Genomic DNA, 55,798 nt, shown 5'->3' with positions numbered 1-55,798 from the left:
TGCCTCGCCGCTTGCCTTGACGATCACGGGCGCGGCCTCGCGCAGCTGCTGGGGGATGTGGTCCGGGGAGGTGAACGTGGCAGCCACGGAGTAGTCGGCATCGGGTGCCTTCAGCACCACGGCCTGGAAGGACGACGGATCATCGTTCTTCGCGAGCCGCCCCACGCTGAGCAGCTCCGAGGTCCAGATCACTGACATGACCTCGCGGTTGCTGAGCCGTCCCTCGCGGCCGGCGGTGATGGCTTCTTCCAGCGCCGCGCCGGGCGCCTCGACATCGTCATGGGCCAGCGGCATTGTCGGGATCTCGGGGGTGTTGTCCGGTTCCATGGGGGACTCTCCTTGGGAGGATTGGTGCCAAAACTCCAAGTCTGGCATATCCAGCGGCTACCGTGGTGGGCATGAGTCCGAACGAGAACACCCGCAGCCTCGAAGCAGGCATTGAACGGGATTTCAGCGACAAGATGAGCTACGGCTCCTACCTTGCCCTCGATGAGCTGCTGTCCGCGCAGCATCCCGTGAGCCGTCCGGAGCACCATGACGAGATGCTGTTCATCATCCAGCACCAGACCTCGGAACTGTGGCTGAAGCTCGTCCTGCACGAGCTGCTTGCCGTGCGTGCCCGGCTGGCGGCCGATGATCTGCGGTCGGCCATGAAAGGCATCGCCCGGATCAAGCACATCCAGCGCTCGCTGACCGAGCAATGGTCGGTGCTGGCCACGCTGACCCCGTCCGAATACTCCGAGTTCCGTGACGACCTGGGCGCCTCCAGCGGCTTCCAGTCCTACCAGTACCGTGCCGTGGAGTTCCTGCTGGGCAACAAGAACGAAGCGATGATTGCCGTCTTCGCGGCCGATCCGGAGGCCCAGGACCTGTTGTCCGGGGTGCTCTCCCAAACCAGCATCTACGACGAGTTCATCCGCTACCTGGCCCGACGCGGCTACGCAGTGGCGCCGGAACTGCTGGACCGTGACGTGACGCAGGCCCATGTGTATGACGAGTCGCTGCTGGCGGTCTACAAGTACGTCTACGAGAATCCCGCCACGAACTGGGACGTGTACGAGGCCTGTGAAGAGCTGGTGGATCTCGAGGATAACTTCCAGCTGTGGCGTTTCCGACATGTGAAGACAGTGGAACGCACCATCGGCATGAAGCGCGGAACCGGCGGATCCAGCGGAGCCAGCTTCCTGCGCCGCGCCCTGGAACTGACGTTTTTCCCTGAGCTCTATGCGGTGCGGACGGAAATCGGCCGCTAGGTGCATGCGCTATTTTTGAAGAGTGCTGATATCTGACCGTGACATCCGAGCCGAGATTGCCGATAACCGGATTGCCCTGGACCCCTACGACCCCGCAATGGTCCAGCCTTCCAGTGTCGATGTCCGCATCGACCGCTTCTTCCGGCTATTCGACAACCACAAATACGCCCACATTGATCCCTCGCAGGACCAGCCGGAGCTGACGCGCCTGGTGGAGGTGGCTCCGGACGAGCCCTTCATCCTCCACCCCGGCGAGTTTGTCCTGGGCTCCACCTACGAACAGGTCACCCTGCCGGACGATATTGCCGCGCGCCTGGAAGGGAAGTCCTCGCTGGGACGGCTGGGGCTCCTGACGCACTCCACCGCCGGCTTTATCGACCCGGGGTTCTCCGGCCACGTCACGCTGGAGCTTTCCAACATGGCGACGCTGCCCATCAAGCTCTGGCCCGGCTCCAAGATCGGCCAGCTTTGCTTCTTCCGGCTGAGCTCCCCGGCGGAGCACGCGTACGGGTCCGGCCGCTACGGCAACCGGTACCAGGGCCAGCGGGGCCCGACGGCGTCGCGCAGCCACCTGAACTTCCACCGCACCGACGTCAGCACTGCCGCGAACGACGAGGACACGGCGGGCGTCAGCGCCTCCTAAGGGATGCCGCTGCGGCAACCGGCAACCCGTGTCACCCGGCAAAGACCTCCGGTTTGTACAACTCCCTCCGGTTTGTGCACGTCCCTCCGCTGCGCGGCGGGGGTGATTGCCACAAACGGTAGGGATTCCGACAACCCGGAGGGAGTCCGGGCGCAGGTCCGGACTTGCGGCATGCCCACCCCGCCGGAGCTCCTGCCAGAGGCAGCGCGCCCACTCGGCCGGAGCCCCTGCCAGAGGCGGCCTGACCGGGCGGCCGGAGGGTGTCGCGGCGGAGGTGCCGTGCCCGCCCGGCCGTAGGGTCTGGCGGAGGCGTGAGGTGCCGTGCCCGCCCGGCCGTAGGGTCTGGCGGAGGCGTGAGGTGCCGTGCCCGCCCGGCCGTAGGGTCTGGCGTAGGCGGCTTTAATATTCCAAGCGAGCTCTGCGAGCGAGGAATTTCGTTGCCGCCGGAGTCAGGCCTGGAGGCCGGAGCTAGTCCCGCAGACCGGGCCGGCACACCAGTCCGGCGGACCGGACCAGCAGCGCCGAACCTACGCCTTTTCGACGGGCTGAGCGGTCCGTGCAGCGGGGGAGCGGACGGGGAGCAGGACGAGCAGACCCAGAAGCAGCACGGCCACGATGCCGATGATGCCGTAGCGCTGGGCTCCGAAGATGACGATGCAGGCCGAGAACAGTGTGGGGGCCAGGAAGCTGACCGCCCGCCCGGTGGTGGCGTACAGGCCGAACAGCTCGCCTTCCTTGCCCTCCGGTGCGAGCCGGGCCAGGAACGCCCGCGACGCCGACTGGGCCGGGCCCACGAACAGGCACAGCATCAGGCCGAAGATCCAGAACGTGGTGTCCCCGGTCCACTGCAGCCCCAGCAGGTCCTGGTCGCCGGGACCCAGCACGACGACGGCGGTGCCTGCGATGATGAGCCCAATCAGCGAACCGACGATTACCGCCTTGGGGCCGAAGCGGTCGTCGAGGAACCCGCCGATGACTGATCCCACGGCGGCCACCACGTTGCCGAAGATGGCAAACATGATTACCTGGGACAGTTCCCACCCGAAGGTGCCTGCCGCGATGACGCCGCCGAAGGTGAAGACGGCCGCGAGCCCGTCGCGGAAGACGGCACTGGCCAGCAGGAAGTAAATGGTGTGCGGGTCGGTCCGGAAGAGGACCTTGATGCGGTGGAACAGCAGCTTGTAGGACGCAAGGATGCCCAGGCGCGCCACCGCCTCCTGCCGCTGGACTTCGGGAACGGCGAACATCAGCGGCAGGGCAAAGAGCAGGAACCAGACGGCGGAAAACAGTGCCACGGCCCGGAGGTTCAAGCCGTCTTCGGTAGTGACGCCGAACCAGCCGACGTCGGGCTGGACGAACCCCACGAGCACCAGCGCCAGGGCCGCGATGCCGCCCACATATCCCATGGCCCAGCCCAGGCCGCTGATCCTGCCGACGGTGGCGGGCGTGGAGACCTGGCCGAGCATGGCGTTGTAGTTCACACCGGCAAACTCGAAGAACAGGTTTGCCGCGGCGATCAGCGCCACACCCAGGATGAGGTAATCCGGGGAGGGCAGGACGAACCAGCACGCGGCGACCAGGGCGCAGGTCAGCAGGGTGTTGATGGTCAGCCATTTGCGGCGGCGTCCACCTGCGTCCGACCGCTGCCCGGTGACCGGAGCGAGGACGGCGATGGCAACGCCGGCAATGGCCAGTGCGGCGCCGAGCACGGCGGAGTTTGTGTCAGTGTCCCCAAACGACGAGGACGTCAGGTACACGGTGAAGACAAAAGTGGTCATCACCGCGTTGAAGGCAGCCGATCCCCAGTCCCAGGAAGCCCATGCCGCCACCTGCTTCCAACGGGCAGGTGCCGGGGTGCTCCCACTGGGAGCGGCCGGAGACGTTTTTTCTGTGCTGAGACCCATGCCGCTGAGCCTAGCGGGTGCTAAGGCCGGTGCGGGTATCCGGAACCTGAAACGCCGGTGCCGGCCCCCGGGGGAACGCAGTCCGGGGACAAAGGCATGCGTATGCCATGGGTAGTATGTATATACGACCCTGAACGCCCCCTTAGGAATTACAGCGATCACTACAGCCATATAAGTGCTGCAAAATCGATAAGAGAGCCCGGGAGATCATTGTGCTGTTTGTGCTCACCGTCATGTTTGCGGTGGCACTTGTTGCGCCCTTAATGTTCCGGAAGGCCGGACGGTCGGCGTTCTACATACTTGCCGCCTTCCCCGCGGCTGCCTTTGCCTGGCTCATTGCCACTTTCCCCCAGTACACCGGGGCCGGCCAGACGCTGGCCTCCGGCGCCCCGAACGCGCCGCCGTCGGTCACCATCCCCTGGATTCCCGAGCTGCGGGTTGAGCTGGCGTTCCGGATGGACACGCTCTCGGCGCTGCTCTCCATCCTGATCCTCGGCGTCGGCGCCCTGGTCCTGTTCTACTGCGCCAGGTACTTCCGGCCGAAAGACCCCAAGATGGGCAGCTTCGGCGCCCAGCTGCTGGCCTTCGCTGCCGCGATGTTCGGCCTTGTGACGGCAGATGACCTGATCCTGCTGTTCATTTTCTGGGAACTGACCACCGTCCTGTCCTACCTGCTGATCGGATACTCGGCACACCGGCTCTCCGCACGGCGCGCGGCACTGCAGGCATTGATCGTCACGACCCTCGGCGGCCTGGCGATGCTGGTCGGGATGATCCTGCTCGGCTCCGCCGCAGGGACATACCGGATCTCCGAGATCCTGGCGCAGGCACCGGAACTGGTGGAGGCCGGGGCGCTGGTCAACGTGGCGATTGCCCTGATGCTCGTGGGGGCCGTTTCCAAGTCCGCCCTGGTGCCCTTCCACTTCTGGCTGCCCGCCGCGATGGCCGCCCCCACCCCGGTCAGTGCCTACCTGCATGCCGCCGCCATGGTGAAGGCCGGCATCTACCTCATCGCCCGGCTGGCCCCCGGTTTCTCCGAAACGCTGCTCTGGCATCCCATCGTCCTGGTCCTGGGTCTGGCGACCATGCTGCTGGGCGGCTGGCGCGCCCTACGCCAGTTCGATGTGAAGCTCATCCTGGCCTACGGCACGGTCAGCCAGCTCGGTTTCCTCACACTGGTGGTGGGGCTGGGCAGCCGGGAGGCCGCCGTCGCCGGAATGGGCCTGCTGCTGGCGCACGGCTTCTTCAAAGCCACCCTGTTCCTGGTGGTCGGAATCATCGACCACCAGGCCGGAACCCGGGACATCCGCAAACTCTCGGGTATCTTCCGCGCCGCACCGAAACTGGCCGTCGTCGCCGTTATCGGTGCAGCGTCCATGGCAGGCGTGCCGCCGCTGCTGGGCTTTGTGGCCAAGGAATCCGTCTATGAGACCTTTGTGCACTACGCCGAGCAGCAGGGCAGCTTCGCCGCCTGGATCCTGCTGGCGGGCGTCGTGACGGGATCCATCCTCACCTTCGCCTACAGTGCCCGCTTCATTTGGGGTGCTTTCGCCACTAAGGGAGGCTGCGCCCCCACCCCGTTCAAGGCCGTGTCGTGGTCCTTCCTCGCGGCTCCGGCGGTCCTGGCGGCCGCCACTGTCCTGTTCGGCCTCTGGCCGGGCCCGCTGGATGCAGCGATCGTCTCCTATGCGGACCTCTTCCCGGCGGAGGGCAAACCCACGCACCTGGCACTGTGGCACGGGCTGACTCCGGCCCTCGGCCTGACCGTGCTTACCCTCGCCGCCGGTACCACCCTCTTCCTGCTGCGGCGCCGGATGGAGTCCTTCCAGCAGGTCGTCGCCTTCCCGCTCGACGCCGAGCGGTCCTACCGCGGCATCGTCGGCGTGCTCGACGACGTCGCGGTGTGGGTGACGGGCCGGACCCAGCGCGGTTCGCTGATGTTCTACCTGTTCGTCATCCTGACCATGGCGATCCTCGCTCCGCTGACGGCAGTGATCCTGCGGTCAGCGCCCATGCCGGAGAGCTTCCGCTGGTTCGACAATCCGCTGCAGGCTGTGGCCGGCGCGGCCGTCATCCTGGGTGCGGTGGCCGCGGCCCGCGCCACCAAGCGTTTCCTCGCCGTGCTGATGGTCTCAGTCAGCGGCTACGGCATTGCCCTCATCTTCGCCCTCCAGGGCGCGCCGGACCTGGCCCTGACCCAGATGCTGGTGGAGACGATCGTGCTGGTCGCGTTCGTGCTGGCCCTGCGCTCCCTGCCCGCCCGCCTGTGGAAGCGCGAACCGAAGCGCCACCGCCTCCTGCGGGCGCTGCTGGGCATCGCCTTCGGCGCCAGCATGGTGGTGTTCGCGATGACTGCCATGGCCTCACGCGTCGCTGCCCCGGTGTCCCTCGACTTCCCAAAGCTCGCCTATGAAGGCGGCGGCGGCTCCAACATTGTCAACGTCACCCTGGTGGACATCCGGGCCTGGGACACGTTCGGTGAAATCACGGTGCTGGCCATTGCCGCCACCGGTTTGGCCTCGCTGATCTTCGTCCGCGGACGTGGCGATAAGCGCCGCCGGGCCGAAGGAGTGGCGACGGGATCGGTGGACCGGGGACGCGAGCAATTTGCTCCCACCGGCCGCCGGGAGGCAACCCTGGCGCTGGCCCGCAAATTCTCCAGCGTAGGCCGGGATGCGTGGCTCGTGGCTGGCCGGACGCTGGCGCCCGAGCGCCGCTCCATCATCTTCGAGGTGATTACCCGGCTGCTGTTCCACTCCGTCATCCTGTTCTCCGTCTACCTGCTGATCGCCGGGCACAACGCGCCGGGCGGCGGTTTCGCCGGAGGACTGATGGCAGGTCTCGCGCTGACCATCCGCTATCTGGCCGGCGGCCGCTTTGAACTTGCCGAAGCCAGCCCGGTCAGCGCAGGGACGCTGCTGGGCGGCGGGTTGGGCATGATTGCGCTGTCCGCTGCCGCGCCGCTCTTCTTCGGCGGGCAGATCCTGCAGAGCGCGATCCTCAAGTTCACCTGGCCGGTTTTCGGGGAGGTCAAATTCGTCACCTCCACGATCTTCGACATCGGTGTCTACCTCGTGGTGGTGGGGCTGGTCCTGGACGTCCTGCGCAGCCTTGGCTCCGAGATCGACGAGCGCAGCGAGGACGACGCCGACGATGAGGACGACAACGAAAGCATTGTGGAGGAACCGGAAATCCTGGATATTGCGGTACGGCCCGACGGCGGCTCCGACGCCGATGCCCGCCCCGAGGAAGAGGTGGCACGGTGACTGTGAACATCACTCTCCTGCTGGTGATGGGAGCCCTCTACGCCGCCGGTATCTACCTGCTGCTGGAACGGAGCCTGACCCGGGTGGTGCTTGGCCTGGCCATGCTCACCAACGCCACGAACATCCTGCTGCTGGCCACCGGCGGCCCGGCCGGGCTGGCACCGATCTTCAACAAGGACATTGCGGCGGATGCCTACAACGATCCGCTGCCGCAGGCGTTCATCCTGACCTCGATCGTGATTTCCTTCTCGGTCACCGCCTTTATGCTCGGCGTCATCTACCGGTCCTGGGTCCTGGGCCGGCAGGACGAGGTCCAGGACGACCTTGAGGACCGGCGCGTGGCCAGCCAGAGCAGCTTCGATGCCGAGGATGACGCTGACGTCCCGGAGGACACCACGGAATTCACTCCGCCGGAGGAAGCCGAAGAGGCTCCCGGCTCCCAGCGTGGCAACACACCAAACGACTCCGAGGTGACCCGATGAACACAGCCAGCCTTGCACCGCTGGCGGTGGTGCTTCCGGTTTTCGGTGCCGCCCTCGCCTTCATCCTGATCCGCCACCAGCGTTCCCAGCGGGCGGTCAGCATCAGCATCCTCAGCGTCACCCTGATCCTGGAAGTCATCCTGCTGGGTTCCGTCTGGGAATCCGGCGCGCAGGCAGTGGACCTGGGTGGCTGGCTTCCGCCGTTCGGCATCACCATGGTGGTGGACCAGTTCTCCGCGCTGATGCTGGTGGTCTCCTCGGCGATCAGCCTCTCCGTGCTGATCTACGCCGCCGGCCAGGGTATGACCGACGGTGACGAAGACGGGCCGATTTCGATTTTCCACCCGACCTATCTGATTCTCGTGGCGGGTGTGTCCAATGCCTTCCTCGCCGGAGACCTGTTCAACCTCTATGTGGGCTTCGAGATCCTGCTGACCGCCAGCTATGTCCTGATGACGCTGGGCGGCACCACGCCGCGTATCCGGGCCGGTGTCACCTATGTGGTGGTCAGCGTGGTGTCCTCGCTGCTGTTCCTGATTTCCATCGCCATGATCTACGCTGCCACCGGCACGGTGAACATGGCGGACCTGGCGCTGAAGCTCGGCGAACTGGATCCCGCGACCCAGCTGATGCTGCACCTGATGCTGCTGGTGGCGTTCGGGATCAAGGCCGCCATCTTCCCGCTCTCCTTCTGGCTGCCGGACTCCTATCCCACCGCTCCGGCGCCGGTCACCGCCGTGTTCGCCGGCCTGCTGACCAAGGTGGGTGTCTACGCCATGGTCCGCACCGAGACCCTGCTCTTCCCCGGGGACCGGATCAACACGCTGCTGATGGTGGTGGCCGGGCTGACCATGCTGGTGGGCATCCTGGGTGCCCTGGCCCAGACCGACATCAAACGTATGCTTTCCTTCACCCTGGTCAGCCACATCGGCTACATGGTGTTCGGGCTGGCGATTGCCTCCGTGGTGGGCATCGGTTCCACCGTGTTCTACGTGGTGCACCACATTACGGTGCAGACCTCGCTGTTCATGGTGACGGGCCTGATCGAACGCCGCGGTGGAACCGCCAACATGGACCGGCTCGGCGGGCTGGCCCGGCTGTCGCCGCTGCTGGCGGTGCTGTACTTCATTCCGGCCATCAACCTGGCCGGCATTCCGCCGTTCTCCGGCTTCCTCGGCAAGCTCGGCCTGATGCAGGCCGGCGTCGAGCTGGGCACGCCGCTGGCCTATGTCCTGGTGGGTGCGGGTGCCGCCACCAGCCTGTTGACCCTGCTGGTGATGGCCCGGGTCTGGAACCGTGCGTTCTGGCGGACCCCCGAGGACGCCGTGCACCCGGACCCCATCCTGCTGGCCACGAGCGCCGACGGGTCCAGCCTGCGCAGCTCGGAGAATGTCAGCGAGCACCCCACCGGACGGTTCTCCGGCCGGGATTCAGTGGACCTGCTGCCCCGGACCATGGTCTACCCGACGGCGGGGCTGGTGGCACTCGGCGTTGCCCTGACCGTGGCGGCGGGACCGCTGTTCTCGCTCAGCGACGGCGCGGCCCGGGACCTGCTGGACCGGACCCCCTACATCGAAGCGGTACTTGGCGAAGGGGCGGCCCAATGACCAAGGAAGCACGCATGCGCAACCGGCCACGTGTCCCGCTGCTGCAGGAACTGCCGCTGCTGATCTGGCTGGTCTTCCTCTGGGGTGCCCTGTGGCAGGATTTCAGCGCCGGGAACCTGATCTTCGGGGCAGCGATCGCCTTGATCGTGGCGAACATCTTCTACCTCCCGCCCGTGGAACTCAGCGGCAGGTTCAACCCGCTCTACGCGGCGGTCTTTGCCGGACGCTTTATCTGGAAGCTGGTGCAGGCCAGCTTCCACGTCTTCTGGCTCGCCGTCGTCCGCGGCCCGCGGATCCGCAACGGCGTGATCGGCGTGAAACTGCGCAGCCGCTCGGACTTGCTGACCACGGCCACCGGGCATGCGCTGTCCCTGATTCCCGGATCGCTGATTGTGGAAGTGGACCGCTCCACTTCCACGCTCTACCTGCACGCACTGAATGTCTCGACGCCCGAGCAGGCGGAAAAGGTGCGGGAAGACGTGCTGAATGCCGAAGCATGGCTGATCCGCACGATGGGAACCAAAGAGGAGCTGGCCGCACTGCGGGCTGAAACCGCTGAAACGCGGAAACAGAAGATAGGAGGGTGGGCATGATGAGTGCAGCCGTCATGGTGGTGTCCAGCATGCTGGCCGTGGCGGGCGCCGGTGCCATTTACCGGATTGCCCGCGGCCCCTCGATCCTGGACCGGGTGCTGGCCACGGATGTGCTGCTGGCCATTGTGGGGGCGGCGCTGGCCGTTGACATGATTGTCTACCGCAACCTCGACTACCTCGCCCTGCTGGTGGCCATCTCCCTGATCGGGTTCATCGGCTCCGTGACGGTGGCCCGTTTCGTGACGGACAGGCGGTAGGACATGGATGAGACCGTAATCGACGTGATCGTCGCCGTGCTGATGTTTGGCGGTGCGCTGATGTCCCTGGCCGCTGCCATCGGCCTGATCCGCTTTCCGGATCTGCTCAGCCGCATGCACGCGGCGTCCAAACCCCAGGTGCTGGGACTGCTGCTGTTCCTGCTGGCCATGGCGGTGGAGTTCCGCAGCTGGAAACTGCTGCCCATCCTGGCCGTGGCCTGGATCTTTATGCTCCTGACCGCGCCGGTGTCCGCCCACATGGTGGGGCGCGCCGGGTACCGGACCAAGCACCTGCGGCCCGAGCTGCTGGTCATCGACGAACTCGACGACGTCGTTGAACGGGCCCAGCGGCTGCTCCGGGAAGCCGAAGAGGAAGCCCTCGAAAATGAGGAAGACGATCCACGCGTGGACGATGATCCGGGGCACGAGCATGCTGTAGAGCTCGACGACGACGAGCTGCTGGCCGGCCGGGGCACGGCGGAGGAACGCAGGTTAAACAGCAACGCCCAGCACCCGGGAAGCAGTCCCGAGGGCTGAGCGTGATGTTCCGCCCGGGGGCGGAGCAGAAGCGGCGGGTCAGACCATTTCCGGGGTCTTCTGGTAGCGCTGGATGGCGCGCTGCGTGCCGCGGTTGGTCAGCACACGGATGACCTGGCTGACAGCACCGGAGACCAAGGCGAAGGCCACGGCGGAGCGGAGGCTGTTTTCCAGGCTGCCCTCGGCATCTTTGGGCGGCTCGTTGCCGGTGGCCTTTGTCCAGGCGAAATCCAGCACCTTGGTGGCGACGAGTCCGGCGAGGATGCTGCCTCCGGTTCCGAGCAGTTTGAGGATCAGGTTCATGAGGACTCCTAGCTTCGGGCGTTTTTCCTAACCCTACGGTACCCGTTTACCCGTCGCCGGATCGGGGGTGGCTGTGTAGAGTGGAAGCGCAAACATACGACAGGGGAGCGCCGTCCCGCATCAGGTCCTTCGGACCCGCGGAGATAAGGCGCTGAGAGTGCGGGTAGCCGCAGACCCTCGAACCTGATCCGGTTAGTACCGGCGAAGGGAGTCGAGAGCTCAGGGAAATTCCCCGTTGGCCGGCAGCGGCCTGCGGGGGAAGTGCGCCGGTTCGCCGGTGCCGCAGCACCCTCCCCTCCTGAAAACAGGAGGATATTCATGAAAGACCTTTCCGCAGCACCCCGCTCCGCCAGATCCGCAGCCTCCGGGCGCAGCTGGCGTGTGGTGGACATTGTTGTCGCGTCCGTTCTTGCCGTGGCCGTCGGCGTCGTGTTCTGGGCCTGGTCCCTGGGCTATGCCGGGATCAGCGCACTCACCGCGGCCTTTCCGCCGCTTGCCGGTCTCTATACCGGCGGCTGGCTGATCGCCGGGGTGCTGGGCGGGCTCATCATCCGCAAACCGGGTGCCGCCATCTACTGCGAAATGCTGGCCGCGGCGGTGTCCGGTGTGCTGGGCACTCAGTTCGGCCTGTCCGTGCTGCTTTCCGGCTTCCTGCAGGGCCTGGGTGCCGAGCTGGTGTTCCTGCTGTTCCTGTACCGCCGCTTCACCCTTCCCGTGGCCCTGCTCGCGGGGCTGGGGTCGGGCCTGTTCCTGGGCTTGAGCGAAAACGTCCTCTACAACGTGGAGTGGGCCGCGCAGTGGCAGCTGCTGTATGTCCTGCTCACTGCCGTCTCGGGCGCGGTGCTTGCCGGCGGCCTGTCGTGGCTGGCCGTCCGTGCCCTGGCCCGGACGGGCGCGCTCGCTCCGTTTGCGTCCGGACGGACGGGGCAGGCGTAGCGGTGCGGTTCGGCTTCACAGGCGGCCGCGGCCGGCCCGCCGGGCTGTCCGCGCTGGCTGGCACATCGGCTGGCACATCCCCGGCATCCCGCACCCGGTCCCGCCCGGCGGCCTTGACGGCCCGCGGCTGGGGCTGGCGGCACGGCGGACGGACGGGCCCGGCGGTCTCCGGGCTGGACCTGACGGTTTCCCCCGGTGAACGGGTGCTGCTGCTCGGTGCCTCCGGTGCCGGTAAATCAACGTTCCTGCACGCTCTCGCGGGGGTCCTGGGCCCCGATACCGGCGGCGAGGAGCACGGCACCCTGCTGCTCGACGGCGCCCATCCCGCCTCCCTCCGCGGCCGGGCCGGGCTGGTCCTGCAGGACCCGGATTCCCAGACCGTCCTGTCCCGGGTCGGGGACGAAGTAGCGTTCGGCGCGGAGAACCTGGCGGTTCCGGCCGCCGAAATCTGGCCGCGGGTGCGGGCAGCACTGGCCGACGTCGGACTCGACGTTCCGCTGGACCGTTCCACGTCCGCGCTCTCCGGCGGGCAGAAGCAGCGCCTGGCCCTCGCGTCCGTCATGGCCATGGAACCCGGACTGCTGCTCCTGGACGAACCCACGGCCAACCTGGACCCCGACGGGGTAGTGGAAATCCGCGACGCCGTCACCCGGGTGCTGGACCGTACCGGCGCCACGCTCATCGTGGTGGAGCACCGGGTGGAGGTCTGGGCCGGCGTCGTGGACCGCGTGGTGGTCCTTGCCGCCGGCGGCGGGGTGCTGGCGGACGGCTCCCCTGAGGACGTGCTCGGCAATCCCGCACACCGGCGCACCTTGGCGGAGTCCGGTGTCTGGCTTCCCGGCAGCGGTCCGGAAATCCCGGGCGGACCCTGGACCGCTGCCGCCCCCGGCCCCCGGCTGCTGGAGGCGCGAGGATTGGCCGTGGCCCGCACGGGCCGGGGCCCTGCGGTGCTGACGGGAGTGGACGTGAGCCTGAACGCCGGAACCGCCGTCGGCATCACCGGTCCCAACGGCGCCGGGAAGTCCACCCTCGCCCTGACCCTGGGCGGGTTGCTCCGGCCCAGGGACGGTACCCTGGCCGCTGCTCCGGTGCTGGCCGGAATCGCCCGGCCGGAACCCGGCCGCTGGACCTCCGCGCAGCTGGTGGACCGGATCGGCACCGTCTTCCAGGAGCCGGAACACCAGTTCCTGGCCACCACCGTGCTGGACGAACTCGCCTTCGGGCCCAGGCGGCTCGGCCGGGACACGGATGCACAGGTGCTGGCCACGGTGCAGCTCCTCGCTGAACGGCTGCGGCTGGACGGATTGCTGGACGCCAGCCCGTTCACGCTGTCCGGCGGGGAAAAACGCCGGCTCTCCGTAGCAACCATGCTGGCGACGGAGCCGTCCATCCTGCTGCTGGACGAACCAACCTTCGGACAGGACGCACGGACCTGGGCAGAACTTGTGGCCCTGCTGCGCGGGCAGTTGGCGGAGGGACGCTGTGTGGTGTCCGTGACGCACGACGCCGAGTTCATCTCTGCGCTCGCCTCCCGCGAGCTGCGGGTGGCGGACGGAGTGCTGACAGCAGTGGGTAGTGCCCCCGCGCCCGCACCCGCACCCGCGCCCGCCGGCGTGGCCGGTCCGGTGCCGGATGCCGGGGTGAGTCCGTGAGCGCCGCAGGTGCCGGGGCACCGGCGCCGTCCGCCCGGACGTTCCTTGCCCGGGCCAATCCGCTGTCGAAGCTCGCGGCGGCAGTGTTCCTGACCCTGGCCGTATTGATCACGGTGGACTGGGTGAGCGCCGCCGTCGTCCTCACCGCCGAGCTGGCCCTGCTGCCGCTGCTGCATATCCGGCCGGGGACGCTGGTACGGCGGATCTGGCCGCTGCTTGTTGCGGCCCTGATCGGTGCGTGGGGGACGGCGCTGCTGGCGGAGAAGACCGGAACGGTGCTGATCGACGCCGGTCCGATGGTGTTCACCTCCGGTTCCTTAGCCGCGGGTATCGCCATCGGCCTGCGCGGCCTGGCGATTGCGCTGCCGGGAATCTATCTGCTGGCCACCACGGATCCCACGGACCTGGCCGATGCCCTGGCCCAGAAGCTCCGGCTGCCGCACCGCTTTGTGCTGGGCGCCTTGGCGGCCATGCGGCTGGTGGGCCTGCTTGTGGAGGAATGGCGCACCCTCGGCCTGGCCCGGCACGCCCGCGGGGCCGGTCCCGACGCCGGGGGAGCCGCGCGGCTCCGCGGCTTCGCGGGGCAGTCCCTGGCCTTGCTGGTGCAGGCCATCCGCCGTGCCACGCGCCTCGCCACGGCCATGGAAGCGCGTGGCTTCGGGGCTGCGGAACGTTCCTGGGCCAGGACGTCCACCTACAGCCGGATCGACGCCGTCATTTTCGGGGCAGGGCTGGCCGTGTCCGCGGCAGCCGTGGCCGCGGCGGTGACCGCCGGCACCTTCAACTTCATCCTGACCTGAGGCCGCTCCCTAGTCAGAGCGCTTCGTCCGCCAGCCGGGTGAGCTCGCTGTTCAAAGCAGCGGAAAACGGCAGCTCCCGCCCGTCAATGGACCGGACCGGCACCAGCAGGCGGATGCTGGAGGCCAGCCAGACGCCGTCGGCCGCGAACAGATCCTCCGGCACCAGCGGTCCGTAACCCAGTTCCCAGCCGGCTGCCTCGGCTGCCTTGAAAAGGGCGTCCTGCGTGGTTCCGGCCAGGATGCCGCTCTTCCGCTCCGGGGTGAGGAGGGTGCGCACACCGTTGCGTTCGCGGGCGAGCACCACGGTGGAGGTGGGCCCTTCGAGGACCTTGCCGTCGGAGGAGGTGAAAATCGCGTCGTCGGCGCCGTTCTGCCTCGCGTAACGCAGGGCGGCCATGTTCACGGCATAGGAGAGCGTCTTGGCGCCAAGCAGCAGCCACGGCGCGCGGGCGGCCGCCAGGCTGTCGTAACCGCGGTCCAGGAGCAGGACCTTGATGCCCTCAGCACGCTGCCGGGAGGCATCGGCGGCCGCCGTCACCTGCACCCACGCGGTGGGCGTATCCGCACCCTCGACGCCTCGGGTCACCACGAGCTTCACGGCTGCCCGGCCGGTGTCACCGGTGCCCTCCGCCTCAGCATGCAGCTGAAGGGCCGTGGCGATGGCCCGTTCCCACGCCTTCCGGGAAGGAATCTCCAGCTCCAGCAACTGCGCGGAGGAGGCCATCCGGTCCAAGTGGGCATCAGGCTTGCGGGGAACCCCATCCACGGCCAGCAGGGATTCAAAGATCCCGTCTCCGCGCGTCACGCCCAGGTCATTAATCATCAGCTGCGGCTCACCGGCGTCGGCCGGCCGCCCGTCGGGGAAGGCGGAATCCAGGAAAACCAGAACAGTCATGGCACCAGCGTAATCCCGGAGGCCCGGGAGCAGCCTCCGGGCGGATAAGCTGTCTCCAAGGCGGCTTTGGGGAGGAGCAAGAGTGTGTGGTGGTCTCTGACCGGTGTTGAGCTGTCCGGATGGACGGCCGTCGTTCTGACGGCGGTGGATTACGCGATCCGGATTATTGCCCTGGGTGTTGTTCCCGGCAACCGCCGCCCCACCACCGCGATGGCCTGGCTGCTGTGCATCTTCTTCCTCCCGATTCCCGGCATCATCCTCTTTTCCCTCTTTGGCAACCACCGCCTCTCCGAGCAGCGCGTGAAGCGGCAGGCGGAAATCAACCGGCTGGTCCGGGAGAACACCAAGGAACTGGAAACCGAGGGCACCAACTACAGTGGCCCCGAGTGGGTGCTGAATGCGGCCGAACTGAACCGCCGGCTGGGGTCCTTCCCCACCCTGGACGGCAACAAGGTGGAGCTGCAGCGCGACTACCACGAGTCCATCACGGAAATGACCCGCGAAGTGGAAAAGGCCACGCGGTACGTCCACGTGGAGTTCTACATCATGGGGTACGACGACGTCACCCGCGGGTTCTTCCGTGCGCTGAAGGACGCTGCCGGCCGGGGCGTCACCGTCCGCCTCCTGTTCGACCACATCGGCACCCTGCGCATTCCCGGCTACCGGAAGCTGCTGCGTGAACTGCGCAGCAGTGATATCCAGTGGCGGCGGATGCTCCCGGTCGAGCCGTTCCAAGGGCGCTGGCGCCGGCCGGACCTGCGCAACCACCGCAAAATCCTCGTGGTGGACGGTGCGGTGGCCTTCACCGGTTCGCAGAACCTGGTGGAACCGGCCTACAACAAGCGCCGCAACCGCCGGTCCGGGCGCAATTGGGTCGAGCTGATGGCCCGCGTGGAAGGTGCCGTGGTGGATGAGCTCAACGTCGTTTTCGCCACCGACTGGAACGCGGAAACGGACGAGAACCTGGAGCAGCAACTGGACCTGTACGACTGGTCCTTCGATCCGGGGGACGTCACCTGCCAGGTGGTTCCCAGCGGTCCCGGCTTCAGCACGGAAAACAACCTGCGCCTCTTCGCGTCCCTGATCTATTCGGCCAGCGACCGCATCTCCATCACCAGCCCGTACTTCGTCCCGGATGACACCTTGCTGTACGCGGTGACCACGGCAGCCCAGCGCGGTGTGGCCGTGGAGCTGTTTGTGTCAGAGAAGGGCGACCAGTTCCTGGTGGACCACGCGCAGCGTTCCTATTATGAGGCGCTGTTGCGGGCGGGCGTCCGGATTTACCAGTACCCCAAGCCGTTGGTGCTGCATGCGAAGCACTTCACCATCGACAACGAGGTGGCCGTGCTGGGGTCCAGCAACATGGACATGCGGTCCTTCTCGCTGAACCTCGAAGTGTCGGTGATGATGTTTGACGGCACCATTGTGGAACAGATGCGCCGCATCGAGGACACCTACCGGGCGCTGTCCAAGGAACTGATCCTGGAGAACTGGGTGGGCCGGCCGGTGTGGCAGCGGTACATCGACAACGTCGCCAGGTTGACGGCCACCCTGCAGTAGGTTTTTGACTCCGCGCGTCCCCACCAGCCCAGCCAGCCCAGCCAGTCCAGCCGTTCCAGCGGACCGCCAGACCCGGTTCCCTGCGGCCGCCGGCCGGATTTCCGGGCAGGGTCTAGCGAGGGAGGCAGGCGAGGACCGCGGCCAGTGCGGTTGCGGTGTTTCCCTGCGGCCCCACGAGGGACACGGTGAGGTCCGCGGCGGAGGCGGCGTCGTCGTCGGCCGCCCAGCGGCGTTCCTGTGCCGCCCAGCGTTCCCAGTGCGGCGCGTAGGTTCCGCCGTCACGCGCCAGCGCGCAGCGGCGCCGGACCGTTTCCTCCCCCTCCACCCAGACCGCGGTGTCCAGCAGGGCGCGCGCCTCTCGGTGCGCCGCGCCCACCCCTTCGAAGACCACGACGTCGGCCGGCTCGGTGGTGCGCCAGTGCCCGTAGCGTCCGGCCTCCCAGTCCCAGGCCTGCCAGCGTGCCGCCCGGTTCCCGGCGAGCGGGCGCAGGATCTGCTCGCGGTAATACGTCATTCCCGATTCGAGGCCGTCCCAGCCGGGATAAATGTCCTCCAGATGGAACAGCTGCACGGAGCCGCGGCGCGTCATGGCGGCGGCGATTTCCGTGGCCAGGGTGGTTTTGCCGGCACCGGAGAAGCCATCCACGGCAATGAGCAGGGGAGCGCCGGGTCTAGCGGGCATCGCGGGTGCCGCCGGGGCACGCGGTCAGGAATCGGAACATTCCCTAAGCCTAGCCAGAAAGGTCAGGCCCTCAGGAGCAGCTCCCCGCAGGGGATCAGGAACCAGCCCTCCGGGGCGGCGGCCCACTCCTGCCAGCCGGCCGCGAGCCGCTGCAGCCCCTGCGCGTCCGCCAGTCCACGGTCCTGTGCCTGCTCTCCGAAGGCCGAATGCAGCACGCGTTGGGACCAGGAGTCCGCATGCCAGCTCCGCTCCGCCGGTGTGGCGTAGAGCCAGTTGGACGATGAGGGCGTGATTTCAGTGAAACCCGCCTCCAGCGCCCAGGCGAGCAGGTGCCTGCCGGCGTCGGGCTCGGCGGAGTTGCCGCGGGCAATCAGCTGGTAGATCCGCATCCATTCCGCCAGTTCCGGCGTGGGCGGATGCCAGACCATGCCGGAGAAGTCGGCGTCGCGCACCGCCACCAGTCCGCCCGGCTTGGCGACCCGGCGCATTTCCCGCAGCGCGGCTACCGGATCCATCAGATGCTGGAGCACCTGGTGCGCATGGACAACGTCGAAGGTTTCGTCCGGAAAATCCAGGTCGTAGACATTCCCCGCAACGAAGGAGGCATTGGCCAGCCCCCGTCCCGCGGCCAGCTCCCGGGCCTGGACCAGCACGTCCTCGGAGGAGTCCAGTCCCACCACCGGGCCGGGAGCCGTGAGTGCCGCAAGGTCCGAGGTGATGCTCCCCGGCCCGCACCCGACGTCGAGCAGGCTCATCCCGGGAGCCAACTCCGGCAGCAGGTACCCGGCACAGTCCTGCGCCGTGCGGACGGCATGGACGTCCACCACGCTGTGGTGGTGGCCGTGGGAATAGGTTTCGGAAGCCATGGCAGGACCCTACCGCCCGCCGGGCCGTTTGCGCGGAAGGAACGGCGGACCGGCCCGCGCAGTTCCCACCGCCGCAAAGTTGAGCCGGGAACGCTCAAGTTTGTTGACAAAGAAGTACCGCTGAGTAAAGTTGAGTGCAGAACGCTCAATTGCTCTACGTGGCTGACGGTGCGGCTTCCTTCAGGGAAGCCCAGGCCGGAAAGCCACGAGATGCGGGTTTCTCCAAAGAAAGAGGAAGCAAATATGTCACGTGCAGTAGGTATTGACCTCGGTACCACCAACTCAGTTGTCTCGGTCCTCGAAGGCGGCGAGCCCACGGTTATCGCCAACGCCGAAGGCGGCCGCACCACTCCGTCCGTCGTGGCCTTCGCCAAGTCCGGCGAGGTGCTGGTTGGCGAGATCGCCAAGCGCCAGGCCGTCAACAACATTGACCGGACCATCGCTTCCGTCAAGCGCCACATGGGCACCGACTGGAACGTCGACGTGGACGGCAAGAAGTACACTGCCCAGGAGATTTCCGCCCGCATCCTGATGAAGCTGAAGAACGACGCCGAGGCCTACCTCGGTGAGAAGGTCACGGACGCCGTGGTCACCGTTCCCGCCTACTTCAACGACGCAGAGCGCCAGGCCACGAAGGAAGCCGGCGAAATTGCCGGCCTGAACGTGCTGCGCATTGTCAACGAGCCCACCGCGGCTGCCCTGGCCTACGGCCTGGACAAGGGCAAGGAAGATGAACTCATCCTCGTCTTCGACCTCGGCGGCGGCACCTTCGACGTTTCCCTGCTGGAAGTCGGCAAGGACGAAGACGAATTCTCCACCATCCAGGTCCGCGCCACGGCCGGTGACAACCGCCTCGGCGGCGACGATTGGGACCAGCGGATTGTTGATTACCTGCTGAGCCAGGCAAAGGCCAAGGGTGCGGATCTGTCCAAGGACAAGATCGCCCTGCAGCGCCTGAAGGAAGCAGCGGAGCAGGCCAAGAAGGAACTCTCCTCGGCCACCTCCACCAACATCTCCCTGCAGTACCTCTCGGTCACCCCCGAAGGCCCGGTCCACTTGGATGAGCACCTGTCCCGTGCCAAGTTCCAGGACCTGACCAAGGACCTGCTGGACCGCACCAAGAAGCCGTTCCAGGACGTCATCAGCGAAGCCGGCATCAAGGTTTCCGACATCGACCACATCATCCTCGTGGGCGGTTCCACCCGTATGCCTGCCGTCTCCGAACTGGTGAAGGAACTGGCCGGCGGCCAGGAGCCGAACAAGGGCGTCAACCCGGATGAGGTTGTCGCCGTGGGCGCAGCCCTGCAGGCCGGTGTACTGAAGGGTGAGCGCAAGGACGTGCTGCTCATCGACGTCACCCCGCTGTCCCTGGGCATCGAAACCAAGGGTGGTGTGATGACCAAGCTGATCGAGCGCAACACGGCCATCCCCACCAAGCGCAGCGAGACCTTCACCACCGCGGATGACAACCAGCCGTCCGTGGCCATCCAGGTCTTCCAGGGCGAACGCGAGTTCACCCGCGACAACAAGCCGCTGGGCACGTTCGAGCTGACCGGCATTGCGCCGGCTCCGCGCGGCGTCCCGCAGATCGAGGTCACCTTCGACATCGACGCCAACGGCATTGTGCACGTGTCCGCCAAGGACAAGGGCACCGGCGCCGAGCAGTCCATGACGATCACCGGCGGGTCCTCCCTCAACAAGGAAGACATCGACCGGATGGTGCGCGAAGCCGAAGAGCACGCAGCCGAAGACAAGCTGCGCCGCGAGGCCGCAGACGTCCGCAACTCGGCCGAGCAGCTCGCCTACTCGGTGGACAAGCTCCTCACCGACAATGACGACAAGCTGCCCGAAGACGTCAAGACCGAGGTCAAGGGCGACGTCGACGCGCTGAAGAAGGCGCTCGAGGGCACCGACAACGACGACGAGGTCAAGACCGCGTTTGAGAAGCTGCAGGCTTCCCAGACCAAGCTGGGCGAAGCTATCTATGCCCAGGCCTCCGCCGCCGGTGCCGAAGGCGCCCCCGGCGCTGCTGACGGTGCTCCGGCCGGTGACGGCGCAGGCAGCGCCGCCGGTGACGAAGACATCGTTGACGCCGAAGTTGTCGACGACGAAGAAAAGAAGTAATCATGCCGGCGGAAAACGAGCACGGTAACCCTCCCGAAGGTGAAGAGCCGGTAAACGGCACACCCGACCCGGGCGAGGCAGCGGATTCCGCCAACGGCGCCGCGGCGGGGGAGGAAGCTTCGGCTTCCACCCCGGCCGCGGGAGCCGACGGAGATGCACTCTCCCAGGCGGAGCAGATCCTGAACAATGCCGACGTGCCGGCGCAGCCGGCCGCCACCGGTTCGCCCGAGGCAGCTGAACTGCGTAACGACCTGCTGCGCCTGCAGGCCGAGTACGTGAACTACCGCAAGCGGGTGGAGCGTGACCGCGACGTCGCCAGGGACATGGCCGTTATTGGTGTACTGAACTCCCTGATGCCTGTCCTGGACGACATCGACGCCGCGCGCCAGCACGGTGACCTGGCCGAGGGACCCTTCGCGGCGATCGCTGCCAAGCTGGAGAACTCGCTGAAGACTTACGGACTCAGCCGCATCGATGAAACCGGAGTGGAGTTCGATCCGAACATCCACGAGGCGCTCATCCAGCAGCAGAGTGCGGATGTCACGTTCGATACCGTCACGCAGATCCTGAGGGCCGGCTACAAGTCCGGTGCCCGGGTCCTGCGTGCCGCACAGGTGATTGTTTCGGTTCCGGAACAGTAGTAGTACCGTGTCCGGGGCCGCAGTACAGCGGCCCCGGACACTTTTTCCATCGGCAGGTCCCGCAGCAGGGGCAGCAGGCCCGGCGGCCGGGTTTTTCGGCCAAGCAGCGGGATCCGCACATGAGGAAGGGACACCAATTGGCTAGTCAGGATTGGGTCGATAAGGACTTTTACAAGATTCTGGGTGTTCCCAAGGATGCGTCCGACGCCGACATCAAGAAGGCGTACCGGAAACTGGCGCGGAAATACCATCCCGACCAGAACCAGGGCGATGCCGACTCGGAACGGATGTTCAAGGACCTCTCCGAGGCGTATTCGGTGCTCTCCGACGCCGAGGAACGCCAGCAGTACGACGCCATCCGCGCCATGGGAGGCGGCGCCCGGTTCACTGCCGGCGGTGCTCCCGGTGGTGGCGGCGGAGCCGGCGGGGCGGGCTTCGAGGATATCTTCGGTGACCTGTTCGGCCAGACCGCACGCGGCGGCAGCCGGCGGACCACCTTCAACGCCGGCGGCAGCAACATCCCACCCGAATTCGCCGATCTCTTCGGCGGCGGCAGCGGATTCGGAGGCGGCGGCTTCGGCGCACCGCCGCCCACCAAGGGCGCGGACCGTACCGCCAGCACCACCATTTCCTTTGCCGGTTCCATCAACGGAACCGTGATTGGGCTGCGCGAACCCAACGGCGACGTCGTCGAGGTCCGCGTTCCCGCCGGGGTCAAGGACGGCCAGAAGATACGGGTCCGCGGCAAGGGCCAGCCCGGCCCCGCCGGCGCCGGAGACCTGATGGTCACCGTCCACGTCACCCCGCACGACTTCTTCGTCCGTGAGGGTAACAACATCCGGATCCACGTGCCGGTCTCGTTCCCCGAGGCCGCACTGGGGGCCACGATCGAGGTTCCCACGCTGACGTCGGACACCGTCCGGCTCAAGGTACCCGCCGGAACGCCGTCGGGACGCACCCTGCGGGTCAAGGGACGCGGCGTCCACACGTCCAAGGGCAACGGCGATCTGCTGGTGACCATCGACGTCGCCGTACCGACACACCTGAACAAGGATGCCCGGGCGGCCGTGGAGGCTTTTGCCGACGCCACCAAGGGTGAGGACCCCCGGGTCGGATTGGCAGCAAAAGCACGGCTCTAGTGGGCGGGTCCGCCCGCCGGAGGATGAACGTCCCGCGCTACCATTTCAACAGCAGTGAAGGAGGAACAATGGGCATAGACGTCAATGCGCCTATCTTCGTGATCTCCGTTGCCGCTGAACTCGCGGAGATGCATCCCCAGACCCTCCGGCAATACGACCGGCTCGGGATTGTCCGGCCCAGCCGGGCCCCGGGCCGTGCACGCCGCTACTCCCAGCGCGACATTGAACTGCTGCGCGAGGTCCAGAAACTCTCCCAGGAGGGCGTTTCCCTTGAGGGAATCAAACGGATCATGGAGCTGCAGAACCAGGTCACGGGCCTGCGGCAGCGGATCGTGGAACTCTCCACCGAACTGGATGAGGCCCAGCGCCGGTCCCCGGACCGCAGCCGCGTCTTCGCGGCCGGGCTTGCCGGCGACGTCGTGACCCTCAGCCGGGGGCAGCGGCCGCCCGCATCCGCCGCAGCGGCGGTGCAGCAGCTCGGCCTGGTCTCGCTGATGGAGCGCCGGAGCCGGCTGCGGGCACTGCCCGCCGGAAAGTCGGCGGAGCACAACTACGCCGACGACGGGTACATCCAGTCCCTCTAGGCGCAGGCCCGCCGGGGAACGCGGTTCAGCAGGAAACCGTGGCCGTGTGGCAGAATGCCGGGATGCCATATGAGGAAACGCCGGTAGGCACGGTCCGGGCGCTGTACCGGTACCCCGTCAAGTCAACAGCGGGACAGGCACTGCGCACCGCGACCGTGACCGACAGGGGGCTGCTGCACGACCGCCGGTGGGCTGTCTATACCGGCGACGGCGGCATTGCCAGCGGCAAGCGGACCCAGCGCTTCCGCCCCGTCCCCGGCCTGATGCAGTGGTCCTCCAGTATTGCGGACGCTTCCGGTGTTCCCCTGCTCGTCAGCCCCGGGGGCCTCCGCTACCGGGCGGATGATCCCGCTGCCTCCCGGGCCCTGAGTGCAGCCTTCGGACAGGACCTGATGGTGCGGCCCGAAACCACCATTCCGCACCACGATGAAACGCCCCTGCACCTGGTGTCGACCTCCTCGCTTGCCGCTCTCTCCGCATTAACCGGTGGGGCGGTGGATGAACGCCGTTTCCGCCCCAACATCGTCCTGGACACCGGGATGCTGCCTGCCTTCTGCGAGGACGACTGGATCGGTGCCGAACTGGCCCTCGGAGACGGAGTGGTCCTGCGTCTGGGAGAGGGGATGCCGCGCTGCGTCATGATCGACCAGGGGCAGGCGGGTGTCCCGGCAGGGACCAAAGCGTTGAAGCTTCTCGGTGGGCACCACTCCACGGAATTCGGCCTGCAGGCCTATATCGTGCGGACCGGAACGCTGGCTGTGGGTAACGTTGCCGCCCTCCGCCGTACACCGGGATAGCAGCGGGAGGGCTCAGGCGCCCATGAGCCCGGTTCCGGGGGTCGGTCCTGCCCAGCCGTAGCGCAGGAGGACGGCGCCTTTTTCCGAACCGGCTGAAGCTCCGAGCAGTTTCAGTTCCGCGGGCGGTCCGTCCGGAGGAAACAGGCGTTTGCCGGAGCCCAGTATGACTGGATACACCCACAGGTTAAGGGAGTCGAACATGCCGCCCGCAACCAGGGTGCGGGCGAAATCGATGCTCCCTATGACGTGGATTTCCCGGTGCCGCGCCCGTAGGCCTGCCACCGCCTCCGCCAGGTCTCCACCAAGGAGGTGCGAGTCCCGCCATCGGCCAAGATCCGGAGTTCCCCGGGACGCCACGTATTTCGGGATGGCATCGAATTTCCGGGCAATCGACGAATCCGTCCCCTCCAGCTGACCCGGCCAGTACGCCGCAAAAATGTCATAGGTTTTCCTCCCCAGCAGCAGCGCGTCCATGGCGTGGATGCCCTCGTCCACCTGCGCCCCAACTGCTTCGTCGAACAGGGGAGCCTGCCACCCGCCGTAGGCGAAGCCGTCCTCCGGGTCTTCTTCCGGACCGCCCGGAGACTGGGCAACACCGTCCAGGGTCATGAATATGTCGATGGATACACGGCCTGACATGCTGCCCTCCCGTTGCTTGCGGCACTGGGCCCCGGTGCCCGGCAACATGCTGCGGTGCTGCGCAGCACCTGTCAATGGGTGGGAGACGGAGAGGCGGTTCCCTCGGAAGGAAAAGCAGCCAGACGACTAGTGCAGGCGCCGAGCCCGCAGCACCACGTCCTCCTTGTGGTGCGTCCCGGCCCCGGCGGAAACGTGCCGCGGGCGGATTTCGTCCACCTCCACCTGCCAGCCGTCATCGAGGAGGGCTGCCACGTCTCCGGGGAGTACATACTCGCTGAGGTCCACGCCGTGGTCCTGGGCCCCGTGCGCCGCAGGCAGCGCATGGTGCACCAGGAGGAGCACACCGCCGGGGGCGACGGCCTGAAGCAGGGCCTGTTCAGCAATGTTCTGCTCGGTGCGGGGGAGCACCGGGTACTGTGCCGAAACCAGCTCGAAGGATGCCGGGGGAAGCGCAGCCTCGACCAGGCCCGAATGCAGCCAGGTCACCTCCACCGAAATCCGTTCGGCCTGGCGGGCGGCCCGGGAGAGCGCAATCCCGGAGACGTCCAGTGCGGTGACGTCCCAGCCCTGTTGGGCCAGCCAGAGGGCGTCGGCGCCCTCACCGCAGCCGACGTCCAGCGCACGTGCGGGCGCAAGCCCGCTGGCTTCACTGACGAGGACGGGATTCGGCTGGCCGCTCCACAACCCGTCGCTGCCGGCGTAACGCTCGTCCCAGTGCGCCTCCACCGCGGCGGGATCCCGCAGTGGAGGCTGAGGGGTGCCGCTATGGTCCGCGGGATGTGCTGAGTCAGGAGAAGCTGGGTTTGGAGATTCCATATCTGCAGGATGGTGCCGTCAGGCTGTGTCCGCCAAGTTCTTTTGCCGAAGCGGCAAAAGAACCTGGCAGACAGTCACCTGTATCAGCTGCGGGCTTTGGCGTCCGGGCGGAGCCGGATAAGCCGCTGCGGGCCGTCGTCGTCCAGTTCCACCAGGTCGCCGTGCGAAGAGAGGAAATCGGTGAAGGACCGGAAGCCCAGCGGCTTCTCGTTGAAGGCCGGATCCATCCGGCGCATCTGGTTCTTGACCGTGCCCGTGTTGAGCCACTCGTCGGCGTCGCCCTTGGCATGGCCGATCTGCAGTGCCCGCACGAGCAGCTCCGTCGCGACGACACCCGGGTCGACGTCGTCGGCGGGTTCCGGCTCGTCGAATGCAGCCTGTCCGGTGTGCGAGAACATCGGAACAGTGGTGAGCCTGCGTGCAGGGGCCGGATCCGCCTGCTCCGGAGCCTGCCCCTTCTCCGCCGAAGATTCGGCCGCAGGGGGAGCAGCAGCAGCGGCTACGATGCCCGGCAGCGAATCGTAGTCCTCGAACTCGTCGCAGGCAGCGGCGAGGGAGGTGCTGGTGGATCCGGCGACGCCGATGCCGACCACAAAGCGGCCGAGGCGCTTGGACTTCTGCGCGAGGGCGATGTAATCGGAATCGCCGGCCACGATGATGATGTGCGTGAGGTCGGGCAGCCGGAAGAGGTCTTCGACCACGTCCACGGCGAGACGGATGTCCGCGCCGTTCTTGGTTCCACGGGTGGTGGTGGTGAAGAGCTGGGTGAGGTCCACCGCCCGGGACATCAGCTGGCGCTGGTAGCTCGCGTTGACCGGCACGGACCAGTCGGCATAGGCACGGTTAACCACCAGGGTGCCGAAGGACGCGGCGAAGTCGATGATGGCATTGAAGTCCACCGTCGCTGCGGTGAGCTTGGCGGCTACCTCGGGGTCGGCCTCACGGCTGGTCCGGTCAAAGTTGCGGATGCCGTCGCGCTGGAAGGCGTTGCGGCCGTGCAGCTGCTGGTAGCGCGAGATGACAATGTTGTCGAAGTCGATGTAGAGGCCGACGCGGGCGTCGTTCGGTTCAGTCATTTTTTGGTTAGATCCTCCGGTAAGCAAGGTCGAAAATCAGTCGGCCGGCCTCGTGGGCCTTGTTTTCAAAGCTGGTCAGCGTCCGGCCCTCAAAGCGGGGGGCCCAGCCGCCGAGGGTATCCACCTCGTCCTGGGGTGCCTTGTTTTCCAGGCCTTCCCGGTTCACGCGGGTCAGCGGGCTCTGGTCGCCGACATGCTCACCGGCGTGCAGGTTCTCAAACGAGGCCGAAGCGTCAAGCACTTCGCGCATCTGCACGGCGTAGTCGGACCAGTCGGTGGCCAGGCGCCAAGTGCCGCCGGGTACCAGCACCCGGGCCACGAGCTCGGCAAAGGATTCCTTCACCAGACGGCGCTTGTGGTGCCGGGTCTTGTGCCAGGGGTCCGGGAAGAACACCCACACCTCGTCCACGGAGCCGGCGGGGAGCATGGTGCTGAGCACCTCCGGCGCATTGGCCTGGACCACGCGGATATTCGTCAGGCCCTTCTGGCCGATCCGCTGCAGCGTCTGCGCCAGCCCGGGGAGATAGACCTCCACGGCCAGGAAGTCCTTGTCCGGGTTCTGCTCGGCTGCGTGTGCAACGGCTTCACCCAGCCCCGACCCGATCTCAACGACGAGGGGAGCCGTGCGCCCGAACTCGGCAGCGGCGTCGAACACGTACTCGGGGTGTACCGAGGTGTCTGCTTCATCACGCGGGACATCCACAACGAAGCGGTCCGAGAGTTCATCCCAGGCCTGCTGGCGGCGGCCCTGCAGGCGCGAGCCGCGCCGGACAAAGGACACCGGCGCGCGGAAATGCTGCTCGCCGTCGGCGGCTGCGTCCGTGGACCCGTTTTCGGCGGCGTCGGGCAGGGCTGGTTCAGTAGTCATTAACGTTAATGCTATCGGCTGGGACCGGTCCGGATTTCACTGCCGCCCCTGCCGCCGATTAGGAAAGATTGCGCATTACGGTAAACTGAAGGCAGATGTTGGTCCTGCCACTGTCAATCCCGGTTGAAACGTTGAGTCGAAACCCTGGGGGAAACGGTGTGTGTAAGCAGTCCAGCCTGCGTCGATGAACGCTTTCTTTTGTCCCGCTTCAGTGCGGTAGACACTGTCTGACTTTTCTTCGGCGAACCCCCGGCCCAAACGGCGTTGGGGGCCTCTTACCGAAAGTTGCCTGTCTTTAATGACCACTTTTGCTGCCCTTGGTGTGCCCAAGGCACTTGTTTCCTCCCTCGCCGCCGCCGGAATCGACGAGGCCTTCCCCATTCAGGTGGAAACCCTTCCGGACACACTCAAGGGCCGTGACGTCCTGGGCCGTGGCCGCACCGGCTCCGGCAAGACGCTGGCGTTCTCCCTTCCGCTGGTTGCCCGGCTGGCCGAGAATGAAGCAGCTTACCGCCGCCGCCCGAACCGCCCGCTCGGCCTGGTCCTGGCACCGACCCGCGAGCTGGCCACACAGATCAATAACGTCATTGAGCCCCTGGCCAAGGAGCTGGGCCTGAACACCACCGTGATTTACGGCGGCGTGTCCCAGCAGCGCCAGGAAAAGGCACTCAAGGCCGGCGTCGACATCGTCATCGCCTGCCCCGGCCGCCTCGAAGACCTGATGAAGCAGAAGGTCATCAGCCTCGAGTCCGTCGAAATCACCGTGCTGGACGAGGCCGACCACATGGCCGACCTCGGCTTCCTGCCGGTTGTCCAGCGCCTGCTGGACCGCACTCCGGAAAAGGGCCAGCGGATGCTGTTCTCCGCCACCCTGGACAACGGCGTGGACAAGCTGGTCCGCCGCTACCTGTCCAACCCGCTGACGCACTCCGTGGATGAGCCGCAGGCAGCGGTGTCCACCATGGAGCACCACGTGCTGCTGGTCCAGGACCAGACGGCCAAGAAGCTGCTGGTCAAGGAACTGGCCGGTGGCCAGGGCCGCCGCATCATGTTCATGCGCACCAAGCACCACGCCCGCAAGATGGCCCAGTTCCTCACGGACAACGGCATCCCCACGGTGGACCTGCACGGCAACCTGTCCCAGAATGCCCGTGACCGCAACCTGGCGGAGTTCGCTTCCGGCGACGTCCGCGTGCTGGTAGCCACCGACGTCGCCGCCCGCGGCGTCCACGTGGACGACGTCGAACTCGTTGTCCACATCGACCCGCCCACGGAACACAAGGCCTACCTGCACCGTTCAGGCCGTACGGCCCGCGCCGGATCCAGCGGAACCGTGGTGACGCTGACCCTCCCGGAGCAGAAGAGCGAGGTGTCGAAGCTGATGAAGGCTGCCGGCGTCGACGTTTCCATCGAGAAGGTCAGCCACAATTCGCCGTCCATCGCCAAGCTTGTCGGCGAACGCGCGGCCGTCGTGGAACCGCACGTCCGCGCAGCGCAGCTTGCCGCCAAGTCCCCGCAGCAGGGTGGCGGGCGCTCCACCGGAGCCAATGCCCAGCGCAAGCGTGCAGCCCGGTCCACCGGTGCTCCCCGCGCCGGTGGACGCGGCGGCACAGGCGGCCGTGGCCGCGTTTCGGCTGAACGTCCCGACCGCAGCGAACGCAATGACCGCGCAGCTGCCGGTGACGTGACGCAGCGTCCTGCCCGCTCGGGTGACGGCCGCCGCAACAGTGCTTCGGCTGCCACCGCATCCGGCCGTAACCGCCGTCCGGCCACCGGCCAGCGCGCCGAAGGTGCCGGCACCGGCCAGCGTGCGGGCGGAGCCGCCCGCGGCGCCGCTGGTGCTGCCTCCGGCCGTCCGGCACGCGCCGCCGGACCCCGCCGCGCCACCGCGCCGGCGTCGAACGAACGCCGTTCCCGCTAGGGTTTAGCTCGACCGCAAAAGAGGCACCGCATCCACATGGATGGGGTGCCTCTTTTGCGTTGGAGGCCTATGTGGCGGAGGCGCAGGGACCTACTCGGTGTAAAGCCCCATTCCGCGCAGGACATTGCGGCGTGCGGCGTTCGAGATCAGGAACCGCCGTCCGGCCGTCACCTCCGGTTCAATGCGGACGAACGCGTTCTTGGTCCCCGACTGCCAGGGGAACAACGGCAGTTCCTCGGAGTCCATAACCTCGGCGTAGTCCTCCAACAGGGTGGCGCCACCCTTGAGGACGACGCTCCAGGCGGAGGAAAGGGTGTCGTCATAACCGTCGATCTCAAAAGCGACAGGACTGCCGGAGAGCGCACCGGCCAACTTGGTTCCCGCCGCGGTGCGGAAAACCACCGTGCCGTGGTCCACGGCGAAGTTAATCGGAAAAATCTCCGGGTGCCCGTCGACAACTACGGCAAGCCGGGCGAACCGCGCCTGCCGGATATAGTTCCAGCACTGGCTGGAGGTCAGGTGGTCCGGGGTGCTTTCGTCGCTGGTCAGCATGGCGACAGTCTAGGGCAGGAGCGGCCGGGCGGGTATGCAGGCGGCAAAGCCGTGGCTTATGCGGGGCCGGTGGAGAACAATGGAGCCATGAAAGCGATCCTGAACATCATCTGGCTCCTGTTCGGCGGTATTTGGCTGGCCCTCGGGTACGCCTTGGCGGGGGTGGTGTGCTGCTTGTTGATCGTGACCATTCCGTTCGGCATTGCGTCCTTCCGGATCGCCAACTACGCCCTCTGGCCGTTCGGGCGGACGGTGGTGGAGCGGGGTGGCTTTACGGGTCCGCTCAGCCTGCTGGGCAATGTCATTTGGCTGCTGCTGGCCGGGATCTGGATTGCCATCGGACACGTCCTCACGGCCATTCCGATGTTCGTAAGCATTGTCGGGATCCCGCTGGGCATCGCCAACCTGAAGATGCTGCCGATTTCCCTGATGCCGTTGGGTAAGGTCATTGTCCCCACGGACACCTGGCAGGTGACGCCGTATGCCGGCAGCGCCTACCGTCAGCCCGGATACGTGGGCCGGATGGCGCCGCATCAGCAGTGGCCCTCCTGACCGGCTGCGGCGGCCGGTAAGGCCCGGGCTAGCCCCGTTAACCCCGTTAACCCGGGTAGGCCCGGCTAGCCCCGTTAGCCCTGGGCGCCTTCGAGGAACGCCTTCATCAGCGGACCGCCCGACGTCGAGCCCCGCTCGCCCTGCTCCACGAACACCGCAACTGCGAGGTCACCCTGGATGGCCAGCACCCAGGCGTGGGTCTCCGGCGGGTCCTGGCTGCCGAACTCAGCGGTGCCGGACTTGGCCAGCACGGGCTCTCCGGGGACGCCCAGCAGCATCTGCACCCCGCCTTCGGCCACCACGGCCCGCATCATCTCCCGCAGGGAGGCAGCCTCTTCGCCGCTGAGGTTTCCCGGGGCCGTGGATTCCGTGGCAGTGGGTGAAGCCGTGGCGGAAGGTGACCCCTCAGCCGGTGCCGGAGTGCCGGTCGACTGCCGGATCAGGGTGGGGGAGACGCGTTCACCCTTGCCAATGGAGGCACCGGCAACCGCCATGGACAGGGGAGATACCAATACCTGTCCCTGCCCGATCAACGAGGCGGCATGCTGGGTGCCTTCCGCCTCGGCGGGCACGGAGCCGAAGAACGCGTCGGTTCCGATCGAAGCTTCGACGCCGATGCCCAGATCGGCGGCGGCAGCCGAGAGGCTCTGCTGCGATACCGTGTCCCGGGCATTGAGGAACGCGGTGTTGCAGGAGTTTGCGAAGGCCGTCCGCAGCGGGACCGCGCCAGTGGCAGCGGCCGGATACCCGGGGACATTGCTGAATTTCCGGCCGTCGACGGTGAGGTCGGCGGGGCAGTCGACGGTGCTGGCCGGGGTACTGCCGCTGCGCAGCATCGCCAGGGCGGTGGCGGTCTTGAAGGTGGAGCCCGGCGGGTACTGGCCGAGCAGGGCGGTCTGCTGGCCTTCGCTGCCCGGCCCATTGGCCGCGGTCAGGATTTCCCCGGTGGAGGGCTGGATGGCCACGATGGCGGACGCCGAGGGTTCCTGTTCCAGGATGCCTTCGGCCAGAGCCTGCAGCCGGGGATCCAGCGTGGTGTGCAGGGCTGTACCCAGCTGCGGATCCTGCTGATGGAGGGTGTCATTGGTCCCGGCTGCGTTCTCCACCGTGATCTGGACGCCGGGACTGCCCTGAAGCTGTGCGTCGTACTGTTTCTGAAGCCCGGAGAGTCCGGTCTGGTCCCCGGCGGACAACCTGCCGTCTGAATCCTCGATGAGTTCCGCCGTCGCCTCTCCCACCGTGCCGAGAAGGGCGCGGGCAAAGCTCCGGGTGGGAGCCAGGATCCGCTGGGCAGGCAGGGCCAGTGCCCCCGGGATGGCTGCGACGCCGTCTTCGGTTGCCGGGCCGTCCGCCTCGGCACGCTGGACAAGCGCCTCGACAAACGCCTCGGGACCGGCGCCCTGGACCGCCGCGGTGTACGCAGCGGGGTCCAACCCCACCAGGTTTGCCAGGGCAGCCGCTGAGGAGGCCTGCTGTTCCTCGGGGAGATCAGGCTTGTTGATGCCGATGCGCAGCACCGGCTGCAGACCCATCAGGGGATTCCCGTTACGGTCCACGATGTCAGCACGGCCGCCGGGTGTTGTGGTGCGCACCAGCCGGTCGCCGTCGACCAGGGAGCTGAACAGGACGGAGGGCTCCCACTGGACGAGCCATTTATCATCCTCGCCGCGGCGGAGCTGGGCGGTGGTTTCGTAGGACCAGTCCGGGGACGAATCATTGTTGACGTCCCAGTCGTAGGCCAGCCGCGCGGAGGCGGCTTCGTCGTCGTCCTCGTTTTCGTCGATCCCGGCCACTGTGACTTCCGGGCGGCCCGGGCCCATATCAACGACCAGCTGCTCCAGTTCTGCGTTGACCTCGGACGCGTCGCCCTCCGTAAAGACCGACGCCGACAGGTCCATCTCGCTGAGGCCCTGTGCGAGGGCTGCTGCGGCGTCGTCGGGAGACGGCTTGTCTCCCGAGCAGGACACCAGGGTCAGTGTCAGGGCAGCGGCGGCAAGAACGGAAACTGGCGTACGGTTTTTCCCCATCCGCACAGGGTACCGTGCGCTGGCGCAGACACGATGAAGGGCTGCGGGAATCCTCTGCCGGGTTGCGCAGGGGGTGGCGGTGCGCTGCGGTTTGCGGACCCTGTGCAGGGTCTGGTTTCCCTGCTACGGTTTTGAAAACGGCCAATGTGTGGCCACTCATGACAGCTCTCATGACATCTTTGAATACAACCCGCTTCCACTGGCAACCTGCTGACGGCCGTCACGGCCGCGATGGCCGCTGGAGGACCGGATCGGTTGCCGGTTGTTCTACGGCAGGAGTGGGCAAATGTCCGATCTGGACATGATTCTCGAGAAGACGGTGCGATCCTACGGGCGCCGGCAGATTCAGGCAGGCCACGCGTTGATGATCGTGATGGCGCGGGAGATTCCCTACCCCATCGGCGAGGTGTGGTCAGCCATCGCCGACCGGGACCGGCTGGGCCAATGGGTGGCACTGCCGGAAGGTGACCTGCGGCGCGGTGGGAGCTACACCCTTCCTGACGGCTCCCACGGAACCATCCTCCGGTGTGATGGTCCCCGCCTTCTGACCGTGTCCTGGGCCCGGGAGGCAAACTCCGTGGCCGAGGTGGAGTTCCATCTGACCGGGGAGGACGGGTCCACCCGGTTTGAGCTGCGCTACGCGTCCGTCCGGAAGGGATTTGCCGTAACGGCTGCCCCCGGAGCCGGGCTCTGGACCGGCGGTGCCGGGTGGGAATACTTCCTCGACGTCCTGGAAGAGTACCTGGCCGGACGCATCCCCGAAGAGCCCCCGGGAATCCAGTTCGAAATCGAGTCCGAAGGCGCCCTCGCGGATCTCTTCGAGGCCCGCAACCAACGGTGGCGCCAGACCGCCGATGACTTCGATCAGGAGCACATTCCCTAGGGGGCCGACGGGGCCGGAGGTGCTGTGGATAACTTTACTTCTAAAGTTGAGCTGACTAGACTCAACTCTGCCTAGCAGCACCCCCTGAAGTATTTCGCTGAGGTTTTTGAGGAGCCCCCGTGGACACTAAATTCACGAACAAGAGCCAGGAAGCCCTCTCGGCTGCCGCGATGAACGCCAATACTGCGGGAAACCCGCAGATTGAACCGTCCCACCTGCTGAAAGCGCTCATGGACCAGCGGCAGGGTGTGGCTGTCGCGTTGTTGAAGGCCGCCGGAGTAAATGCAGATACCGTCAGCGCGGCCGCCAGCAGCGCCATTCACCAACTTCCGTCGTCTTCGGGGTCATCGGTGGCGCAGCCGCAGTTTTCCCGGCCGCTGCTGCAGGTCATCAACGCCGCGCAGCAGGAAGCCGAGCAGCTCGGCGATGCCTTTGTTTCCACGGAACACCTCCTGCTGGGGCTGTCCCTGGACAGCGGTCCCGCCGGAAAAGCGCTGCGCGACAACAATGCCGGACATGACGCCCTGAGCGCCGTGCTCCCATCAGTACGAGGAGACCGCAAAGTGACCAATGCCGACCCGGAGAACACCTTCCAGGCCCTGGAGAAATTCAGTACCGACCTGACGGAAATGGCCCGCTCGGGCAAACTGGACCCGGTGATCGGCCGGGACGCGGAAATCCGCCGCGTCATCCAGGTGCTGAGCCGCCGGACCAAGAACAATCCGGTATTAATCGGCGAGCCGGGCGTAGGCAAAACAGCTGTCGTGGAGGGGCTGGCTCAGCGCATCGTCGCCGGAGACGTGCCCGAGAGCCTCTCCGGCAAAACCCTGCTGTCCCTTGACCTTGGGTCCATGGTTGCCGGTGCAAAGTACCGCGGTGAATTCGAGGAACGCTTCAAGGCGGTGCTCGAGGAAATCTCCAACGCCGAGGGGCAGATCGTGACCTTTATCGACGAGTTGCACACCGTCGTCGGCGCCGGTGCAGCCGAAGGGTCAATGGATGCCGGGAACATGCTTAAGCCGATGCTGGCGCGCGGGGAGCTGCGGCTGATCGGTGCCACCACGCTGAACGAGTACCGCGAGAACATTGAAAAGGACGCGGCCCTGGAGCGGCGCTTCCAGCAGGTCTATGTGGGGGAGCCCAGCGTCCCGGACACCATCGGGATTCTCCGCGGCCTGAAGGAACGCTACGAAGCCCACCACAAGGTCGCCATCGCGGACTCCGCACTGGTGGCCGCCGCGACCCTGTCCAACCGTTACATCACCGGCCGCCAGCTTCCAGACAAGGCCATTGACCTGGTGGACGAGGCAGCTTCCCGGCTGCGGATGGAAATCGATTCCGCTCCCGAGGAAATCGACGAACTCCGGCGTGCCGTAGACCGGCTCACCATGGAAGAGCTGGCACTGGCCAATGAAACCGATGAGGCCTCGATTGAGCGGCTGGCGGTCCTGCGCGAAGACATGGCCAACAAGAAGGAACAGCTGGCCGCGCTTAACGCCCGGTGGGAGGCGGAGAAGGCCGGACTGAACCGCGTCGGTGACCTCAAAGCGAAGATTGATGCGCTGCGCAGCGAAGCCGAGAAATTCCAGCGCGACGGCGACCTCACCGAAGCCTCCCGCATTCTGTACGGCGAAATTCCGGCTCTCCAGAAGGAGCTGGACGCTGCCCAGCAGGCCGAGGAGAACAACTCCGGCGAGGGAGCCAAGGAGCTTATGGTCTCCGAAGAGGTCACCGCCGATGACATCGCGGAAGTGGTCTCGGCGTGGACCGGAATCCCCTCCGGACGCATGCTGCAGGGCGAGTCGCAGAAGCTCCTCGACATGGAGGAGGCCATCGGCTCGCGCCTGATCGGGCAGGGTAAGGCGGTGGCAGCGGTGTCCGACGCCGTGCGCCGTTCCCGCGCCGGCGTCAGCGACCCGGACCGTCCCACCGGTTCCTTCCTCTTCCTCGGTCCCACCGGCGTCGGCAAGACCGAGCTGGCCAAGGCGCTGGCGGACTTCCTCTTCGACGACGAGCGGGCCATGGTGCGCATCGACATGAGTGAGTACTCCGAAAAGCACTCGGTCTCCCGCCTTGTCGGTGCACCTCCCGGCTACGTCGGCTACGAAGAGGGCGGCCAGCTTACCGAAGCGGTACGCCGCCGCCCCTACTCGGTGATCCTCCTCGACGAAGTGGAGAAGGCGCATCCCGATGTCTTCGACATCCTGCTTCAAGTGCTCGACGACGGCCGGCTCACCGACGGCCAGGGGCGCACGGTCGACTTCCGCAACGTCATCCTGATCCTCACGTCCAACCTCGGATCCCAGTTCCTTGTGGACCCGGGCCTGACCGAGGAGCAGAAGCGCGAGTCGGTGATGGCCATGGTCAACGCCAACTTCAAGCCTGAGTTCCTGAACCGGCTCGATGACGTCATCCTGTTCGACCCGCTGAGCCTTGAGGACCTGACCCGGATTGTGGACATCCAGGTACGCGCCCTCGCCAGCCGTCTGCACGAGCGCCGGCTGGTGCTGGACGTGACCGACGCTGCACGGGAATGGCTGGCGCTGACCGGCTATGACCCGGCCTACGGCGCCCGGCCGCTGCGCCGCCTGGTGCAGCGGGAGATTGGTGACCAGCTGGCGCGCGGCATCCTGGCCGGGAAGATCAGCGACGGCGACACCGTCCTGGTGGATCGCACCGCGGACGGACTGGACGGCGACGGGCTGGTGGCCGAGCCCGGTCTAACGGTGGCAGCTGTCGCCTAGCCCGGGACGGCTTCGCGCGGCGGGTACTCCCCGCCGCGCGATGTGTTTTTATTCAGCCAGCAGGGATTCCGTGAGTTCCTGGCCTTCCGGAGCAAAGACGAAGCAGTCCACGCGGCGGTCGCCGGTGGCCCAGGTCTGCTCGGTGGGAATGGACTTGGTCAGCTTCAAGCCGGGGAATTGTGTTGCCGCATCGGAGTACTTCACGGCTGCGCAGACCTCGTCGACCCGTTCTTCCAGGGCGCCGGTGCCGGGGAACGCAGCATCCTCGGTGAAGCTGTCGGTGGCAACCAGCTGTGCATCATGCGGTGTCTCGCAGGTGACAACGGTCGCCGAGGAGTTCACGTCATCCCAGTCCTGCAGGCACGCGCCGGCTTCGAGCTCGATCGGGCTGACGTCTTCGGAGAGGACTCCTTCTTCCTTGTCGTTAAACACGAACACAAACAACAGGATGGCGATGACGGCGGCCAGTACGACACCGCCGATCACGAGCAGCAGACGCGTGTTGCGTTTGCCCCTGCCGCCATCCTTTGCGGGGTCCTGGGCACCACCGGCAGGAGTTCCCATCCCGGCGGCGGAGCTGGAACGGTCTGCACCGGGGTTCTCAACGTCCGTGGATGTGCCGGCCGGCTTCCGTGCTGCCGCCCCCGCTGCTGCGGCCGCCTGGCTTTCGGCGAGCCGGCGGGACCGGCGGGTGTCGCCGGCGGGAACTGCGGCCGTGGTGGCCTCCCGTGAAGCAGCGGTGTCGACGGCTTTAGGCTCCTGGTCGGGAAGCGCGCCCGTCACGGGTGCTGCGGCGTTTATGCCGTGCAGGGGGTCCGCCCCACCGGCATGTGGTTCCGCCGCCGGTTTCTCGACGGCCTCCACTCGGTTCACCGTGTCCGCAGCCGGTTCCTGACCGGCGTCCACAGGGCTCTCCGTGCCTGACTCGGCGGGGGTCCCGGGCTCCTGGGTGTCCTTTCCCGGTTTCGCCTCCGTGTCCTTCGCGGGATCAGCCGCCGTTTCACCGGCGCTCTCAGCCTTTTCGGCTGCGGGTTCGACGACCTCCTCAGGCTCCCCTGCGGCCTCGGTTCCGGCCTCCGCACCAGGCGCCGTTTCCGGGGCTTCAGCGGTGTCGGAACCTTCGGCGTCGTCAGTTGCAGCGTCGTCCCCGGCGTCGGAACCGGCAGCCTCGCTGCCGGACTCTGCCTCTGCCTCCGTCGCAGTAGCTTCGGGAGCATCAGCATCAGCATCAGCACCCGCGTCTTCGAGTACAGCAGTGCCGGAGCCTTCAGTGTTCACCGGAATTTCGGCGCCGGCGGGCGCGGGTTCGAGTCCGGAAAGGCGTCCTGCTTCAGCGGCATTGGCCTCCACGGCGGCGGTTTCCGAGGCGACTTCGTCCAGCTCCGCAGCTTCTACGGCGTCCTCGCCCAGCGCCGGATCGGCCAGTGAGGGTTCTTCCAGTTCCAGGTCCTCGGGTGCCACGACTACGGGTTCCGCGGGGAGGTCTGTGTTGGGAGTTTCATCACCAGCGGCCAGGCCTTGATCGGCGCCTTCACCAGCGGCACCGTCCCGATCGTCACCTTTCGCATCCGCAGTGGGCATTTCACCGTCGGCAACACCCTCAAAGCTGCGTTCCCACACCCCGGCATCGTGGTTTCCGTCTTCGGAAAGCCATGCGGGGGAGTCCGAATGTGCGCTCAGATCAGGGAAGGCACCCGGCGTACTGTCCTTCTCCGGTGGCGGAAAACCCGCTGCCGGTGTATTTTTCTGATCGCTCATGGTGAACGTCTGTCCTCCCTGTAGGCGGCGCCGTAATGCACCCCAAAACTGTCTCTACCTCCGACTTTAGCCAATATCGAGGGGCGGGGCGCGGAGGAAGGCCTGCCGGGACTGCTGCGCAAGTGCCCGGACTCCACCTCCCTGCAGTGGTGGAGGGGCACAAGGGCGCGGGAAAGCATGTAACCTGTACTTACGACAAATTGACCAAATATTCCGGGGCCCTCGTTCATCTGCCCGAACGACTAACCTCCGGATCGACGCAAAAAGGGGGTCACGCCATGGGGCGCGGCCGTCAAAAGGCAAAAGCAACCAAGCAGGCCCGGGAGATGAAGTACTTCACCCCGGCCACGGACTACTCGGCGCTTCAGCGCGAGCTCTCAGGACCGACGAGTCGTCCATCCAGTCGATATCCCGAGGAACCGGCTGAGCCCGACTACTCGGCGTACGAAGATAAGTACGCGGATCAATTTGGCGACGATGACGATGATGAGGGTAACCGCCGCGCAGGCTAGCGGTGCGTTCCTCAAAGACGTTGGCCAATTGCCATCCTTCAGCGGATCACCTAAGGGTGCATCCGCTGAATGGCGTTAAGATGCTTTTCTAGAAAGCTAGAGCCAAACCTAAGGCCTCGAACCCGGTAAGCGGGGTCGAGGCCTTAGCTATGCGGCGGGGCAGGGGGGGGGCTAGGCGTAGGCTCCGACGAGCCGCACGGCGCCGCCGTCGACCCCCTTGGCACCCTGGACAAAATCAGGATCGGCGCCGGCCGGGGTTTCGGACTGCCTGACGGTGCCCATGACCCATGCAGGGACCCCGCGGGCAGCGAGCCGGCTGAGCGCGGCGTCAGCGCCACCCGCGTCGACGATCGCCACCATGCCGACGCCGAGGTTCAGTGTCCGTTCCAGGTCCGGCTGTGGAACATTGCCCAGCTCGGCAATCAGCTTGAAGACGGGAGGCAGCTCCCACGTGGCGCGGTCTACGGTGGCCTGCAGCCCCTTGGGCAGCACACGGGCGAGATTCGCCGCCAGACCGCCACCGGTCACGTGGCTGAAGGCGTGGACGCCGGCGGCTTCGTAGCGGGCCAGGTCCAGGCAGTCGGCGGCGTAGACCCGGGTAGGCTCCAGCAGTTCCTCGCCCAGGGTGCGTCCCAGTTCGGAAACCTGGCGTTCGAGCTGCCACCCGGCACGGTTGATGACGTGGCGGACCAGTGAATAACCGTTGGAATGGATGCCCGATGATGCCATGGCGATGACTACGTCTCCACTGCGCACGCGGTCCGGGCCGAGCAGGCGGTCCGCTTCCACCACGCCGGTGGCCGCGCCGGCGACGTCGTACTCGTGCTCACCGAGGAGGCCGGGGTGCTCGGCGGTTTCCCCACCCACCAGGGCCGTCCCGGCCACCTCGCAGGCCGCCGCGATGCCGCGGACGATGGCTGCGATCCGCTCCGGCACCACCTTGCCGCAGGCGATGTAATCGGTCATAAAGAGCGGTTCGGCACCCACCACCACGATGTCGTCCACCACCATGCCCACCAGATCGAACCCGATGGTGTCATGGATGTCCAGGGCCTGGGCAATCGCGACCTTGGTACCCACTCCGTCGGTGGACGTTGCCAGCAGCGGCTTCCGGTACGTAAGCAGACGGGAGGCGTCGTAGAGGCCTGCGAACCCGCCTACCCCGCCCAGGACCGAGGAGTTGTGGGTGGCCTTCACCGCCGCCTTCATCAGCTCAACGGCTCTGTCTCCGGCTTCGACATCCACCCCTGCGGAGGCGTAGGTGATGGAGGTGTCGGCGGCGTTCATACGGCCTCTTTCTTTTCAGTATCGGTAAGCAGGTTCTCGAACTCGCTGTCAGGACCCGGATCGCATCCGGTGGCTCCGCTGTCCTCCGCAGGATTGGACGGCTCCAGCAGGCTCTTGCCGAGGCGGTCCGCGGACGGCAAGGCGATCGGGTAGCTTCCCGTGAAGCAGGCTGTACACAGCCGCTCCCGCGGCTGCATGGTCGCGTTGATCATCCCGTCCTCGGAAATGTACGCCAGGCTGTCGGCGCCGATGGACGCACAGATTTCCTCCACCGCGGCGCCGTTCGCGATCAGTTCGGCACGTGAGGCGAAGTCGATCCCGTAAAAACAGGGCCACTTGACCGGGGGAGAGGAAATCTTGACGTGGACCTCGACGGCCCCGGCCTCGTGCAGCATGCGTACGATGGCCCGCTGGGTATTGCCGCGCACGATCGAGTCATCCACCACGATCACCCGTTTGCCGCGGATCACGGATTCCAACGCATTCAGCTTGAGCTTGATGCCGAGCTGGCGGAGGGTCTGGCTGGGCTGGATGAATGTACGCCCCACATAGGAGTTCTTGACGAAACCGTGCGCGAAGGGGATCCCGGACTCCTCCGCGTAGCCCACCGCTGCCGGGGTGCCGGACTCGGGGACCGGGATGACGATATCCGCCTCGACCGAGTTTTCCCGCGCCAGCTGCCGGCCCATCTCGACGCGGGATTCATAGACCGAACGGCCCGCGATCGTGGCGTCGGGGCGGGCAAGGTAGACGTATTCAAAGACGCAGCCCGCCGGCGTCGGCTCTCCGAAGGTGCGGCTGCGCACACCGGATTCGTCGATCGCGATGAATTCCCCCGGTTTGATCTCGCGGATGAAGCTGGCACCCACTGTGGCGAGGGCGGACGCTTCGGATGCCACCACCCAGCCGCGTTCCAGGCGTCCCAGCACGAGCGGGCGGACCCCAAAGGTGTCCCGGGCGGCGTACAGGGTGCCCTCGTCCATAAACACGAAGGAAAACGCACCACGGAGCTTCGGCAGCAGTTCCATCGCGGTGTCCTCCAGGGACCGTCCGTCGCTGCCGTTGAGCAGCGCGGTGACCAAAGCCGTGTCGGAGGTGTTGCCCTGGGCGATTTCACCGGCACGGGGCCGGCCCTCACGTTCGAGGATCTGCTCGTACAGCTCCGCCGAGTTGGTGAGGTTGCCGTTGTGGGCCAGGGCCACGGTGCCGCTCGCGGTGGCCCCGAGGGTGGGCTGCGCGTTGGCCCAGTGCGAGGCGCCGGTGGTCGAGTACCTGCAGTGCCCCACCGCAATGTGCCCGACAAGCGTATTGAGCGTGGTTTCGTCGAAGACCTGGGACACCAGTCCCATGTCCTTGTACACGCTGATGCGGTTGCCGTCGCTGGTGGCAATGCCGGCGGATTCCTGTCCGCGGTGCTGTAGTGCGTAGAGCCCGTAATAGGTAAGTTTCGCTACCTCTTCGCCGGGGGCCCAGACTCCGAAGACACCGCAGGCATCCTGCGGGCCTTTTTCGCCGGGGAGTAGATCATGGGAAAGCTGTCCGTCTCCGCGTGCCATGTGAGCATTCTCTCACGTTGCGGCTGCCGCGGAGGCAGTGTGCCCAACCGTTACGACGACGCCTGTCCCGGGCCCTGGGCCTCAGTGGAATCCACGCTTTCCACCATGGAGCGGCGGGCCCTGCGGACGCTGATCCAATCGAGGATGAGGGCGGTCAGGGCTCCCAGCAGCAGTCCGGGGAGGGCGAACATCATGGTGAAGAACCCGAGGGTCGCTTCACGGGTGAAGCCGGGGTTCTCGGCTCCGCCGTAGGCGACGAAGAGGGCAGCAATAAACCCGGCGACCACGCCCAGGGCCAGGAAAGGGACGAAGCGGGGGGCGCGGCGGACCGTAATCTCGCGGCGTTCAGGGCTGTGCTGCTCGGAAACCATAGGTCGATTCTACCGTCCGGGCGGGCCCGTCCGGCCCGTTGCCGTTCCCACACGGGACAGCGGAAAAGCCTGCTGCCTAGGAACCGCTGCCGAAGAGCGGCAGCACGCCCGCCAGGTCCGCGCGCAGCCCCGAGGCCGCCACCTTGCCCGCTGCGACGGCATCGGTCCAGGACTGTGCGCCCGTGACCAGCGCGAGCCAGGTGGCGCCGTCGGTCTCGATGACATTCGGGGGAGTGCCGCGGGTATGCCGGGGGCCGGCCACGCACTGGGTGACGCCGAACGGCGGGACGCGGACCTCCACACTGTTGCCGGGTGCGCGTTCGGCAAGTTCCTCCAGCGAATAACGCACCGCCATTGCGGTGGTGCCCCGGTCCGTTCCTCCGGCGGCCACTGCCTGCAGCGCGGCCCGGCCGTCTTCTCCGGAAATCCGGCGCCGTGCCACCCTGCTAGCCCAGCAGTGCGGTGACGGGTGCGCCCAGGCGCAGGCTCCCCACCGGGACGCCGCCGCCGAGCACCGGCTGCATGATCTTGTCCAGCACCTTCTCGACCGCCACGGGATCGACGGCGCCGCTGGCGGCCAGCAGCGTCAGTCCCACCAGGGATGCGGCGCGGGTGTTGCCGTCAAGCATTTTCAAGGCCACCGAGACGCCCGTGTCGGTGCCCAGCACCAGGACACCTTCGGCGCCGTTCTTGGCGATGATGCCCAGGTCTTCCATCACGATGGAGTTCTCCCGGCCGTGGCCGTGGACAGCCCACGGGTAGTCAAGCATGGCCGTGGCAACCGTCGCCGCGCGGGCGTTGCCGTGCTTGCCGGACGGCGCCTTGGACAGCCGGCCGATCCCCCGGGCCAGTCCGGTGAGGGACACGGCAGCCAGTGGTGCGCCGCAGCCGTCCACGGCCCAGTGCTTCACGGTCTCACCGGTGAATTCTTCGATTACCTCGGCGATCCTGCGCTGCAGCGGATGCTGCGGTTCCAGGTAGGTGGCATGGTCCCAGTTGTTCTCGGTGCAGGCCCAGAGGAAGGCGGCGTGCTTTCCGGAGCAGTTGAAGGCGATCCGCTGCGGCCCCTTGCCCCCGCGGATCAGTTCGTTGCGGGCCTCGGTGTCCTGCGGCCAATCCGCCGGGCACTGCAGGTGCTCCTCGGTCACGCCGGCGGCGGCCAGCATGCCGCGGACGACGTCGGTGTGTTCACGGGACCCGACGTGGCTGGCGGCTGCCAGGGCCACCTGCGGTCCGCGCAGCGGGACCCCCGACTGCATGGCGGCGACAGCCTGGAAGGGCTTGAGCGTGGAGCGCGGGAAAATCGGCGTGGTGATGTCACCCAGTTCCGTGACCACCGATCCGTCAGCGGCCATCACGACGGCGGAGCCGATGTGCCGGGATTCAATAAAGCCGTTGCGCTCGAGTACTGCCAGTTCAACGGCGTCGGACGCGGTAAAAGTTGCGTTCATAGTATTCAGTCTAAAGGGGTGCGGGGGGCGAACCGGCGATGACGGCCCCGGCACCGCCGTCGATCTCGTTGCCCCCCGCTGCTCCGCGGCGCACGTCCTGCGCTGCAGTGGCCGCAGTTCCACTATCGAGCCGCGTCCGGTTACCTGCAATGGAACCGGGCCTTACAGGTAGAGGCAGAGGGGAAAGAGGCAGCGCCCGGCGGAACCCCACCGTGTGGCCGCCGCGTCATGTTGGGTGGATACTTCAGGCAGTCCACCGCAGCAAGTACCCTGATCTACTGTGAAGGTTCTCGTTGTTGGCCCAGGCGGCCGCGAACATGCCCTTGTCCGAGCACTCCTGGCCGATCCCTACGTCCGCGAGGTCCACGCAGCCCCCGGCAATGCGGGCATTGCCCAGCTGGTCCCGGTCCACGCCGTTGACGCCAATGACCCCGCTGCGGTCACGGAACTGGCCCGCAGCCTCGGCTCCGATCTGGTGGTCATCGGCCCGGAAGCGCCGCTTGCCGCCGGAGTGGCAGATGCCCTGCGCGAAGCGGGCTTCGCGGTCTTCGGCCCGTCGCAGGCTGCCGCACAGCTCGAAGCCTCCAAGGCCTTCGCCAAGCAGGTCATGGCAGCGGCCAACGTGCCCACCGCCATGGCGCGGGTAGCCAGCTCCCTCGAGGAGGCCTCGGACGCGCTGGACACTTTCGGCACCCCGTACGTGGTCAAGGACGACGGGCTTGCCGCGGGTAAGGGCGTGGTGGTGACCTCGGACCGGGATGAGGCCCTCGACCACGCCCGGGCCTGCTTCGACGCCGGCGGCAGCGTCGTCATCGAGGAATTCCTGGACGGCCCCGAAGTTTCGCTCTTCGTACTGTCCGACGGCCGGCATGTGGTGCCGCTGGCTCCTGCCCAGGATTTCAAACGGATCTTCAACGACGACGCCGGCCCGAACACCGGGGGCATGGGCGCCTATTCGCCGCTGGACTGGGCTCCGGCCGGGTTGGTGCAGGAAGTGGTCCGCCGGGTCGCGCAGCCGACCATCGACGAAATGGCATCCCGCGGCACTCCCTTTGTCGGCGTCCTCTACTGCGGGCTGGCCCTGACCACGCGCGGGGTGCGGGTCATCGAATTCAATGCCCGCTTCGGGGATCCCGAGACGCAGGCGGTGCTGGCCCGGTTGAAGACCCCGCTCGGCGGACTCCTGATGGCGGCGGCCACAGGCAGCCTCGACGCCATGGAACAGCTCAAATGGGACCCCCGGCCCGCCGTCGCCGTGGTGGTGGCCGCCGAAAACTATCCGGACAGCCCGCGGACCGGGGACCGGGTGCGCGGCTTGAAGAAAGCCGGACGGCTGGAAGGCGTACATGTGCTGCACGCCGGCACCAGGCTGAAGAAGGACAAGGTGCGCAGCGCCGGCGGCCGGGTGCTGGCCGTCGTCGGGCTGGGCACGGATTTGGAAGAGGCGAGGAGCCGCGCCTACGCCGGCGTCGACCTCATCCGGCTGGAAGGGTCCCAGCACCGCACAGATATTGCCCTCAAGGCTGCCCGCGGCGAAGTGCGGGTGCCGGAAGGCAGTGCGGGAGTGGACGGCGGCGGGGCAGCGCCGGAACCCGATGTTGCCCATGAGGGGGAACTGGCGTGAGCGGGACGGACAACCCGGCCGGCGGCGCCCCCCGGCTGCCGGGCTGGCGGCACCTCTATTCCGGTAAGGTCCGGGACCTGTACGTTCCGGAGGGCGCGGAGGGCGCCGGTGACCGTGTGCTCGTGGTGGCCAGCGACCGGATCAGTGCCTATGACCATGTCCTGGGCAGCACCATCCCGGACAAGGGCAGGATCCTGACCCAGCTCAGCCTGTGGTGGTTTGACCAGCTCGGGGACATCCCGCACCATGTGATCTCCGCGAACGAGGGCGTTCCCGGGGCGGTCGCGGGGCGGGCAATGATCTGCAGGAAGCTGGAGATGTTCCCGGTCGAGTGCATCGCCCGCGGCTACCTCACCGGTTCCGGGCTGACCGAGTACACGGCAGCCGGGACCGTCTGCGGGCTGCCGCTCCCGGACGGGCTCCAGGATGGGTCCCGGATTGAACCGGCGATCTTTACCCCTTCGGCCAAGGCAGAGCAGGGCGAACACGACGAGAACATCACCTATGAAGCGGTGGTGGACACGGTGGGCGCCGGCACCGCGGAAGAGCTGCGTTCGCTGACGCTGCAGATCTACACCCGGGCCGAAGCCGTTGCCCGGGAACGCGGGATCATCCTTGCCGACACCAAGGTGGAGTTCGGGAGGGACCCGCTGACCGGTGCCGTCACCCTGGGGGATGAGGTGCTGACCCCGGACTCGTCCCGTTTCTGGGACGCGGCGCTGTACTCGCCGGGGAAGGCCCAGCCGTCCTTCGATAAGCAGTACGTACGGGACTGGCTGACCTCCTCGGCATCGGGTTGGGACAGGCATTCCGACGCCGCTCCGCCGCCCCTGCCGGCCGACGTCGTCGAACGCACCCGGGCCAGGTACGTGGAGGCCTATGAGCGGCTTACCGGGGAGACCTTCGCCTGATCCGGCCCGGCGCCCCACCCGGTGCTTAACGCAAAAGTGTCCGGTCAGATTTCTCTGACCGGACACATGCTGGTCGGGGTGACAGGATTTGAACCTGCGACCTCGTCGTCCCGAACGACGCGCGCTACCAAGCTGCGCCACACCCCGTAACCACTGCTTTCCAAGGTGTTTGACCACCTCGCGAAGCAACTTTACAAGGATACTAGAGAATCCCGGATTCCGCGAAACGGACCCCCGGCGGGGCCACCGGACGCCCGGACCGGGCCGGTTTCCGGCTCGGAAAAGGGGCTCAGGAGTCGCGGGCTGCCAGCGTCAGCAGGACCGCTTCGGGGCGGCAGGCAAAGCGCACCGGGGCGAACCGGGAGGTACCGATGCCGGCCGATACGTTCAAGGGCACCCGCCGTCCGGCATGCGCCCATGAGGTCAGGCCTCGGGCCTGCCACGTCGGCAGGTCGCAGTTGCTGACCAATGCGCCGTAGCCCGGGATGCAGACCTGCCCGCCATGGGTATGCCCGGCGAGGATGATGTCGGCTCCACCGCCGGTGAACTGGTTGAGCACCCGCTGGTAGGGAGCATGTGCGACGCCGATCTTCACTTCGGGGGCTGCACTGGTTCCCGCAGCAGCGGTGTTGTCCGCCGGCACGTCGTCTCCGGCAAAACCCGGATACCTGTCGCGCTGCAGATGCGGGTCATCAACGCCGGAAAAATTCAACCGCAGGCCCGGAAGGTCCAAAGTGCTGCTGGTATTCGTCAGATCCTGCCACCCGGCGTCCTGGAACGACCCGAACAGTGTGGTCCAAGGGAGTTCCTTCGGCTCGCGCGTGTGCTTCGACGGCCCGGTGAAATAGGTAAACGGGCTCTTCAACACCGGCGCGTAGTAATCATTGGACCCCGGGACAAAAACACCCGGGAACCGCAGCACGGGCTTCAACGCCTCAAGCACCGCGGGAACGGCCTGGGGGTGGCTCAGGTTGTCGCCCGTGTTGACCACGAGGTCCGGCTCCAGATCCGCAAGGCCCTGCAGCCAGCGGACCTTGCGGTCCTGGCCGGGAACAAAGTGGATGTCCGATAGGTGCAGGACACGCAGGGACGGGCTTCCGGCCGGAAGGACGCGGACCGTTTCCTCCCGGACACCGAAGCGGTTCCGTTCAATCAGGACGCCGTAGGCAAGGGCCGCAGCCCCGGTTCCGGCCATGCCGCCGGCCAGCCAGGCAGCTTTCCGTCCGGCGGACGCAAGGGGAGAATCAGCCACTAGCCGTTCCCCCCGCCGCCGCCCTCCGGCGGCGTCGGGCCCGCGGCGGGGGGCGCCGGCGGGGAAGCAGGCGGGGATGCGGGCGGGGAGGCGGGCGCTTCTGCTGGCGGGGATGCGGCCGGCGACGCTGCCGGGGACGCCGGCGGCGTGGCACGGGGAGACGAATTGCCGCCGATCATGCTGGCGGGCGGATTGGTAAACGGCTTGGCCTCGTACTGGCCCGCAATCCGCTGGACGAAGTTCTTCCACGAGGGACCGGCGATCAGGGATCCGTCAATTTCGGGATAGATCCGTCCACCAATCAATTTGTCCGACATGGTGGTGTTGTTGGCTTTCCAGTTGCCCAGCCAGGAGGCCGTCACCATGCCGCTGCTGTAGCCCATGAACCAGGTCTGGGAGCGGAAGTCATTGGTGCCGGTCTTTCCTGCTGTCGGCACGCCGACCTGCAGGTTGATACCGGAACCGTTGGTCATGACCCGCTGCGTAGCCATATTCACGCCCTGGGCAACCTCCTTGCGCATCACCTGCTCGCAGGATTCCTCCGGCACCTTATATGTGGAGCCGTCAGCTCCGGTCACCGATTCAAGGGCGATCGGTTCGCACTTGAGGCCCTCCGCGGCGAACGTGGCGAACCCGGTGGCCATGGACAGCGGCGAAACGTCATCGCCGCCGCCGAAGGTGGAGGGAGGATCCACGGACAGCATCTCCACTTCGCCCTCGGCGCTCTTACCCTTATGCACGCCGGCTGCAAAGGCCATCTCCTGGTACTTGCAGAGGTCCAGCTCGCGTGCTGAGGACAGGGTGATGGTGTTGTAGGACTGTGCGAGACCATCCAGGACGGTCGTGTTCTTGTAGTTCTTGTCGCCGTAGTTAATGGGCGTCCAGGGATCCGTGCTCACATAGGCGCCGCCCTGGTAGCAGCTGGCATTCCAGCGGGTACCTGCCGGGTAGGTCCGCTTGCTGCCGTTCAGTGTTGTGTTCAGCGTCTTCCCCGCGTCCAGCCAGGCGGCAACCGTGAACGGTTTGTAGGTGGAACCGGGCTGGAAGCCACCCAGACCGTTGATGTACTTGTTCGGGTCACCGTCCAGGTAGGCATCGACATTGAAGTTCTGGACCGAGTTGCCGTCCGCCAACTCCGGGGTGAACCGGGTGTTTTGGGCCATAGTGAGGATCTTGCCGGTGCCGGGTTCCATGCTCACCATCGAGTGGCCGATTTCGGCGTCGGTGGTGTCCGGGTTGGCGGTCTCATTCACGGCCGTCTGTGCGGCGTTCTGGAACGTTGAGTTCAGGGTGGTCTTGATGCTCAGTCCGCCGCGGTAGAGCAGCTTCTTGCGGTCCTCCGGCGTGGCGCCGAAGTTTTCGTCGTTCAGGACCAGCTGCATCACGTAGTCACAGAAGTAGGGTGCCTGCTCGGCTCCAACGCAGCCGCTGAGGACGGGGGTGATCTGCAGCCCCAGCTCCGTGACGACGGACGCGTCAAACTCCTCCTGGGTGATGCGGCCCTTGTCCAGCATGGCCTGGAGGACCAGGTTGCGGCGCTCCAGGGCGCGTTCCGGGTTCTGTTCCGGGCTGTAGAAGGTGGGACCGTTGACGACGCCGGCCAGCAGCGCGGACTGCGCCACGTTCAGGTCCTTGGCATCGACATTGAAGAAGTAGCGGGCGGCGGCCTGTACGCCGTAGGTGGTGCCGCTGAAGGGGACGATATTGAAGTAACCTTCAAGGATTTCGTCCTTGCTCAGCTCTTTTTCCACGGCAATGGCAAGCTTCATTTCGCGCAGCTTGTCACCCACCGATTTACCACCGCTGAAAACAACTTCCTTGTTGTTCTGCAGGTTGGTGTCAATGATGACGTTGTTTACATATTGCTGCGTGATGGTTGAGGCGCCGCGCGTGCTGTCGCTGGTTGCGTTGGATACCAGAGCGCCCATGATGCCCTGCAGGTCCACGCCGCCGTGGTCGTAGAACCGGTCGTCTTCGATGGCCAGCATTGCGTCGACCATGTTGGGGGACACCTGGTCGAGGGTCACCGGCTGGCGGTTCTCGTCATACACCGTCGCGATCAGGGCGCCGTCGTTGGCGAAGATCTTCGTGGGGGTGGCGAGGGCTCCGCGCTGCAGTTCCGAAGGGAGCTGGTCGAAGAACTGAATCGAGCCGGAGGCGGCGGTGCCGGCTGCTGCGGCTACCGGAACCAGGAGACCGGCTGCCAGGACTCCGCAAAGAGCACTGATGCCGAAGAACGCGACGAGCTTTCCGAGGGTGGTCGCCGTGTCAAAGAACGGTGATTTGCGTGCTGCCATGCGAGACAGTCTACAAGCACGTTAGGCTTTCCCTTATGACCAAATGGGAATACTTCATTACGCCTCTTCCACTGCACACACCCGGGCAAGTCCTTAATATGCACGGGGAAGAAGGATGGGAGCTGGTGCAGATCGCTGCAGGGCCCAACGGAAACGGTTCCGTTGCCTACATGAAACGTGAAAAAAGCCAGTGACTTCCGCCCCCGGTGCAGTATCGGCCGTTGAAATCCGGCTCCGGGAACTGGGGCTGGCCCTTCCGGCCGTCGCATCTCCGGTGGCGGTGTACGTCCCGGCTGTAATCACCGGAAACCTGGTGTACACGTCCGGCCAGCTGCCGTTCGTCGACGGGGTCCTGCCGGCCACGGGCAAGGTGGGTGCCGGGGTGGGCGCCGAAGAGGCTGCTTCCTATGCAGCCATCTGCGCCGTCAATGCACTGGCCGCGGTGAAGGCGCAGATTGGTGATCTTGACCGCGTCAGCCGGGTGGTGAAGGTAGTGGGCTACGTCGCCTCCGACCCTTCATTCACCGGCCAGCCTGCCGTCATCAACGGCGCATCCGAACTCCTGGGTAAGGTCTTCGGGACGGCTGGAAGCCACGCCCGCTCCGCCGTCGGCGTTGCGGTACTGCCACTGGACGCCCCGGTTGAAGTAGAAATGATCGTTGAATTTGCCTAACCCGACCGTCCGGCTTTTCCCCGTAGCCCCCTCACAGCGGGTGGCGGCTCAAAGCTGGTTTGAACGTCCGGACCGGACGCCCCGCAAACCGCGGCTGGCGTCATCAGTCGTGCTGCTCCGCGACTCACCGCGCGGCACGGAAACCTATCTGTCCTACCGGCGCGGCGAGTCCCCCTTGGGGAAGGTGGCCTTCCCGGGCGGGAGCATCGAAGAGAACGACGACGCCACGGTCGCCTGGTACGGTCCCGCGCCGGCCGTATGGGCCAAGACAATGGGCGCGGACGATGCCCGGCTGGCGCGCCGCCATGTGGTGGCGGCCATCCGTGAGCTGTTCGAGGAAACGGGCATCCTTCTGGCGGGTCCCGACGAATCGTCGCTGCTGGAAGGCAACCGGGGTCCGGAGTGGATGGCTGCAAGGACCGCGGTTGCAACCCAGGATGCCTCCTTCCTGGAATTGCTGGGCCGCCGTGGCCTCGGCTTGAGGACGGACCTGCTGCGTCCGCTGTCCAACTGGCACAGCGCGGATTTTGCCCTGCGCCGCTTTGACACCCGCTATTTTGCGGCGGTCCAGCCGACCGGGCAGGACGCGACACTGCTGGAGGGCAAGGGCGTCTGGGCGGACTGGAAACCGGCAGCGGACGTTATTGCAGCGCGGGACACCACTGCTCTAGGCGACGAAATCGGCCAGCCGGACACCACCGGACTGACCCTGGGCGAGCTGGTGGTCCCCGCCGTCGAACTCACGCTGGAAAAGGTCGCCTCGGCCCGCGGCTGCATCGCGTATCTCTCCAGCCGCCGGCCTGCGGCGGTGTACCGCCCTGAGCTGGTCGAAGTGGACGGCGAACCGTGCGTAGCGGTGCGCCCCGCCAGCGGCGCCGAAGGCTCTTCGCAGCATGGGCGCTAGGGGTCAAAGGACCCCTGTTGCACATTTGTGCACAATAAAGGCGGCGCCGGTCCCCGGGACCGGCGCCGCCTTTATTGGTTTTCTTCGTGCTTTAGCGGGAGCGCTGGCGCAGCCGCTGGACGTCAAGAATGACAACCGCGCGGGCTTCGAGGCGCAGCCAGCCACGCTGGACAAACTCGGCCAGGGCCTTGTTCACCGTCTCGCGGGAAGCGCCGACCAGCTGGGCCAGCTCTTCCTGCGTGAGCTCGTGTGCCACCAGGATGCCATCGGTCGCGGGGCGGCCGAAGCGGTCCGCAAGGTCCAGCAGGGCCTTGGCGACGCGGCCGGGAACGTCGGAGAAAACGAGGTCCGCGAGGGACTCGTTGGTGCGGCGCAGGCGGCGGGCCAGTGCCTGCAGCAGCTGCACGGAAACCTCGGGCCGCGTTTCGATCAGGGCCCGCAGGTTCTCGTGGCGCAGACCGGCAAGCCGGGTCTCGGAAACGGCGGTGGCCGTGGCGTTGCGCGGGGACGGGTCAAACAGTGCCATCTCGCCGAACAGTTCGCCGGGGCCGAGGATGGCCAGCAGGTTCTCCCGGCCATCCGGGGCGGAGCGGCCAAGCTTGATCTTGCCGGAGACGATGAAATAGAGCTGGTCGCCCTGATCGCCTTCGCGGAAGACGGAGGCGCCGCGTGAGAGGTCGACCTCAGTGAGCTCTTCGGTCAGGGCGGCGAAGACGTCGTCTCCCAGAGAGGCGAACAACGGCGCGCGGCGCAATACCTCGATATCCATGAAATCTCCTGTAAATAGTGGTCTCTACCTATTATCTTGCCGTACGTCACGCACCTATGACACCTGAAGCACGTTTGTTCACCTGCAGGGGTGAAAAAGAGGGAAAGGCCACAGCCGGCCAGGCCAGGGCTTATACCGGCTTCTGAAGGTTGTCCGGATAAACTCGTTCCTTGCAGCGGTCTTCCACCGCCCGCCACCCGATTGACACACTTGGAGCTCTTAGTGCTCGGATTGACACTTCTGGACATCATCCTGCTCCTCGTCCTGCTCTTCTACCTGGTTGCAGGGCTGCGCAACGGACTGGTGGTAACCCTCGGCGGAATAGTCGGCTTCGTGGCCGGCGCCGTGGCGGCTTTCTTCGCCATTCCGCTGGTGACCGGCTGGGTTCCGGACAACGGCTGGCGGCTGACGGCGGTGATCGCCACAGCGGTAGTCCTGGTGCTGGTAGGGCATGCCGCCGGAGCTGCGCTGGGCGGCATGATCCGCCGCTGGATGAATTTCCCGCCGCTGCGGTTCCTGGACCGGGTGCTCGGCGGTGCCGCGAACCTGGTGGTTGCCGCCCTGGTCATGGCCATGCTCGCCTTCAGCGTCACGACCCTGGGCGTGCCGTTCCTGTCCCAGCAGATTGCCGCCTCCAAGGTGCTCACCGCCATTGACGACGCCACTCCCGAGCAGGTGAAGACATGGAGCGCCCAGATCCGGTCCTTCACCGTCTCCGAAGGGCTGCCGACCATCCTCGACAGCGCTGCACCGCGGGCCGTTGCACCACCCAGTGCCGAAGTGAGTTCCCCGGCACTCCAGACCGCATCCGCATCGGTGCTGAAGATCACCGGTACGGCCTACCAGTGCGGACAGAACCAGACCGGTTCCGGTTTCGTGGTGGCGGATGACCGTGTGGTCACCAACGCGCACGTAGTCGCCGGCGTGAATGAGCCCGTGGTGGAAGTGCCCGACGGCACCGTGCTGCCGGGCCGGGTGGTCTATTTCGATCCCGCACGGGACCTGGCGGTCCTGGCCGTGGACGACCTCGACGCCGACCCCATTCCGGTGGGGGAGCCGCTGGCTCCCGGCGCAACTGCCGCCTTTGCCGGTTACCCGGCGGGCGGACCCTTCCGGCTGCAGGCCGCCAGTGTCGAGGGGCTTTCCGATGTTTCCGTCCGGGACATCTACGGGTCCTCACCCGAGGTGCTCGAGGTCTACACCCTGGCCGCAAATGTGCAGCAGGGTAATTCCGGCGGGCCGCTGCTCGACGTCGACGGCCGGCTGGCCGGGGTTATATTCGCCAAGACCACCAGCGACCAGCCGATCGGCTATGCCCTGTCGCTGGCCGAGGTGGGCCCCGTGGTGGATGCAGCGCCCGGTTACAGCAGTCCGGTTTCAGCCGGCCAGTGCACCAGTAAATAGGACGGCGCCGGGACTAACGCCCGGCCGCTGGCCCGCCCGGACTTGAGACCGGGCTGCGCACGGGACGCAAATGACCGGCTAGAGCCAGTCGAGCGACTGCCCGTGCGGCCCGGTCCGGGCCACGGCCCTGCCGTTGTGCCGCAGCAGGAACAGTCCCGGCTCCGTTCCGGCTTCCGTTGCCTCCGGTCCCGGCATCACCCCGGGGCCTTCGTTGGAGAGCCAATGCACGGGGCGTCCGGGAACACCGAGGTAAGCGGATACGGTGTCCCCGAAAACCTCCCGGTCCGCCTTCGGAACGTAGGCCAGGACAGCCGTGTGGAACACCACCACGGCTGCCTCCGCAGGCGCGGCGTCGATCAGGCCGGCTATCTCTGCTTTCAGGTCGCCCTGGACTATCCGGGCGGGGGACCCGGCCGCGGCTTCGGCCGCAGCCCGCAGGCGGACCCTGCGGTCCTCCATGCCCGGCCAGATCAAGGCATCCAGCCAGTCCACGTCTCCGGGATCGGCGGGGTCCAGCGGGGATAAATCAACCCCGGCCCGGTGGATGATCTCGGGACAGGCCTGCGGCAGCGGCGGGTTGCCGGTGGTTACGCAGTCCAGGACCAGGTCCGCGAGGCCCGGATCGTTGATGACCGCACCGCCGTCGTACCGGTACCCATAGTGGTCCGGATACAGGCACAGCCCCGCAGAGGCGCCGACTTCGATCAGCGCCAGCGGGTGCCCCTCCGTACGGGCGATTCGGGCGAGCAGGGGGAGGAGCACAGCGCAGCGCCCGGGCTCATTGGTCTGAGTGCTCCGGCGCAGGATGACGGACCGGATCTCGTCCCAGCGCTCCTTCAGGAAGGATCTGAACTGCGGGTAGGGTCCCACGCCGGTGCCGCAGCTGCGGGCGGCCGCCAGGACGAGGTTGGGCTGCCGTTTGTGTTCCGGAAGCCTGTCGATGAGCTCCAGCACCTCCGGGTCCGTGCTGATGCCCTCGGTCCACTGTTCGTAGACAGTTGACGATCCCCGGGCCTCAACCCGGGCAAAACGTCCATACCGGTCCGCAGTGGAGTCCATGTTATTTCCCGGTGGGCTCCGCGGACTCGATCAGGTACTCCACCGCCATCCGGTAGCCGCTGATTCCCGCGCCGCAGATCACGGCCTGCGCCACTGCGGAAACGAACGAGTGATGGCGGAACTCCTCGCGCCGGTGGATATTGCTCAAATGCACTTCCACCACCGGCAGCTCCACTCCGGACAGCGCGTCGGGAATGGCCACCGATGTGTGGCTGTAGGCGCCGGGATTGATGACGATGCCGTCCGCCGTACCGCGCGCGGCATGGATGGCGTCGATCAGATGCCCTTCATGGTTGGACTGGACGCAGTCCACCGTCCAGCCCCGGGCTGTGGCGGCAGCTGCCGCCACAGCCTCAACATCGGCCAGGGTGGAGCTGCCGTAGATCGCCGGTTCACGGGTGCCCAACAGGTTCAGGTTGGGTCCGTTGAGGATCAGGAGCTTGCGCGTGCCGGTGGTAGTCATGGCTTAACTATGCCGGAGGTCATACCCCTGCCGACACAGTTGCCTCCGTGTTGCGCCGGGTCATCCGCTGCGCGGCCAGCGCTCCGGCGATGGTGATCACGGACATCAGGGCCAGGACGACGCCGGGATGCCACCAGGCGCCGTCGGTTGCCGTGGAGAATGCCTGGGTAATGGAGGGGGTGAACCCGGAGAGGATGCCGGCAATGCTGTAGGCCAGGGACATGGCGGTGAACCCCGTGCGGGCGGGGAACAGATCGGCCATCAGCCCGCCCAGGGCAGCCCAGGCGGCGGTCGGGGCGATGCCGCCGATCAGGATGGTCAGGATGTAGACCGGCGTGGTGGCGTTGCTGATGATGAAGTACAGCGGGAAGGAAATCAGCAGCGTGGCGACGGCGCCGGCCAGCACCATCCGCGCCGAACCGATCCGGTTGGCCAGGAAGCCGAACGCCGGGATGGTCGCCAGCTGCAGCACGGAACCGACCAATGCTGCGTTTAGGACAGTGGACTCGGACAGGCCCAGGACGGAGATGCCATAGGACTGGGTGTACGTGGTCATCAGGAAGTAGGAACCGATGCCCAGCAACGCGGCCGAGGCCGCCACCAGGACGGCAAGCCACTGGGTGCGGAGAACCTCCAGCAGCGGAACCCGGGTGATCTGGTGGGACTTGGCAACACCCTTGAACACCGGGGTTTCGTCGATGGCCAGACGCATGTACAACGCGATGCCCATAAACGGGAAGGCGAGCAGGAACGGAATGCGCCAGACGCCGGCGGCCAGGGTCTCATCCGAGACCTGGGTCAGCAGCAGGAAGATGCCGGTGACCAGGATGGTGCCCACCGGGGAGCCGATCTGTGGGATGGCGGCGTAGAGGGCGCGCTTGCGGGGAGCGGCGTGTTCGGTGGCGATGAGGATGGAACCGCCCCATTCACCGCCGACGGCAAGTCCCTGGAGCAGGCGCAGCAGCACCAGGAGCAGCGGCGCCCAGATGCCGATGGTGTTGTAGTCCGGCAGCAGGCCGACGGCGCCGGTGGCCACACCCATCAGCACGATGGTTCCGATGAGGGACGTCTTGCGGCCTACCCGGTCACCGATATGGCCGAAGATGATGGCACCCAGGGGCCGGGCGATGAAGCCCATGCCCAGCGTCAGGAAGGACAGGAGGATGCCTGTCGCGGCGTCCACGTCGGGAAAGAAGATCCGGTTAAGGATCAGCGCAGCGGCGGTGCCGAAAACATAAAAGTCGTAGGACTCCAGGGCAGTGCCGATGAAAGAGGCACCCGCTACTTTGCGGGCCATCTTGGAAGACTCAGGGGAGGGGGCGGCCGGTGCGGCCGCTGCGGGTGAAGTAGACACGACAAGGAATTGTCCTATCCGGGTCCGGTTTCACCAAGCCGGTGAGTCCAACATCACATCCGGGCTTATCGGCAGCCTGCGGCGGGTACGTTTATTTCGGGAGGTGGGGGAGGATCAGAGCCTTGCCGGCCGTCGCCAGTGCCTGCCCGACGGAGGTGCCGTCCGTGACATAGCCGTGGACCATGGCGCCGTCCCGGAGCATCAGGAGCTGGTCTGCGAGGGCTTCGGTATCCCTGATGCCGAGCTGCTGCAGCCGTTGGGTGACCAGGGAATGCAGCCAGGCGCGGTGTTCAGAAATGACGGCACGGACGGGGTGGCCGGGATCTGTGTATTCCGCGGCAGCATTGATGAAGGGACAGCCCCGGAAGCCTGCGGAGCAGGCCTCCGTCCCCATGGCTTCGGCGAACTGTCGCAGTCCTGCGCAGGGATCGGGATCCAGATCAGCTGCGCGCGCCCGCATCAGGGTGGACTGCTCCTGCAGATAGGCCACCACCAGGTCATCTTTGGAGCGGAAGTAACGGTAGAAGGTCACCTTCGCGGTCCCGGCAGCAGCG

52 protein-coding genes, 1 tRNA gene, 1 pseudogene and 1 riboswitch (2 of these 55 running past the window's edge) are annotated in these 55,798 nt (G+C 66.6%); of the genes and pseudogenes, 28 read left to right on the top strand and 26 right to left on the bottom strand.

Annotated features, from left to right (window positions below; all coding sequences use genetic code 11):
• On the bottom strand, positions 1-327 hold the 5' portion of the coding sequence (locus QNO03_RS07340; RefSeq protein ID WP_289602791.1) for an SseB family protein. It extends 180 nt beyond the left edge of the window; only the first 327 of its 507 coding nucleotides appear in the window; the start codon lies at positions 325-327; its stop codon lies off the left edge, out of view.
• Positions 328-398: 71 nt separating this feature from the next.
• On the opposite strand from QNO03_RS07340, the gene kynA reads away from it, so the two are divergent.
• Both kynA and dcd read left to right on the top strand, forming a co-directional pair.
• Positions 399-1,253: a tryptophan 2,3-dioxygenase gene (gene kynA / locus QNO03_RS07335; RefSeq protein ID WP_289602790.1), complete on the top strand. Its 855-nt coding sequence runs from the start codon at positions 399-401 to the stop codon at positions 1,251-1,253.
• 22 nt (positions 1,254-1,275) lie between these two features.
• Positions 1,276-1,896 (top strand): dCTP deaminase, encoded by a 621-nt coding sequence (gene dcd / locus QNO03_RS07330; RefSeq protein ID WP_229946796.1) that lies wholly within the window; start codon positions 1,276-1,278, stop codon positions 1,894-1,896.
• Positions 1,897-2,423: 527 nt separating this feature from the next.
• Here the strand turns inward: dcd and QNO03_RS07325 are convergent.
• On the bottom strand, positions 2,424-3,800 hold the full coding sequence (locus tag QNO03_RS07325; protein ID WP_289602789.1) for an MFS transporter: 1,377 nt from the start codon (positions 3,798-3,800) through the stop codon (positions 2,424-2,426).
• A 212-nt stretch (positions 3,801-4,012) separates the two neighbouring features.
• Between QNO03_RS07325 and QNO03_RS07320 the strand changes: the two genes are divergently transcribed.
• The 6 genes from QNO03_RS07320 to mnhG are packed head-to-tail and all read left to right on the top strand — an operon-like array spanning position 4,013 to position 10,542.
• Entirely contained in the window at positions 4,013-7,066 is a 3,054-nt protein-coding gene (locus tag QNO03_RS07320; protein WP_289602788.1) for a Na+/H+ antiporter subunit A, read from the top strand.
• The gene (locus tag QNO03_RS07315) at positions 7,063-7,548 is read left to right on the top strand and encodes a Na(+)/H(+) antiporter subunit C (protein WP_229946801.1); all 486 of its coding nucleotides are present in this window, start codon (positions 7,063-7,065) and stop codon (positions 7,546-7,548) included. Before QNO03_RS07320 ends, QNO03_RS07315 begins: the two co-directional genes overlap by 4 nt.
• The gene (locus tag QNO03_RS07310; protein WP_229946803.1) at positions 7,545-9,155 is read left to right on the top strand and encodes a Na+/H+ antiporter subunit D; all 1,611 of its coding nucleotides are present in this window, start codon (positions 7,545-7,547) and stop codon (positions 9,153-9,155) included. The genes QNO03_RS07315 and QNO03_RS07310 overlap by 4 nt, the downstream gene beginning before the upstream one ends.
• Complete coding sequence (locus QNO03_RS07305; protein ID WP_229946805.1) at positions 9,152-9,748, top strand: Na+/H+ antiporter subunit E; 597 nt, start codon at positions 9,152-9,154, stop codon at positions 9,746-9,748. Before QNO03_RS07310 ends, QNO03_RS07305 begins: the two co-directional genes overlap by 4 nt.
• Entirely contained in the window at positions 9,748-10,005 is a 258-nt protein-coding gene (locus QNO03_RS07300) for an MrpF/PhaF family protein (protein WP_442860226.1), read from the top strand. Before QNO03_RS07305 ends, QNO03_RS07300 begins: the two co-directional genes overlap by 1 nt.
• Positions 10,006-10,008: 3 nt before the next feature.
• Positions 10,009-10,542 carry a monovalent cation/H(+) antiporter subunit G gene (mnhG, locus tag QNO03_RS14695; protein WP_502874558.1) on the top strand — a complete coding sequence of 178 codons (534 nt, stop codon included), beginning with the start codon at positions 10,009-10,011 and terminating at the stop codon, positions 10,540-10,542.
• 39 nt (positions 10,543-10,581) lie between these two features.
• Here mnhG and QNO03_RS07290 read toward each other — a convergent pair whose 3' ends face one another.
• The gene (locus tag QNO03_RS07290; RefSeq protein ID WP_229946813.1) at positions 10,582-10,845 is read right to left on the bottom strand and encodes a DUF4235 domain-containing protein; all 264 of its coding nucleotides are present in this window, start codon (positions 10,843-10,845) and stop codon (positions 10,582-10,584) included.
• A 91-nt stretch (positions 10,846-10,936) separates the two neighbouring features.
• Positions 10,937-11,072, top strand: a riboswitch (TPP riboswitch).
• Between the two features lie 91 nt (positions 11,073-11,163).
• Between QNO03_RS07290 and QNO03_RS07285 the strand changes: the two genes are divergently transcribed.
• From QNO03_RS07285 to QNO03_RS07275, 3 genes are read left to right on the top strand one after another with little or no spacing between them, the layout of a single operon-like run.
• Positions 11,164-11,781 carry an ECF transporter S component gene (locus tag QNO03_RS07285; RefSeq protein WP_289602787.1) on the top strand — a complete coding sequence of 206 codons (618 nt, stop codon included), beginning with the start codon at positions 11,164-11,166 and terminating at the stop codon, positions 11,779-11,781.
• A gap of 53 nt (positions 11,782-11,834) precedes the next feature.
• On the top strand, positions 11,835-13,433 hold the full coding sequence (locus tag QNO03_RS07280; protein WP_289602824.1) for an ABC transporter ATP-binding protein: 1,599 nt from the start codon (positions 11,835-11,837) through the stop codon (positions 13,431-13,433).
• On the top strand, positions 13,430-14,233 hold the full coding sequence (locus QNO03_RS07275; protein ID WP_289602786.1) for an energy-coupling factor transporter transmembrane component T family protein: 804 nt from the start codon (positions 13,430-13,432) through the stop codon (positions 14,231-14,233). Before QNO03_RS07280 ends, QNO03_RS07275 begins: the two co-directional genes overlap by 4 nt.
• 13 nt (positions 14,234-14,246) lie before the next feature.
• On the opposite strand, the gene QNO03_RS07270 is transcribed toward QNO03_RS07275, so the two are convergent.
• On the bottom strand, positions 14,247-15,128 hold the full coding sequence (locus QNO03_RS07270) for an aminodeoxychorismate lyase (protein ID WP_289602785.1): 882 nt from the start codon (positions 15,126-15,128) through the stop codon (positions 14,247-14,249).
• Between the two features lie 84 nt (positions 15,129-15,212).
• On the opposite strand from QNO03_RS07270, the gene cls reads away from it, so the two are divergent.
• Entirely contained in the window at positions 15,213-16,688 is a 1,476-nt protein-coding gene (gene cls, locus QNO03_RS07265; RefSeq protein ID WP_502874557.1) for a cardiolipin synthase, read from the top strand.
• A 112-nt stretch (positions 16,689-16,800) separates the two neighbouring features.
• Here the strand turns inward: cls and QNO03_RS07260 are convergent, their stop codons facing one another.
• Together QNO03_RS07260 and QNO03_RS07255 are read right to left on the bottom strand one after the other, a co-directional pair.
• Positions 16,801-17,370: a nucleoside/nucleotide kinase family protein gene (locus tag QNO03_RS07260; RefSeq protein ID WP_229946821.1), complete on the bottom strand. Its 570-nt coding sequence runs from the start codon at positions 17,368-17,370 to the stop codon at positions 16,801-16,803.
• A 62-nt stretch (positions 17,371-17,432) separates the two neighbouring features.
• Positions 17,433-18,236 carry a methyltransferase domain-containing protein gene (locus tag QNO03_RS07255; protein ID WP_289602784.1) on the bottom strand — a complete coding sequence of 268 codons (804 nt, stop codon included), beginning with the start codon at positions 18,234-18,236 and terminating at the stop codon, positions 17,433-17,435.
• 243 nt (positions 18,237-18,479) lie between these two features.
• Between QNO03_RS07255 and dnaK the strand changes: the two genes are divergently transcribed.
• From dnaK to QNO03_RS07230, 5 genes and pseudogenes are all read left to right on the top strand, one after another.
• Positions 18,480-20,360 carry a molecular chaperone DnaK gene (gene dnaK / locus QNO03_RS07250; protein ID WP_229946825.1) on the top strand — a complete coding sequence of 627 codons (1,881 nt, stop codon included), beginning with the start codon at positions 18,480-18,482 and terminating at the stop codon, positions 20,358-20,360.
• A gap of 2 nt (positions 20,361-20,362) precedes the next feature.
• Positions 20,363-21,001, top strand: coding sequence for a nucleotide exchange factor GrpE (locus tag QNO03_RS07245; protein WP_229946828.1), 639 nt, complete (start codon positions 20,363-20,365; stop codon positions 20,999-21,001).
• A 137-nt stretch (positions 21,002-21,138) separates the two neighbouring features.
• On the top strand, positions 21,139-22,140 hold the full coding sequence (locus QNO03_RS07240; protein ID WP_229946830.1) for a DnaJ C-terminal domain-containing protein: 1,002 nt from the start codon (positions 21,139-21,141) through the stop codon (positions 22,138-22,140).
• 68 nt (positions 22,141-22,208) lie between these two features.
• Positions 22,209-22,610, top strand: a pseudogene (locus tag QNO03_RS07235) (heat shock protein transcriptional repressor HspR); the annotation flags it as partial.
• Between the two features lie 176 nt (positions 22,611-22,786).
• Positions 22,787-23,521, top strand: coding sequence for an MOSC domain-containing protein (locus tag QNO03_RS07230; RefSeq protein WP_289602783.1), 735 nt, complete (start codon positions 22,787-22,789; stop codon positions 23,519-23,521).
• Positions 23,522-23,533: 12 nt separating this feature from the next.
• On the opposite strand, the gene QNO03_RS07225 is transcribed toward QNO03_RS07230, so the two are convergent.
• The 4 genes from QNO03_RS07225 to trmB form a co-directional block, all read right to left on the bottom strand.
• The gene (locus tag QNO03_RS07225) at positions 23,534-24,160 is read right to left on the bottom strand and encodes a dihydrofolate reductase family protein (protein ID WP_289602782.1); all 627 of its coding nucleotides are present in this window, start codon (positions 24,158-24,160) and stop codon (positions 23,534-23,536) included.
• Between the two features lie 126 nt (positions 24,161-24,286).
• A complete protein-coding gene (locus QNO03_RS07220) occupies positions 24,287-24,976 on the bottom strand; it encodes a class I SAM-dependent methyltransferase (protein ID WP_289602781.1) in 690 nt (229 codons plus the stop codon).
• A gap of 83 nt (positions 24,977-25,059) precedes the next feature.
• Positions 25,060-26,052: an NYN domain-containing protein gene (locus QNO03_RS07215; protein WP_229946840.1), complete on the bottom strand. Its 993-nt coding sequence runs from the start codon at positions 26,050-26,052 to the stop codon at positions 25,060-25,062.
• Positions 26,053-26,059: 7 nt separating this feature from the next.
• The gene (gene trmB, locus QNO03_RS07210) at positions 26,060-26,920 is read right to left on the bottom strand and encodes a tRNA (guanosine(46)-N7)-methyltransferase TrmB (protein WP_289602780.1); all 861 of its coding nucleotides are present in this window, start codon (positions 26,918-26,920) and stop codon (positions 26,060-26,062) included.
• A gap of 298 nt (positions 26,921-27,218) precedes the next feature.
• Here trmB and QNO03_RS07205 point away from each other — a divergent pair, with 298 nt between their 5' ends.
• Positions 27,219-28,841, top strand: coding sequence for a DEAD/DEAH box helicase (locus QNO03_RS07205; RefSeq protein WP_229946844.1), 1,623 nt, complete (start codon positions 27,219-27,221; stop codon positions 28,839-28,841).
• 90 nt (positions 28,842-28,931) lie between these two features.
• Here the strand turns inward: QNO03_RS07205 and QNO03_RS07200 are convergent, their stop codons facing one another.
• A complete protein-coding gene (locus QNO03_RS07200) occupies positions 28,932-29,393 on the bottom strand; it encodes a pyridoxamine 5'-phosphate oxidase family protein (RefSeq protein WP_229946846.1) in 462 nt (153 codons plus the stop codon).
• Between the two features lie 87 nt (positions 29,394-29,480).
• Here QNO03_RS07200 and QNO03_RS07195 point away from each other — a divergent pair, with 87 nt between their 5' ends.
• On the top strand, positions 29,481-29,945 hold the full coding sequence (locus QNO03_RS07195) for a YccF domain-containing protein (RefSeq protein ID WP_289602779.1): 465 nt from the start codon (positions 29,481-29,483) through the stop codon (positions 29,943-29,945).
• Positions 29,946-30,019: 74 nt separating this feature from the next.
• On the opposite strand, the gene QNO03_RS07190 is transcribed toward QNO03_RS07195, so the two are convergent.
• Positions 30,020-31,972, bottom strand: a complete 1,953-nt coding sequence (locus QNO03_RS07190; RefSeq protein ID WP_289602778.1) for a penicillin-binding transpeptidase domain-containing protein — start codon at positions 31,970-31,972, stop codon at positions 30,020-30,022.
• Between the two features lie 286 nt (positions 31,973-32,258).
• Here QNO03_RS07190 and QNO03_RS07185 point away from each other — a divergent pair, with 286 nt between their 5' ends.
• Both QNO03_RS07185 and clpB read left to right on the top strand, forming a co-directional pair.
• Positions 32,259-32,855 carry an SRPBCC domain-containing protein gene (locus QNO03_RS07185; RefSeq protein ID WP_289602777.1) on the top strand — a complete coding sequence of 199 codons (597 nt, stop codon included), beginning with the start codon at positions 32,259-32,261 and terminating at the stop codon, positions 32,853-32,855.
• Positions 32,856-32,974: 119 nt separating this feature from the next.
• Complete coding sequence (clpB, locus tag QNO03_RS07180) at positions 32,975-35,599, top strand: ATP-dependent chaperone ClpB (protein ID WP_229946854.1); 2,625 nt, start codon at positions 32,975-32,977, stop codon at positions 35,597-35,599.
• A gap of 48 nt (positions 35,600-35,647) precedes the next feature.
• Here the strand turns inward: clpB and QNO03_RS07175 are convergent, their stop codons facing one another.
• Complete coding sequence (locus QNO03_RS07175; protein WP_289602776.1) at positions 35,648-37,357, bottom strand: septum formation family protein; 1,710 nt, start codon at positions 37,355-37,357, stop codon at positions 35,648-35,650.
• Positions 37,358-37,635: 278 nt separating this feature from the next.
• On the opposite strand from QNO03_RS07175, the gene QNO03_RS07170 reads away from it, so the two are divergent.
• A complete protein-coding gene (locus QNO03_RS07170; protein ID WP_227912583.1) occupies positions 37,636-37,869 on the top strand; it encodes a DUF3073 domain-containing protein in 234 nt (77 codons plus the stop codon).
• Positions 37,870-38,040: 171 nt separating this feature from the next.
• Here the strand turns inward: QNO03_RS07170 and purM are convergent, their stop codons facing one another.
• The 5 genes from purM to QNO03_RS07145 form a co-directional block, all read right to left on the bottom strand.
• Positions 38,041-39,156: a phosphoribosylformylglycinamidine cyclo-ligase gene (gene purM / locus QNO03_RS07165; protein ID WP_289602775.1), complete on the bottom strand. Its 1,116-nt coding sequence runs from the start codon at positions 39,154-39,156 to the stop codon at positions 38,041-38,043.
• The gene (gene purF, locus QNO03_RS07160; RefSeq protein ID WP_289602774.1) at positions 39,153-40,712 is read right to left on the bottom strand and encodes an amidophosphoribosyltransferase; all 1,560 of its coding nucleotides are present in this window, start codon (positions 40,710-40,712) and stop codon (positions 39,153-39,155) included. The genes purM and purF overlap by 4 nt, the downstream gene beginning before the upstream one ends.
• Positions 40,713-40,762: 50 nt before the next feature.
• Complete coding sequence (locus QNO03_RS07155; protein WP_229946863.1) at positions 40,763-41,083, bottom strand: hypothetical protein; 321 nt, start codon at positions 41,081-41,083, stop codon at positions 40,763-40,765.
• 76 nt (positions 41,084-41,159) lie between these two features.
• A complete protein-coding gene (locus tag QNO03_RS07150) occupies positions 41,160-41,525 on the bottom strand; it encodes a sterol carrier family protein (protein WP_289602772.1) in 366 nt (121 codons plus the stop codon).
• A gap of 4 nt (positions 41,526-41,529) precedes the next feature.
• Entirely contained in the window at positions 41,530-42,534 is a 1,005-nt protein-coding gene (locus QNO03_RS07145) for an asparaginase (RefSeq protein ID WP_289602770.1), read from the bottom strand.
• A 280-nt stretch (positions 42,535-42,814) separates the two neighbouring features.
• Between QNO03_RS07145 and purD the strand changes: the two genes are divergently transcribed.
• Positions 42,815-44,158, top strand: a complete 1,344-nt coding sequence (purD, locus tag QNO03_RS07140; protein WP_289602768.1) for a phosphoribosylamine--glycine ligase — start codon at positions 42,815-42,817, stop codon at positions 44,156-44,158.
• Complete coding sequence (locus tag QNO03_RS07135; RefSeq protein ID WP_289602766.1) at positions 44,155-45,069, top strand: phosphoribosylaminoimidazolesuccinocarboxamide synthase; 915 nt, start codon at positions 44,155-44,157, stop codon at positions 45,067-45,069. The genes purD and QNO03_RS07135 overlap by 4 nt, the downstream gene beginning before the upstream one ends.
• Positions 45,070-45,139: 70 nt before the next feature.
• On the opposite strand, the gene QNO03_RS07130 is transcribed toward QNO03_RS07135, so the two are convergent.
• From QNO03_RS07130 to QNO03_RS07120, 3 genes are all read right to left on the bottom strand, one after another.
• Positions 45,140-45,216, bottom strand: a tRNA-Pro gene (locus tag QNO03_RS07130).
• A 142-nt stretch (positions 45,217-45,358) separates the two neighbouring features.
• Entirely contained in the window at positions 45,359-46,264 is a 906-nt protein-coding gene (locus QNO03_RS07125; RefSeq protein ID WP_289602822.1) for a metallophosphoesterase, read from the bottom strand.
• Positions 46,265-46,320: 56 nt separating this feature from the next.
• Entirely contained in the window at positions 46,321-48,618 is a 2,298-nt protein-coding gene (locus QNO03_RS07120) for a transglycosylase domain-containing protein (protein WP_289602765.1), read from the bottom strand.
• Here QNO03_RS07120 and sp36 point away from each other — a divergent pair.
• The 3 genes from sp36 to QNO03_RS07105 are packed head-to-tail and all read left to right on the top strand — an operon-like array spanning position 48,612 to position 50,195.
• Positions 48,612-48,812: a Sp36 family protein gene (gene sp36, locus QNO03_RS07115; protein ID WP_442860227.1), complete on the top strand. Its 201-nt coding sequence runs from the start codon at positions 48,612-48,614 to the stop codon at positions 48,810-48,812. The two genes, QNO03_RS07120 and sp36, sit on opposite strands and share 7 nt — an antisense overlap.
• Complete coding sequence (locus tag QNO03_RS07110) at positions 48,809-49,291, top strand: RidA family protein (protein ID WP_229946880.1); 483 nt, start codon at positions 48,809-48,811, stop codon at positions 49,289-49,291. The genes sp36 and QNO03_RS07110 overlap by 4 nt, the downstream gene beginning before the upstream one ends.
• Positions 49,284-50,195, top strand: a complete 912-nt coding sequence (locus QNO03_RS07105) for an NUDIX hydrolase (RefSeq protein ID WP_289602762.1) — start codon at positions 49,284-49,286, stop codon at positions 50,193-50,195. Before QNO03_RS07110 ends, QNO03_RS07105 begins: the two co-directional genes overlap by 8 nt.
• Before the next feature lie 91 nt (positions 50,196-50,286).
• Here the strand turns inward: QNO03_RS07105 and QNO03_RS07100 are convergent, their stop codons facing one another.
• Entirely contained in the window at positions 50,287-50,964 is a 678-nt protein-coding gene (locus QNO03_RS07100; RefSeq protein ID WP_146360700.1) for a Crp/Fnr family transcriptional regulator, read from the bottom strand.
• Between the two features lie 222 nt (positions 50,965-51,186).
• On the opposite strand from QNO03_RS07100, the gene QNO03_RS07095 reads away from it, so the two are divergent.
• A complete protein-coding gene (locus QNO03_RS07095; RefSeq protein ID WP_229946902.1) occupies positions 51,187-52,368 on the top strand; it encodes a MarP family serine protease in 1,182 nt (393 codons plus the stop codon).
• Between the two features lie 78 nt (positions 52,369-52,446).
• Here the strand turns inward: QNO03_RS07095 and QNO03_RS07090 are convergent, their stop codons facing one another.
• From QNO03_RS07090 to QNO03_RS07075, 4 genes are all read right to left on the bottom strand, one after another.
• A complete protein-coding gene (locus QNO03_RS07090) occupies positions 52,447-53,427 on the bottom strand; it encodes a DUF2332 domain-containing protein (protein ID WP_289602758.1) in 981 nt (326 codons plus the stop codon).
• Between the two features lies 1 nt (position 53,428).
• The gene (gene aroQ, locus QNO03_RS07085) at positions 53,429-53,890 is read right to left on the bottom strand and encodes a type II 3-dehydroquinate dehydratase (RefSeq protein WP_229946908.1); all 462 of its coding nucleotides are present in this window, start codon (positions 53,888-53,890) and stop codon (positions 53,429-53,431) included.
• A 19-nt stretch (positions 53,891-53,909) separates the two neighbouring features.
• A complete protein-coding gene (locus QNO03_RS07080) occupies positions 53,910-55,244 on the bottom strand; it encodes an MFS transporter (protein ID WP_289602754.1) in 1,335 nt (444 codons plus the stop codon).
• 91 nt (positions 55,245-55,335) lie between these two features.
• Positions 55,336-55,798: the 3' portion of a TetR/AcrR family transcriptional regulator gene (locus tag QNO03_RS07075; RefSeq protein ID WP_289602752.1), read on the bottom strand. The gene runs 95 nt beyond the window's last position; the window shows 463 of its 558 coding nt (coding positions 96-558); the start codon falls outside the window, past its right edge; the stop codon is at positions 55,336-55,338.

The organism is Arthrobacter sp. zg-Y877, assembly GCF_030373105.1.
GTDB lineage: Bacteria > Actinomycetota > Actinomycetes > Actinomycetales > Micrococcaceae > Arthrobacter_B.
This window is presented reverse-complemented; position numbering and strand designations above follow the sequence as displayed.

Excerpts from the sequence above, each read along its gene's own strand:
- purM (WP_289602775.1), bottom strand. The coding sequence starts at position 39,156 with ATGAACGCCGCCGACACCTCCATCACCTACGCCTCCGCAGGGGTGGAT.
- purF (WP_289602774.1), bottom strand. The coding sequence starts at position 40,712 with ATGGCACGCGGAGACGGACAGCTTTCCCATGATCTACTCCCCGGCGAA.
- mnhG (WP_502874558.1), top strand. The coding sequence starts at position 10,009 with ATGGATGAGACCGTAATCGACGTGATCGTCGCCGTGCTGATGTTTGGC.
- QNO03_RS07260 (WP_229946821.1), bottom strand. The coding sequence starts at position 17,370 with ATGCCCGCTAGACCCGGCGCTCCCCTGCTCATTGCCGTGGATGGCTTC.
- QNO03_RS07225 (WP_289602782.1), bottom strand. The coding sequence starts at position 24,160 with ATGTCAGGCCGTGTATCCATCGACATATTCATGACCCTGGACGGTGTT.
- QNO03_RS07230 (WP_289602783.1), top strand. The coding sequence starts at position 22,787 with ATGCCATATGAGGAAACGCCGGTAGGCACGGTCCGGGCGCTGTACCGG.
- QNO03_RS07155 (WP_229946863.1), bottom strand. The coding sequence starts at position 41,083 with ATGGTTTCCGAGCAGCACAGCCCTGAACGCCGCGAGATTACGGTCCGC.
- QNO03_RS07325 (WP_289602789.1), bottom strand. The coding sequence starts at position 3,800 with ATGGGTCTCAGCACAGAAAAAACGTCTCCGGCCGCTCCCAGTGGGAGC.
- QNO03_RS07120 (WP_289602765.1), bottom strand. The coding sequence starts at position 48,618 with ATGGCAGCACGCAAATCACCGTTCTTTGACACGGCGACCACCCTCGGA.
- QNO03_RS07305 (WP_229946805.1), top strand. The coding sequence starts at position 9,152 with ATGACCAAGGAAGCACGCATGCGCAACCGGCCACGTGTCCCGCTGCTG.
- QNO03_RS07245 (WP_229946828.1), top strand. The coding sequence starts at position 20,363 with ATGCCGGCGGAAAACGAGCACGGTAACCCTCCCGAAGGTGAAGAGCCG.
- QNO03_RS07285 (WP_289602787.1), top strand. The coding sequence starts at position 11,164 with ATGAAAGACCTTTCCGCAGCACCCCGCTCCGCCAGATCCGCAGCCTCC.
- QNO03_RS07175 (WP_289602776.1), bottom strand. The coding sequence starts at position 37,357 with ATGAGCGATCAGAAAAATACACCGGCAGCGGGTTTTCCGCCACCGGAG.
- QNO03_RS07270 (WP_289602785.1), bottom strand. The coding sequence starts at position 15,128 with ATGACTGTTCTGGTTTTCCTGGATTCCGCCTTCCCCGACGGGCGGCCG.
- kynA (WP_289602790.1), top strand. The coding sequence starts at position 399 with ATGAGTCCGAACGAGAACACCCGCAGCCTCGAAGCAGGCATTGAACGG.
- dnaK (WP_229946825.1), top strand. The coding sequence starts at position 18,480 with ATGTCACGTGCAGTAGGTATTGACCTCGGTACCACCAACTCAGTTGTC.
- QNO03_RS07185 (WP_289602777.1), top strand. The coding sequence starts at position 32,259 with ATGTCCGATCTGGACATGATTCTCGAGAAGACGGTGCGATCCTACGGG.
- QNO03_RS07205 (WP_229946844.1), top strand. The coding sequence starts at position 27,219 with ATGACCACTTTTGCTGCCCTTGGTGTGCCCAAGGCACTTGTTTCCTCC.
- QNO03_RS07220 (WP_289602781.1), bottom strand. The coding sequence starts at position 24,976 with ATGGAATCTCCAAACCCAGCTTCTCCTGACTCAGCACATCCCGCGGAC.
- QNO03_RS07125 (WP_289602822.1), bottom strand. The coding sequence starts at position 46,264 with ATGGCCGGAACCGGGGCTGCGGCCCTTGCCTACGGCGTCCTGATTGAA.
- QNO03_RS07100 (WP_146360700.1), bottom strand. The coding sequence starts at position 50,964 with ATGGATATCGAGGTATTGCGCCGCGCGCCGTTGTTCGCCTCTCTGGGA.
- QNO03_RS07300 (WP_442860226.1), top strand. The coding sequence starts at position 9,748 with ATGAGTGCAGCCGTCATGGTGGTGTCCAGCATGCTGGCCGTGGCGGGC.
- QNO03_RS07200 (WP_229946846.1), bottom strand. The coding sequence starts at position 29,393 with ATGCTGACCAGCGACGAAAGCACCCCGGACCACCTGACCTCCAGCCAG.
- QNO03_RS07090 (WP_289602758.1), bottom strand. The coding sequence starts at position 53,427 with ATGGACTCCACTGCGGACCGGTATGGACGTTTTGCCCGGGTTGAGGCC.
- QNO03_RS07170 (WP_227912583.1), top strand. The coding sequence starts at position 37,636 with ATGGGGCGCGGCCGTCAAAAGGCAAAAGCAACCAAGCAGGCCCGGGAG.
- QNO03_RS07195 (WP_289602779.1), top strand. The coding sequence starts at position 29,481 with ATGAAAGCGATCCTGAACATCATCTGGCTCCTGTTCGGCGGTATTTGG.
- QNO03_RS07215 (WP_229946840.1), bottom strand. The coding sequence starts at position 26,052 with ATGACTGAACCGAACGACGCCCGCGTCGGCCTCTACATCGACTTCGAC.
- QNO03_RS07290 (WP_229946813.1), bottom strand. The coding sequence starts at position 10,845 with ATGAACCTGATCCTCAAACTGCTCGGAACCGGAGGCAGCATCCTCGCC.
- trmB (WP_289602780.1), bottom strand. The coding sequence starts at position 26,920 with ATGACTACTGAACCAGCCCTGCCCGACGCCGCCGAAAACGGGTCCACG.
- QNO03_RS07255 (WP_289602784.1), bottom strand. The coding sequence starts at position 18,236 with ATGGCTTCCGAAACCTATTCCCACGGCCACCACCACAGCGTGGTGGAC.
- aroQ (WP_229946908.1), bottom strand. The coding sequence starts at position 53,890 with ATGACTACCACCGGCACGCGCAAGCTCCTGATCCTCAACGGACCCAAC.
- QNO03_RS07145 (WP_289602770.1), bottom strand. The coding sequence starts at position 42,534 with ATGAACGCAACTTTTACCGCGTCCGACGCCGTTGAACTGGCAGTACTC.
- QNO03_RS07190 (WP_289602778.1), bottom strand. The coding sequence starts at position 31,972 with ATGGGGAAAAACCGTACGCCAGTTTCCGTTCTTGCCGCCGCTGCCCTG.
- QNO03_RS07310 (WP_229946803.1), top strand. The coding sequence starts at position 7,545 with ATGAACACAGCCAGCCTTGCACCGCTGGCGGTGGTGCTTCCGGTTTTC.